The 47,325-nt window shown below is 74.1% G+C and carries 45 protein-coding genes, 1 tRNA gene and 1 pseudogene (1 of these 47 only partly in view); 21 read left to right on the plus strand and 26 right to left on the minus strand.

Features of this window, described 5'->3' with window-relative positions:
- The 3 genes in view from ACIBPB_RS25420 to ACIBPB_RS25430 are tightly spaced (at most 23 nt apart) and all read left to right on the plus strand, a layout consistent with a single transcriptional unit that may run on beyond the window.
- Positions 1-106, plus strand: partial view of a peptidoglycan-binding protein gene (locus tag ACIBPB_RS25420; RefSeq protein ID WP_396841963.1) — the 3' portion only. The gene continues 1,010 nt to the left of window position 1, outside the view; only the last 106 of its 1,116 coding nucleotides appear in the window; its start codon lies beyond the left edge, outside the window; its stop codon occupies positions 104-106.
- Positions 103-798, plus strand: coding sequence for an ABC transporter ATP-binding protein (locus ACIBPB_RS25425; protein WP_396841964.1), 696 nt, complete (start codon positions 103-105; stop codon positions 796-798). The genes ACIBPB_RS25420 and ACIBPB_RS25425 overlap by 4 nt, the downstream gene beginning before the upstream one ends.
- Positions 799-821: 23 nt before the next feature.
- Positions 822-1,988: an ABC transporter permease gene (locus ACIBPB_RS25430; RefSeq protein WP_396841965.1), complete on the plus strand. Its 1,167-nt coding sequence runs from the start codon at positions 822-824 to the stop codon at positions 1,986-1,988.
- A gap of 72 nt (positions 1,989-2,060) precedes the next feature.
- Here ACIBPB_RS25430 and ACIBPB_RS25435 read toward each other — a convergent pair whose 3' ends face one another.
- The 4 genes from ACIBPB_RS25435 to ACIBPB_RS25450 all read right to left on the minus strand — a co-directional run bounded on the left by ACIBPB_RS25435 (position 2,061) and on the right by ACIBPB_RS25450 (position 9,065).
- A complete protein-coding gene (locus ACIBPB_RS25435; protein ID WP_396842013.1) occupies positions 2,061-3,416 on the minus strand; it encodes an acetyl/propionyl/methylcrotonyl-CoA carboxylase subunit alpha in 1,356 nt (451 codons plus the stop codon).
- A 93-nt stretch (positions 3,417-3,509) separates the two neighbouring features.
- Positions 3,510-4,136 (minus strand): TetR/AcrR family transcriptional regulator, encoded by a 627-nt coding sequence (locus ACIBPB_RS25440; protein WP_396841966.1) that lies wholly within the window; start codon positions 4,134-4,136, stop codon positions 3,510-3,512.
- A gap of 247 nt (positions 4,137-4,383) precedes the next feature.
- Complete coding sequence (locus ACIBPB_RS25445) at positions 4,384-7,275, minus strand: hypothetical protein (protein WP_396841967.1); 2,892 nt, start codon at positions 7,273-7,275, stop codon at positions 4,384-4,386.
- Between the two features lie 2 nt (positions 7,276-7,277).
- The gene (locus tag ACIBPB_RS25450; protein WP_396841968.1) at positions 7,278-9,065 is read right to left on the minus strand and encodes an HSP90 family protein; all 1,788 of its coding nucleotides are present in this window, start codon (positions 9,063-9,065) and stop codon (positions 7,278-7,280) included.
- A gap of 197 nt (positions 9,066-9,262) precedes the next feature.
- On the opposite strand from ACIBPB_RS25450, the gene ACIBPB_RS25455 reads away from it, so the two are divergent.
- Entirely contained in the window at positions 9,263-10,678 is a 1,416-nt protein-coding gene (locus ACIBPB_RS25455) for an MFS transporter (RefSeq protein ID WP_396841969.1), read from the plus strand.
- Between the two features lie 22 nt (positions 10,679-10,700).
- Here the strand turns inward: ACIBPB_RS25455 and ACIBPB_RS25460 are convergent.
- A pseudogene (locus ACIBPB_RS25460) lies at positions 10,701-11,699 on the minus strand (FAD-dependent oxidoreductase); the annotation flags it as partial.
- Between the two features lie 102 nt (positions 11,700-11,801).
- On the opposite strand from ACIBPB_RS25460, the gene ACIBPB_RS25465 reads away from it, so the two are divergent.
- Positions 11,802-12,377 carry a TetR family transcriptional regulator gene (locus tag ACIBPB_RS25465; protein ID WP_396841970.1) on the plus strand — a complete coding sequence of 192 codons (576 nt, stop codon included), beginning with the start codon at positions 11,802-11,804 and terminating at the stop codon, positions 12,375-12,377.
- Between the two features lie 125 nt (positions 12,378-12,502).
- On the opposite strand, the gene ACIBPB_RS25470 is transcribed toward ACIBPB_RS25465, so the two are convergent.
- From ACIBPB_RS25470 to ACIBPB_RS25480, 3 genes are all read right to left on the minus strand, one after another.
- Complete coding sequence (locus ACIBPB_RS25470) at positions 12,503-13,405, minus strand: sulfurtransferase (RefSeq protein ID WP_396841971.1); 903 nt, start codon at positions 13,403-13,405, stop codon at positions 12,503-12,505.
- A 189-nt stretch (positions 13,406-13,594) separates the two neighbouring features.
- On the minus strand, positions 13,595-14,041 hold the full coding sequence (locus ACIBPB_RS25475; protein ID WP_396841972.1) for an imidazolonepropionase-like domain-containing protein: 447 nt from the start codon (positions 14,039-14,041) through the stop codon (positions 13,595-13,597).
- A gap of 3 nt (positions 14,042-14,044) precedes the next feature.
- The gene (locus tag ACIBPB_RS25480; protein ID WP_396841973.1) at positions 14,045-14,815 is read right to left on the minus strand and encodes an SGNH/GDSL hydrolase family protein; all 771 of its coding nucleotides are present in this window, start codon (positions 14,813-14,815) and stop codon (positions 14,045-14,047) included.
- 273 nt (positions 14,816-15,088) lie between these two features.
- On the opposite strand from ACIBPB_RS25480, the gene ACIBPB_RS25485 reads away from it, so the two are divergent.
- Both ACIBPB_RS25485 and ACIBPB_RS25490 read left to right on the plus strand, forming a co-directional pair.
- Positions 15,089-16,651, plus strand: coding sequence for a hypothetical protein (locus tag ACIBPB_RS25485; protein ID WP_396841974.1), 1,563 nt, complete (start codon positions 15,089-15,091; stop codon positions 16,649-16,651).
- A 19-nt stretch (positions 16,652-16,670) separates the two neighbouring features.
- Entirely contained in the window at positions 16,671-18,236 is a 1,566-nt protein-coding gene (locus ACIBPB_RS25490; protein ID WP_396841975.1) for a PQQ-binding-like beta-propeller repeat protein, read from the plus strand.
- A 68-nt stretch (positions 18,237-18,304) separates the two neighbouring features.
- Here ACIBPB_RS25490 and ACIBPB_RS25495 read toward each other — a convergent pair whose 3' ends face one another.
- The 4 genes from ACIBPB_RS25495 to ACIBPB_RS25510 all read right to left on the minus strand — a co-directional run bounded on the left by ACIBPB_RS25495 (position 18,305) and on the right by ACIBPB_RS25510 (position 21,565).
- The gene (locus tag ACIBPB_RS25495) at positions 18,305-19,336 is read right to left on the minus strand and encodes a hypothetical protein (RefSeq protein WP_396841976.1); all 1,032 of its coding nucleotides are present in this window, start codon (positions 19,334-19,336) and stop codon (positions 18,305-18,307) included.
- A 174-nt stretch (positions 19,337-19,510) separates the two neighbouring features.
- A complete protein-coding gene (locus ACIBPB_RS25500) occupies positions 19,511-20,629 on the minus strand; it encodes a hypothetical protein (protein WP_396841977.1) in 1,119 nt (372 codons plus the stop codon).
- Positions 20,626-21,156 (minus strand): SigE family RNA polymerase sigma factor, encoded by a 531-nt coding sequence (locus ACIBPB_RS25505; protein ID WP_396841978.1) that lies wholly within the window; start codon positions 21,154-21,156, stop codon positions 20,626-20,628. The genes ACIBPB_RS25500 and ACIBPB_RS25505 overlap by 4 nt, the downstream gene beginning before the upstream one ends.
- 85 nt (positions 21,157-21,241) lie before the next feature.
- The gene (locus ACIBPB_RS25510; protein WP_396842014.1) at positions 21,242-21,565 is read right to left on the minus strand and encodes a hypothetical protein; all 324 of its coding nucleotides are present in this window, start codon (positions 21,563-21,565) and stop codon (positions 21,242-21,244) included.
- Positions 21,566-21,863: 298 nt separating this feature from the next.
- On the opposite strand from ACIBPB_RS25510, the gene ACIBPB_RS25515 reads away from it, so the two are divergent.
- On the plus strand, positions 21,864-22,667 hold the full coding sequence (locus ACIBPB_RS25515; protein ID WP_396841979.1) for a helix-turn-helix domain-containing protein: 804 nt from the start codon (positions 21,864-21,866) through the stop codon (positions 22,665-22,667).
- Positions 22,658-22,840, plus strand: a complete 183-nt coding sequence (locus ACIBPB_RS25520; protein ID WP_396841980.1) for a DUF397 domain-containing protein — start codon at positions 22,658-22,660, stop codon at positions 22,838-22,840. The genes ACIBPB_RS25515 and ACIBPB_RS25520 overlap by 10 nt, the downstream gene beginning before the upstream one ends.
- Positions 22,841-22,903: 63 nt before the next feature.
- Here ACIBPB_RS25520 and ACIBPB_RS25525 read toward each other — a convergent pair whose 3' ends face one another.
- Positions 22,904-23,278 carry a VOC family protein gene (locus tag ACIBPB_RS25525; protein WP_396841981.1) on the minus strand — a complete coding sequence of 125 codons (375 nt, stop codon included), beginning with the start codon at positions 23,276-23,278 and terminating at the stop codon, positions 22,904-22,906.
- A gap of 180 nt (positions 23,279-23,458) precedes the next feature.
- Here ACIBPB_RS25525 and ACIBPB_RS25530 point away from each other — a divergent pair, with 180 nt between their 5' ends.
- Positions 23,459-24,097, plus strand: coding sequence for a hypothetical protein (locus ACIBPB_RS25530; RefSeq protein WP_396841982.1), 639 nt, complete (start codon positions 23,459-23,461; stop codon positions 24,095-24,097).
- Between the two features lies 1 nt (position 24,098).
- Here ACIBPB_RS25530 and ACIBPB_RS25535 read toward each other — a convergent pair whose 3' ends face one another.
- Complete coding sequence (locus tag ACIBPB_RS25535; RefSeq protein ID WP_396841983.1) at positions 24,099-24,791, minus strand: hypothetical protein; 693 nt, start codon at positions 24,789-24,791, stop codon at positions 24,099-24,101.
- A 2-nt stretch (positions 24,792-24,793) separates the two neighbouring features.
- Positions 24,794-25,171, minus strand: coding sequence for a PadR family transcriptional regulator (locus tag ACIBPB_RS25540; protein ID WP_396841984.1), 378 nt, complete (start codon positions 25,169-25,171; stop codon positions 24,794-24,796).
- Positions 25,172-25,265: 94 nt separating this feature from the next.
- Here ACIBPB_RS25540 and ACIBPB_RS25545 point away from each other — a divergent pair, with 94 nt between their 5' ends.
- The 4 genes from ACIBPB_RS25545 (at position 25,266) to ACIBPB_RS25560 (ending at position 28,833) form a co-directional block, all read left to right on the plus strand.
- Positions 25,266-27,035: a proline--tRNA ligase gene (locus ACIBPB_RS25545; RefSeq protein WP_396841985.1), complete on the plus strand. Its 1,770-nt coding sequence runs from the start codon at positions 25,266-25,268 to the stop codon at positions 27,033-27,035.
- 55 nt (positions 27,036-27,090) lie between these two features.
- The gene (locus ACIBPB_RS25550) at positions 27,091-27,510 is read left to right on the plus strand and encodes a CBS domain-containing protein (RefSeq protein WP_396841986.1); all 420 of its coding nucleotides are present in this window, start codon (positions 27,091-27,093) and stop codon (positions 27,508-27,510) included.
- Between the two features lie 244 nt (positions 27,511-27,754).
- Positions 27,755-28,180: a SufE family protein gene (locus ACIBPB_RS25555; protein WP_396841987.1), complete on the plus strand. Its 426-nt coding sequence runs from the start codon at positions 27,755-27,757 to the stop codon at positions 28,178-28,180.
- 20 nt (positions 28,181-28,200) lie between these two features.
- The gene (locus ACIBPB_RS25560) at positions 28,201-28,833 is read left to right on the plus strand and encodes a DsbA family protein (RefSeq protein WP_396841988.1); all 633 of its coding nucleotides are present in this window, start codon (positions 28,201-28,203) and stop codon (positions 28,831-28,833) included.
- A gap of 52 nt (positions 28,834-28,885) precedes the next feature.
- Here ACIBPB_RS25560 and ACIBPB_RS25565 read toward each other — a convergent pair whose 3' ends face one another.
- From ACIBPB_RS25565 to ACIBPB_RS25580, 4 genes are all read right to left on the minus strand, one after another.
- Positions 28,886-29,434, minus strand: coding sequence for a YbaK/EbsC family protein (locus ACIBPB_RS25565; RefSeq protein WP_357308117.1), 549 nt, complete (start codon positions 29,432-29,434; stop codon positions 28,886-28,888).
- A 167-nt stretch (positions 29,435-29,601) separates the two neighbouring features.
- On the minus strand, positions 29,602-29,796 hold the full coding sequence (locus ACIBPB_RS25570; RefSeq protein ID WP_046563429.1) for a hypothetical protein: 195 nt from the start codon (positions 29,794-29,796) through the stop codon (positions 29,602-29,604).
- Between the two features lie 205 nt (positions 29,797-30,001).
- On the minus strand, positions 30,002-31,384 hold the full coding sequence (locus ACIBPB_RS25575) for an MFS transporter (protein WP_396841989.1): 1,383 nt from the start codon (positions 31,382-31,384) through the stop codon (positions 30,002-30,004).
- 55 nt (positions 31,385-31,439) lie between these two features.
- Positions 31,440-31,700, minus strand: a complete 261-nt coding sequence (locus tag ACIBPB_RS25580; protein ID WP_396841990.1) for a hypothetical protein — start codon at positions 31,698-31,700, stop codon at positions 31,440-31,442.
- Positions 31,701-31,983: 283 nt separating this feature from the next.
- On the opposite strand from ACIBPB_RS25580, the gene ACIBPB_RS25585 reads away from it, so the two are divergent.
- Positions 31,984-36,531, plus strand: coding sequence for an HAD-IC family P-type ATPase (locus ACIBPB_RS25585; RefSeq protein ID WP_396841991.1), 4,548 nt, complete (start codon positions 31,984-31,986; stop codon positions 36,529-36,531).
- A complete protein-coding gene (locus ACIBPB_RS25590) occupies positions 36,521-37,315 on the plus strand; it encodes an MBL fold metallo-hydrolase (protein WP_396841992.1) in 795 nt (264 codons plus the stop codon). The genes ACIBPB_RS25585 and ACIBPB_RS25590 overlap by 11 nt, the downstream gene beginning before the upstream one ends.
- A gap of 62 nt (positions 37,316-37,377) precedes the next feature.
- Here ACIBPB_RS25590 and ACIBPB_RS25595 read toward each other — a convergent pair whose 3' ends face one another.
- Both ACIBPB_RS25595 and ACIBPB_RS25600 read right to left on the minus strand, forming a co-directional pair.
- The gene (locus ACIBPB_RS25595) at positions 37,378-37,797 is read right to left on the minus strand and encodes a CBS domain-containing protein (RefSeq protein ID WP_396841993.1); all 420 of its coding nucleotides are present in this window, start codon (positions 37,795-37,797) and stop codon (positions 37,378-37,380) included.
- A gap of 141 nt (positions 37,798-37,938) precedes the next feature.
- Positions 37,939-38,883 carry an L-threonylcarbamoyladenylate synthase gene (locus ACIBPB_RS25600; RefSeq protein ID WP_396842015.1) on the minus strand — a complete coding sequence of 315 codons (945 nt, stop codon included), beginning with the start codon at positions 38,881-38,883 and terminating at the stop codon, positions 37,939-37,941.
- A gap of 84 nt (positions 38,884-38,967) precedes the next feature.
- Between ACIBPB_RS25600 and ACIBPB_RS25605 the strand changes: the two genes are divergently transcribed.
- The gene (locus ACIBPB_RS25605; protein WP_396841994.1) at positions 38,968-39,522 is read left to right on the plus strand and encodes a hypothetical protein; all 555 of its coding nucleotides are present in this window, start codon (positions 38,968-38,970) and stop codon (positions 39,520-39,522) included.
- Between the two features lie 43 nt (positions 39,523-39,565).
- Positions 39,566-40,465: an aminoglycoside phosphotransferase family protein gene (locus ACIBPB_RS25610; RefSeq protein WP_396841995.1), complete on the plus strand. Its 900-nt coding sequence runs from the start codon at positions 39,566-39,568 to the stop codon at positions 40,463-40,465.
- A gap of 36 nt (positions 40,466-40,501) precedes the next feature.
- Here ACIBPB_RS25610 and ACIBPB_RS25615 read toward each other — a convergent pair whose 3' ends face one another.
- On the minus strand, positions 40,502-41,104 hold the full coding sequence (locus ACIBPB_RS25615; protein WP_396841996.1) for a helix-turn-helix domain-containing protein: 603 nt from the start codon (positions 41,102-41,104) through the stop codon (positions 40,502-40,504).
- 63 nt (positions 41,105-41,167) lie between these two features.
- Between ACIBPB_RS25615 and ACIBPB_RS25620 the strand changes: the two genes are divergently transcribed.
- Both ACIBPB_RS25620 and ACIBPB_RS25625 read left to right on the plus strand, forming a co-directional pair.
- Positions 41,168-41,758, plus strand: a complete 591-nt coding sequence (locus ACIBPB_RS25620; RefSeq protein ID WP_396841997.1) for a dienelactone hydrolase family protein — start codon at positions 41,168-41,170, stop codon at positions 41,756-41,758.
- Positions 41,759-41,938: 180 nt separating this feature from the next.
- Positions 41,939-43,840 carry a cell wall-binding repeat-containing protein gene (locus ACIBPB_RS25625; RefSeq protein WP_396841998.1) on the plus strand — a complete coding sequence of 634 codons (1,902 nt, stop codon included), beginning with the start codon at positions 41,939-41,941 and terminating at the stop codon, positions 43,838-43,840.
- Between the two features lie 136 nt (positions 43,841-43,976).
- On the opposite strand, the gene ACIBPB_RS25630 is transcribed toward ACIBPB_RS25625, so the two are convergent.
- The 3 genes from ACIBPB_RS25630 to ACIBPB_RS25640 form a co-directional block, all read right to left on the minus strand.
- Positions 43,977-44,543, minus strand: coding sequence for an SUKH-4 family immunity protein (locus ACIBPB_RS25630; RefSeq protein ID WP_396841999.1), 567 nt, complete (start codon positions 44,541-44,543; stop codon positions 43,977-43,979).
- 157 nt (positions 44,544-44,700) lie between these two features.
- Complete coding sequence (locus ACIBPB_RS25635) at positions 44,701-45,387, minus strand: HAD family hydrolase (RefSeq protein WP_396842000.1); 687 nt, start codon at positions 45,385-45,387, stop codon at positions 44,701-44,703.
- 162 nt (positions 45,388-45,549) lie between these two features.
- The gene (locus tag ACIBPB_RS25640; RefSeq protein WP_396842016.1) at positions 45,550-46,080 is read right to left on the minus strand and encodes a GNAT family N-acetyltransferase; all 531 of its coding nucleotides are present in this window, start codon (positions 46,078-46,080) and stop codon (positions 45,550-45,552) included.
- Positions 46,081-46,305: 225 nt separating this feature from the next.
- On the opposite strand from ACIBPB_RS25640, the gene ACIBPB_RS25645 reads away from it, so the two are divergent.
- Positions 46,306-46,740, plus strand: a complete 435-nt coding sequence (locus ACIBPB_RS25645) for a hypothetical protein (RefSeq protein WP_396842001.1) — start codon at positions 46,306-46,308, stop codon at positions 46,738-46,740.
- 275 nt (positions 46,741-47,015) lie between these two features.
- Here the strand turns inward: ACIBPB_RS25645 and ACIBPB_RS25650 are convergent.
- Positions 47,016-47,087 (minus strand) — tRNA-Ser (locus ACIBPB_RS25650).
- Between the last annotated feature and the right edge of the window lie 238 nt (positions 47,088-47,325).

Here is a 47,325-nt window from a genome sequence, read left to right on the forward strand (position 1 = left end):
CGGCACCCGGATCGTGGCGGTGCAGGTGGGGCTCTTCGCCGACGGGCGGGTCGAGGTGCAGGGCACCGGCCTGACCGAGGGACTGTCGGTGGGAGTGCCCGGATGAGCCGACCGGTCGTCGAACTGTCCGGTGTGTCGCGCAGCTACCCGGGCGGGGTGACCGCCCTGCGTACCGTCGACCTGCGCATCGACCACGGCGAACTCGTCGCCGTCGTCGGCCCCTCCGGGTCCGGCAAGTCCACGATGCTGCACCTGATCGGCACGCTCGACCGCCCGTCGTCGGGCACGGTCCGGATCGACGGACACGACGTCTCGTCGCTCACCGACCGGGAGCTGTCCGCGCTGCGCAGCCGCCGGATCGGCTTCGTGTTCCAGCAGTTCCACCTGGCCGCCGGCGTACCGGTGCTGGACAACGTGGCCGACGGGCTGCTCTACGCCGGCGTACCCCGCCGGCAGCGGCGGCGGCGCGCCGAGTCCGCGCTGGTCCGGGTCGGTCTCGGCCACCGGCTCGGGCACCGGCCGCACGAGCTGTCCGGAGGTGAGCGGCAGCGGGTCGCGATCGCCCGGGCGGTCGTCGGCGAACCCGCGCTCCTGCTCGCCGACGAGCCCACCGGCAACCTCGACTCCGCCTCCGGGGCGTCGGTGCTGGCGCTGCTGCGCGACCTGCACACCCTCGGCACCACTGTCCTGGTCATCACCCACGACCGGCAGCTCGCGGCCGACCTGCCCCGTCAGGTCATGCTGCGCGACGGCCGGGTGGTGCACGACTCCGGCCCGCTGCCGGCGGTGCGGTCGTGACGGGGAGGCTCAGACCCGGCCGGTTGAGCCCCACCGACGTGGCCCGGCTCGGCGCGACCGGCCTGCGGACCCATCCGCTGCGGGTGTTCCTCTCCGCGTTGGGCATCGCCATCGGCATCGCGGCGATGCTGTCGGTGGTGGGCATCTCCACCTCCAGTCGCGCCGAACTGGACCGGACGCTGGACCGGCTCGGCACCAACCTGCTCACCGCGGCTCCCGGCGAGACCCGGACCGGGCAGCAGGCCGTCCTGCCCGCGGAGTCGGTGGCGATGGTCGCCCGGATCCGGCCGGTGGAGTCGGTCAGCGCGATCGCCGCGATCGACCGGTCCGTCTACCGCAACGATCACGTGCCGGCCGGCCAGACGGGCAGCATCGCGGTGTTCGCCGCCCGGTCGGACCTGCTCGGCACCGTCGGCGGCACGGTACACGCCGGTTCCTGGTTCACGGCCGCGACCGCGGCCTTCCCCACGGTGGTGCTGGGCACCACCGCGGCCCGGCGGCTGGACGTGCCGGGGGTGGGATACCGGGTGTGGCTCGGCGGGGAGTGGTTCGTCGTGGTGGGCATCCTGGCGCCCGTACCGCTGGCCGAGGAGTTGGACTCGGCGGCGCTGGTGGGCTGGCCGGCGGCCCAGCGGTACCTGGACTTCGACGGCCGTCCGACCCGGATCTACGTCCGCGCGGTGCAGAGCCAGGTCGCGGCGGTGCGCTCGGTGCTGGGTCGCACCGCCAACCCGCCCGCACCGAACGAGGTGGCGGTGTCCCGCCCCTCCGACGCGCTGGCCGCCCGGCAGGCCACCAGCACCGCGCTCAACGGGTTGCTGCTGGGGCTGGGCGCCGTCGCGCTCCTGGTCGGTGGGGTCGGCGTCGCCAACACCATGGTGATCTCGGTGTTGCAGCGTCGCGCCGAGGTGGGGCTGCGTCGGGCGCTCGGCGCCACCCGGCGGCAGATCCGGATCCAGTTCCTCGCCGAGTCGTTGCTGCTCTCCGCGCTCGGGGGGACCGGTGGCACGCTGCTCGGCATCGGCATCACCGCGCTGTACGCGTACAGCCAGGGCTGGCCCACGGTGGTGCCCGCCTGGGGGATGGCCGGCGGCGTGGCGGCGACCCTGCTGATCGGCGCGGTCGCCGGGCTCTACCCGGCGATCCGGGCGAGCCGGCTGGCACCGACCACGGCGCTCGCCGGGCTGTGACCGACGGGTCAGGTCCCAGCCCGGGGAGCAACCGGGCTGGGACCACGCGGCGGCCCCGGGGCGGCGCCCCGGTCAGCGCATCCGACCGACGATGCCGGTGTCGTAGTCGCCGGAGAGGAACTCGGGGTTCTCCAGCAGTTCGGCGAAGAAGGGCAGGTTGTTCTTCGGGCCGGCGATCTCGAACTGCGCCACCGCGCCCCTGGCCCGCTCCACCGCCTCGTCACGGGTGGCCCCGCTCACGATCAGCTTGGCCATCAGGCTGTCGTAGAACGGGGTGACGGTGTTGCCTGCGACGTAGCCGGAGTCGACCCGGACGCCCGTACCGGACGGCTCGTTCCAGGTGGTGATCGCGCCCGGACCGGGCAGGAACCGCTTCGGGTCCTCCGCGTTGATCCGCAGCTCGATGGCGTGCCCGCGCGGGGCGAGCGCGTCCGGGTCGAAGGTGGGTGCCAGGCCGGCGGCCACCCGCAACTGCTCCTCGACCAGGTCGACGCCGTAGACGTACTCGGTGACCGGGTGCTCGACCTGGAGCCGGGTGTTCATCTCCAGGAAGAAGAACTCCTCGGTGCCGGGACCATCGCCGGTGGTGGGGTCGAGCAGGCACTCCACCGTGCCGGCGTTGCGGTAGCCGACCGCCTCCCCGGCCCGGACCGCCGCGGCGAGGAAACGCTCGCGCAGCTCCGGGGAGACCGCCGGGGACGGGGATTCCTCGACCAGCTTCTGGTTGCGGCGCTGCACCGAGCACTCGCGCTCGCCGAGGGCCACCACCCGGCCGTCGGCCAGGCCGAGGATCTGCACCTCGACGTGGCGTACCCGGGGGAAGTAGCGCTCGATCAGCACCGAGCCGTCGCCGAACATCCGCTCGGCGAACGAGCGGACCTTGTCGTACTCGGTGCGCAGCCCGGCCTCGTCGGTCGCCACGCCCATGCCCATGCCGCCACCGCCGGCGGCGGCCTTGACCATCACCGGGTAGCCGACCTCCGCGGCGGCGGCGACCGCCGCGGCCAGGTCCGCCGCCGGCTCGGTGCTGCCGGGCGCGACCGGCACCCCGGCCGCGGCCATCAGGTTCCGCGCGTTGATCTTGTCGCCCATCGCGCTGATCGCGTCCGCGCCGGGCCCGACCCAGCTCAACCCACTGGCCTCGACGGTACGGGCGAACTCCGCGTTCTCGGACAGGAAGCCGTAGCCGGGGTGGATCGCCTGGGCACCCGTCGACGTCGCGGCGGCGAGGATCGCCTCGACGTTGCGGTAGCTGAGCGCCGGGTTGGCCGGGCCGACGCAGACCGCCTGGTGGGCCTCGGTCACGAAGGGCAGGCCGGCGTCGGCCTCCGAATGCACGGCGATCGTCCGGATCCCGAGCCTTTTCGCGGTACGGATGATCCGGCGCGCGATCTCGCCCCGGTTGGCCACCAACAGCGACTCGAACAAGGAAGGGTCCCCTCTCACGCTTCTTGCATAGCAGGGGCCTCTTCTTAGCACGCGGACGGCGCGCCCGCTTAACGGGCGTTAAGGCGGCCTCGGTCAGGCGGGGTCGGTCGGGGCGAGCAGCGCGGCCAGGGCCGCCCCCCGCAGCAACTCGGCCCGGCGCCGGCGGTCCACCTCGCCACCGAGGAACGGGGTGGAGTTCATCAGGCCGAACGCCGCGTGCGCGAGCACCCGCGCCTCGCCGTCCGGCAGCCCCGGGTGCAGCGCGGTCAGCACGGTCACCCACTCCTCGACGTACATCCGCTGGAGCCGGCGGATCCGGCGGCGCGGCTCGTCCGGGAGGCGGTCCAGCTCGTGCAGGTGCAGGGCGATCACGGCCGGATTGGCCAGCGCGAAGTCGACGTGGAAGTCGATCAGCGACTCCAGCGTGCCGCGCGGGTCGTCCGGGTGGCCCGCGGCCCGCTCCTTGCCACCGGCGAGCAGCCCTTCGCTGACCGGGATCAGCGCGGCGACCAGCATCGCCTCCTTGCCGGCAAAGTGGTGGTAGAGCGCCGGCCCGGTCACCCCGGCGGCCGCACCGATGTCGTCCATCGACACGCCGTGGTAGCCGCGGGCCGCGAAGAGCCCGACCGCGATCTCCAGGATCTCGTCGCGCCGGGACCGACGCCGGCTCGCACCCGTCGCGCCGTTCGCCGCGCCTCGCGCCTGCTGTTCCACCGCCACCGGGCCAGCCTAGACCTCACCCACGGCATGGTGGGGCCTTGGTTACCCGTCGGTCGCCTCACATCACCACCCGCCACCCCGACCCGGACCGCATCTTCCGCCGCCCACGTGTGGTGGTCGGTGGCAGGGACGGAGGCTGCGACGGGCAGCGGGCGGAGTGGGGTGGAGGCGGAATGGGGTGGGGTGGACCGAGGGCTGGGCGGGTTGAGGGCTGGGTGGGGCGGGGCGGGGGTGGTTGAGGCGCTGGTTAGTTTTCCTCGATGCCGTGGTCGGCGCGGATCTTCGCCGCGTCGGCGGGGCGGCCGAGGTCGTCCAGGGCCCGGGCCAGCAGCCACGCGGCCTGGGTGGCCGGGCGGGAGCCGGCGGGCAGCCCGCCCAGCACCTGGCGCAGCAGCCGCTCCGCGTCGGCGGGCCGCTCGTCCCGGAGCAGCAACTCCCCGGTGAAGACCTCCACCTGCGCCGCCTCGCCGAACGCCTCGATCGACCGGAGCCGGTCCGGCAAGCCGGCGACCCGATCGAGCGCGGCGGTCAACCGGTCCTCGGCGGCCAGCACCCGGGCCACCGCGTCGGCGGCCATCGCCCGCTCGTACGTCACCACGGGCGGCTCGCCGGACCCGGCGGTGCCGTGGTCGTCGCGGTCGGCCTGGCCACCACCGTCGGGCCGGGCGTCGAGCGCCGCCGCGGCCGCGTCGACGACCTCGATCGCGGCGGCTGCCGCCGGCAGGTCACCGGACCAGTGCAGGGCCAGGAGTTCCCGCCGCCGGGCCCGCAGTTCGTCCACGGGGTGCCCGGCCAGCCGGTACGCGGACGCCGCCGCCGCGAACCGCTGCGCGGCCACGGCGTCCCGGTCGGCGTCGTAGAGGATCCCGCCGGCCTCCTCCAGCACCTGGGCACGGTGCGGGAGATTGTCCGGCCCGTCCAGGTTCTCGGCGAGCTGGGCGAGCAGGGCGAGCGCGGCGTCGATCTCGCCGAGCGCCTGGTAGATGCCGGCCAGCAGGTGCCGGCACCGGTCGGCCTCGGCCTGCGCGCCATCCCGGTCCAGCCCGAGCACCGCCTCCTCGGCCACCTCGGCGGCCTCGCTCAGCCGCCCGGCCGCGCGGTAGGCGTCCGCCAGCTCCCAGCGCAGCAGCGCGTCCCCCGGCAGGCCCTGCTCGACGCAGAGGGTGACCGCCTCGGCGAGGTCGTCGACCGCCTCGCCGGCGCGGTCGGCGGCGAGCAGTGCCCGGCCCCGGGTCACCCGGACCGGCAGCCGTACGCCGGGCGGGGCGGACGCCAGCGCCTCGTCGCAGGCCGTGACGGCCTCGGCCGGGTCGTCGACCGATCGGGCGTACGCCAGGCAGGCGGCGGCCAGCAGTTCGCCGTCGCCCAGCTCGCGGACGAGTTCCCGGGCCTGCGCCGCGGCGGCCCGGAACTCGTCGGCCCGGGACAGCTGCTCCAGCACGTGGGTGCGGTGCAGCGCGACGCGGCCGGCCAGCCACGGGTCGACGTCGGCCTCGGTGGCGGCCCGGTCGAGCGCGTCGAGCGCCTCCGCCCACTGACCCCGGTGCACGTACGCCAGCGCCAACCGGTCCTGGGCGGCGGCGCGTTCCCGCTGGTCACCGTGCGCGGCGAGCTGCTCGGCCGACTCCCGCGTCAGGGCCAGCCCTTCGGCCGCGCCCTCGTCGGTGGTGCAGAGCAGGGCGCCCAGCCGGCCCGCCACCACCTGCGCCCGAACCGGGTCCGGCACCGCCCGCCAGGCGGCCAGGGCGGCCCGGTTCGCCTCGATGGCCGCGGCGATCTCGTCATCGCCGCCCTCGTTCAGCTCGCCGGCGCGCAGCTCCAGCCGCCAGGCCCGGGTGGCCGCGGGCAGGTCGGCGTCGGCGTACCGCTCGTCGTAGGCGCGCAGCGCGGCGACCAGCCCGTCGCGCCGGTGCCGCCGCCAGTAGTCGTCGGCAAGGGCCAGCAGTTCGTCCGGGCCGGCCTGCGCCGGCACGCTGACCGGGGTTGGCGCGGCCGGGGCCGACCCGCCGGTACGCGGCGCGGGCACCGGCTGGCGGCGCAGGCTGGCCGAGAGCGGCACGTGTGGGCCGGCCGGCGCGGCGGCGAGCCGCCGGGCGATCAGCTCCGACTGGTGCCGGGTGCCGTTGCGGGCGTCGAAGCGCTCGGCCAGCGTGGTGGCGACGCCGGCCAGTTCCCCGGCGAGCGTGGCCACCGGTACGTCCGCGGCGGGCCGCTCCCCGGCGGCCCGGCGGTGCACGGTCAGCTCGCCGGGCACCTGGCGCAGCGCCGCCGCGGCGGCGGCCGCGAAGTGCATGGCGGCGGCCGGGGTGGGTGCCCGGTCCAGCCAGTCGAGGTGCCGTTCGACCAACTCCAGGGCGCGCGTCTCGTTGCCGGTGACGGTGCAGAACTCGACGTGGTCGGCGATGTCCCACAGGTCGGAGAGGCGCCCGCGCAGCCGCCGGTACGCCTCCCGGTGGGCGTCCCGCGCGGCGTCGAGCCGGCCGGTCTCCCGGTAGGGCGTGAGCAGCGCGGTGAGGATCGCCTGCGGCTGTTCGGTGCAGCTCAACCGGCCGGCGAGCACCGGCTCGGCCAGCGCCACCGCCTCCTCGTGCCGGCCCACCCGGGCCAGGTGCGCCACCTGGGTGGTGGGGTCGCAGCCGGCGCAGTCGGAGAGCGCGTCCCGGGGCGTGGTCAGCCAGCGCCGGTACCACTCCGCCGCCTCCTCCTCGGCGCCGAGGTGCGCGGCGACCAGGTAGCGGTGCTTGTGTACGGCCTGGAGGCTGTGCCCGGACTCCCGGTAGCGCCGCTCCATGTCGTCGAGCACCGCGTAGGTGCGGTCGAGCGGCAGCTCGGGGAACTTCAGCATGGCGGTGACCATGTACTTGAAGAACCAGAAGAGCTGGTGGGTGTAGCGCTCGTGGTAGGGCTGCGGGTCGCGGTCGTACTCGCCCAGGCACCAGGAGAAGGTGACGAACGATTTGGCCGGCTCGCCGCCGTAGACGTACGCGGTGGTGCCGATGATCCGGGCGGCGAAGGCCAGGTGCCGGTCGTCGCCGGCGTCGGCCCGGCGGAGCAGTTGCTCCAACGCGGCGATCTGCCCCGGCCCGTACGGCATCTTGTCGATGTCGTAGAGCACCCGCCAGAGGTCGTCGTCGGTCACGGTCACTCCTGTCCCGGTACGGCCCGGCCGAGCAGGCCGAGGAAGGAATTGTTCAGCAGGGCGGCGTCGGCCGCGCGGATCGGGTGGTGGCCGAGCAGCAGGGCCTGCCCGTAGAGCGCCTCGACGGCGAGCCCGACCAGCTCCGGGTCGGTCAGCGTGGTGACCCGGCGGACCAGCGGGTTGCGGTGGTTGAGCACCAGTTGGGGCCGGTCCGGCGGGCTGGTGGCGGCCAGCGCGTCGAGCACCCCGCCCCACAGCTCGTCGGCCTTGTCGCGGCTGGCGGCGAGCTGGTCCTGGAAGGCGGCCGAGCGGGAGACCAGGTAGAGCGCGGGCAGCGAGACCGGGTCGTACGCCCGGACCACCACCTCGCAGCCGAGCCGCTCCAGGGCCCGCTGCGCCCCGGCGAGGAATGGCCGCAGGGCCAGCTCGGTGGCCGGGTCGAGGGTGTCGAAGCGGGTGGTGAGGTCGCTCGGCTCCAGCCGTTCGATGAGCACCGACCGGTCCACCGTGGGCAGCCGCTCGATCAGCTCGGTGTCGTACGTGTAGCCGCCGTTGACCACGGCCAGGTCCTGCGCCGCCGCCACGGCGGCGAGCTGGCGGAACTCGTCGAGGCTGGCGGCGTAGCGGAGCAGACCGTGCCGCTGGCGGAACTCGGCCAGCGTGAGGGTGCCGACGTTGGTCTCCATCGGCCACCACTGGTCGACCAGGCGGAGCATCTCGTCGTCGTGCAGGGCGAGCGCCTTGACGCCCAGGTGGTGCACCTGGAGGAACTCGGCGAGCCGGCGCGGGTCGTGCGTGGCCAGCCGGACCAGCCAGCCGCGGATCTGGTCGCCGAGGGCGTCCCGGGTGGCGATGAGCAGGCTGTCCTCGTAGAGCGCCTCGCGGCTGGCGGTGGGGCGCAGCTCGCTGGCGTCGACCACGCAGTGGGCGAAGAACGCCCAGTCGGGCAGGAGCGCGTCGGCGTGCTCGGTGAGCAGCATCCGCTTGAGGTAGACCCGGTGCCCGGCCCGGGCGGCCGGGTTCACCGCGGTGGGCAGGATGAACGCCACCCCGGTCAGCCCCGCCTCGGGCACCGCCAGCGGCACCACGTCGAACGGGACGAAACCGAGGACGTCCCGCGCGTACCGGAGCAGGGCGGGCCGGTCGACGGGCCGGCCGGGCGCGGCCGGCCAGGGCGGTGGGCCGGTGGTGGTGGGGGTGTCGCCGACCCGGACGTCGACCGGCAGCAGGCTGCCGTAGAGGCGGGCCAGCTCGGTCACCGTGGGCGTCCCGAACCACTGGTCGGCGTCGCGCCGGGGCACCAGGGTCACCGTGGTGCCGGGCTCGTCGCGGGCCTGGTCGGGACTGGCGACCTCGACCGCGTACCGCCCGTCGGACCAGCCGGTCCAGCGCACGGTGGGCTGGTCGGCGTGCCGGGTGAGCACCCGGATCTCGTCGGCCACCAGGAAGCAGGAGAGCAGCCCGATGCCGAACTGGCCGAGGAACTCGTGGCGGGAGAAGCCCAGCTCGTCGCGTTTGGAGCTGCGGCCGATGGTGGCCAGCAGCTCGTGCACCTGGGCCTCGGTGAGGCCGACGCCGGTGTCGTGCACCCGCAGCGTGCCGTCGCCGGTCAGCTCGGGTGGCTCGATCCGGACCCGGGCCGGGGCGTCCGGCTCGGTGGCCCGGCGCGCGGTGATCGCGTCGACGGCGTTCTGCAGCAGCTCCCGGACGTACACCCGGGGGCTGCCGTAGAGGTGGTGACTGAGCAGGTCGACCACACCCCGGAGGTCGACCTGGAAGGTCCGGTCCAATCGTGCTCCCGCTCGGGTTACCTGGGTGTGCCTCGGAGTCGTGCGGTGCCGGGGCTGCGCGAACCGGTGGGCGGAGTGCGGGCGTCAGCGGAGCCGTCGGCGGGGAGCTCTCACCGTACCGGCCACGGCCGACGGCGTCCGTCCCCGTCGAGGCCCGGTTGACCCTCGACCCGGTTCAGGCTCCAGGGTCGGTCGGCATGACCACCTCCGTGCTCGGCCGGAACTACCGGCTGCTCTGGTCCGCCGCCGTCGCCTCCCGGTTCGGCGACGCCCTGCGTACGCCGGCGCTGGCCCTGCTGGCCGTGGCGCTGACCCGCGATCCCCGGGCGATCGCCGCGGTGACCGTGGCCGGTCAGCTCCCGCCGCTGCTGTTCGGGCTGCTCGGCGGCGCGTACGCGGACCGCTGGGACCGGCGCCGGACGATGGCCGTGGTGGACGGCGCCCGGGCGGTGCTGGTGGCCGCCCTGGCGGTGCTGGTCGGCACCGGACGGGCCGGGATCGCCGTGCTGGCGGCGGTCGCCTTCCTGCTGGCCACGCTCGGCACGCTCTTCGACGCCGCCTCGTTCGCGATGCTGCCGTCGCTGGTGCCGCCCGCCGCCCTGGCGACCGCCAACGGCCGCCTCCAGGCCGGTACGGCGGTGGCCGGCGGTTTCCTGGGCGCCCCCCTCGCCGGCCTCCTCTTCGCCCTGGCGGCGGCCCTCCCGTTCACGGTCGACGCCCTGACCTTCGCCCTGGCCGCCCTCCTCACCCTCGCCCTCACCCCCACCCCTCCCCCCACCCCGGTCCGTCGATCTCGCAGTTGTGGTGGTGACGAAAGCGGCGAAAAGGGGTGTACGACCAACCACAACTCCAAGATCGACGGACGCGACAGCGGCGCGCGGGGGTCGGTGTGGGGGGAGGCGTGGGAGGGGGTGCGGTGGGTGCGGGGGGACCGGGTGTTGTGGACGGTGACGGTGGCGACCGCGGGGTCGAATCTGGCGATCAGTGGGCTGATGGCGGTGCTGGTGCTCTATGCGCTCGAGGTGCTGCGGGTGCCGCCGGCCGGGTACGGGCTGTTTATGGCCGGCGTGGTGCTCGGCGGGCTGGTCGGTGCGCTGGTCGCCGGCCGGCTGGCGGCCCGGTTCGGCACCCTGCCGGCGCTACGCGGGGTGCTGCTGGCGCAGACCGTGGCGCTGACCGGGTTCGCGGCGGCCCGGCACCCGCTGGCCGGGGGCGCCGCGCTGGCCTGCTTCGCCGCCGGCAGCACGGTGTGGAACAGCCTCTGGGCCGCCTACGGGCAGCGGCACGTGCCGCCGGAACTGCTCGGCCGGGTGGGTGCGGCCCAGCGGGTGGTCGGCCTGGCCAGCGCGCCGGTGGGCGCGGCGCTCGCCGGGCTCGCCGGCCAGGCGTACGGGGTGGCCCCGGTGGGTTGGGCGGCGGCCGGCGTCTTCCTCCTGGTCACCGCCGGGACGTGGCGGACGCTGGGCGGGTCGGGGCGGCCGCCGGCCGGTCCGGCTCGAAACCGGCCAGCCGGACGGCGAGCCGCTGCCGGGCCGGCGGCAGCAGCGAGACAGCCCGGAACACCAGGTTGCGCAGCGGGCGTGCGGCGACCGGCACGGTGGCGAGCCGGGTGAGCCCGTCGGCGAAGCCGAGCACCTCCTCGGCGAGCGGCCGGCGGGCGGCGGCGTACCCGTCGAGCAGGGTCGCCGGCTGCCCGGCGAGCACCGCGGCGAGCGTGTCGCCGAGGGCCACCGCGTCGCGGAGGCCGAGGTTCATGCCCTGCCCGCCGGCCGGGCTGTGCACGTGGGCGGCGTCGCCGGCGAGCAGCACCGGCCCGGACCGGTACGCCCCGGCGATCCGGTGGTGGACCCGGAACCGGGAGGTCCAGAGCAGCTCGGTGATCCGGTCCGGCCGGCGGGCCGGCCCGCGCTCGTCGAGCAGCGCCTGGAACCGGGCGCGGTCCGGTTCGCGCGGCGCGTCGGGCACCGCGGCGACCAGCCGGACCACCCCGTCCGGCAGTGGCGCCCAGACCAGCGGCCCCTGCCGCGCCAGGAAGAGCGCGGTCTGGTCCCGGGGCAGCGCGCTCTCCACCCGGGCATCGGCGAGCAGGAACGACTCGCCCGGGTCGGCGGCCCCGCCGAAATCGATGCCGGCCAGCTCGCGGACGCTGCTGTGCATGCCGTCCGCGCCGACCACCCAACGGGCCCGGACCTGCGCACCATCCGTGAAGCGGGCGGTGGCGCCGGCGCCGTCGACGGCCAGGCCGGTCAGCGTGTACGGCCGGAGCACCCGGCCGCCGAGCGCGGCCAGCCGGTCCGCGAGCACCGCCTCGGTCTCGGCCTGGGACACCATCAGCGCGTACGGGTAGCGGGACGGCAGCCGGTCGAAGGGGATGTTGAGCAGCACCCGGTCGCGGTCCCGGACGGTGAACCGGGTGGCCGGCAGGCCACGGCTGACGAGCGGGGCGGCGGCCCCGATCCGGTCGAGCACCTCCAGGGTGCCGGCGTGGACGACCGCGGCCCGGGAGGTGACCGGCGGGGCGGTGAGCCGGTCGACCACGGTGGCGCTCACCCCGCGCTCGGCCAGGGCCACGGCCACGGCCAGGCCGGTCGGGCCGGCTCCCACCACGAGGACGTCGGTGCGCTCGGGCAACATGGCCCACCTCCGATTTGCCAACGACCGTTTGCCAACACTTGTTGACAACGGTAGCCACGGGTCGACTTCGATGTCAACGCTTGTTGGCCTACAGTTGTGGGCATGACCGACACGGCTCCTCGCGCCCGCCGCTCCGACGCCACCCGGGCCGCCATCCTGCGCGCCGCCCGGGAACGCTTCGCGGCCGACGGCTACGACCGGGCCACCATCCGGGCCATCGCCGCCGACGCCCGGATCGACCCGTCCATGGTGATGCGCTACTACGGCAGCAAGGAGGGCCTGTTCGCGGCGGCCGCCGAGTTCGACCTGCGCCTACCCGACCTGGGCGCGGTGCCGCCCGACCGGCTCGGCGAGACGCTCGCCCGGCACTTCCTCCGCCGCTGGGAGGGCGACGAGACGCTCGCCGCCCTGCTCCGCGCCGCCAGCACCAACCCGGGCGCGGCCGAGCGCATGCGGGGAGTCTTCGCCGAGCAGCTCGCCGCCGAGGTGGCCCGGCTCGGCACCGACCCGGCGCTCACCGCCCGCCGGGCCGGGCTGGTGGCCAGTCAGGTCCTCGGCCTCGCCTTCGCCCGCTACATCGTCGGGCTGCCGCCGGTGGTCGAGATGGCCGCCGACGAGCTGGCGGCCTGGGTCGCGCCGACCCTCCAGCGCTATCTCACCGGACCCGTCCCGGCCTGATCGGCGGCCACCGCCCAGGGGCCAGGCCGGCCGGGTCCGCGGGCGGGCTCGAAACGCGGCAGGTCGTGGTGTCCCGGCTCGGGAACACCACGACCTGCCGCGAACCGCGCCCAGGCGCCGGCGGATCAGCCGGTCAGGCCGCCCGGCTGCTCACCCTTGGCGACGGGAGCCCGGACCAGGTTGCCCCACTCGGTCCACGAACCGTCGTAGTTGCGCACGTTCGGGTAGCCCAGCAGGTGGTGCAGCACGAACCAGGTGTGGCTGGACCGCTCGCCGATCCGGCAGTAGGCCACCACGTCGTCCGACGGGCTCAGCCCGAGCTGGTCGGTGTAGATGGCCCGCAGCTCCTCGGCGGACTTGAAGGTGCCGTCGTCGTTCGCGGCCGCCTTCCACGGCTTGTTCACCGCGCCCGGGATGTGCCCGCCGCGCAGCGCGCCCTCCTGCGGGTACGCCGGCATGTGCAGCATCTCGCCGGTGTACTCACCCGGTGAGCGGACATCCACCAGCGGCCGACCGGCCGCCACGTGCGCCATCACCTGCTCGCGGTACGCCCGGATCGGCGCGTCGTCCCGCTCCGGCACCGGATAGTCGGCGCGCGGCCGGTCCGGCTTCTCCTTGGTCAGCTCGCGCCCCTCGGCGATCCACTTCTGCCGGCCGCCGTCGAGCAGCCGCACGTCGGCGTGGCCGAAGAGGGTGAAGACCCAGAGGGCGTACGCGGCCCACCAGTTGAAGTTGTCGCCGTAGAAGACCACCGTGTCGGTGCGGCCGATGCCCTTCGCGGCGCAGAGTTCGGCGAAGCTCTTGGCGTCCAGATAGTCCCGGGTGACCTGGTCGTTCAGCTCGGTGTGCCAGTCGACCTTGACGGCACCCGGGAGGTGGCCGGTGTCGTAGAGGAGCACGTCCTCGTCGGACTCGACCACCACGATGCCCTCGTCGCCCAGGTGCTCGGCCAGCCACTCCGTGGTGACCAGGCGCTGCGGGTCGGCGTACGACTGGAAGTGGGGATTGGGATCGCTCGGCACAGGCATGATCCCCAAGGTACGCCCGATCGTGGCCGGCGAACCGGACTGCTCGAAATCGGGTGCAGCGAATGTGGCGCGCCGCACGTGACAGTCCCGGAACCCGCCGACCACAGAGGAACCCCATGGCCGTACGGCAACGGACCGGTCGGCGGGTACGGCGCCGCCGAGGCCTCCGGGTGTCCGGTGCCGCGACGGTCAGGCCCGGCGGTGCACCAGCCGGCCGGCGACCACGGTGGCCAGGCAGGTCCCGTCCGCGGCGAAGACGGCCAGGTCGGCCCGCCGGCCGGCGGCCAGCTCCGGCGGCGCCGCCGGGTCGAGCACCGCCAGCCCGGTGCGCGCGGCGGCGGCCCGCAGCGCGGGGTCGGCCAGGTGGGTGCCGGGCACCGCGGCGACCCCGAGCCGGAACAGCGCGTGCACCCGCTCGCGCGGGCTGGGCGCGGGCGGCAGTGGCCCGTCGTGCACCAGCGCCGGCCCGAGCGTGCCGGCCCACCGCCGCACCCGCACCCCGGGGTACGCCGCCGTCAGCTCGTCCGGTGACGCCACGGCCTCGATCCGGTCGCCGGTCACCAGCACCGCGAGGCCGGGGCGCGGCTCGTCGACGGGCGTGCGCCGCAGCAGGTCCGCGACGTGGAGGGTACGCACCGGTCAGTCGGAACTGAACGGCCCGAGCACCGGCCGCTTGGCGGTGACGAGGTCGCCGGAGGAGCGGCCGGTGAGCCGGCGCTTGATCCAGGGAGCCAGGTGCTGCCCGGCCCAGCGCAGGTCGGCCCTCCGGGCGGCCAGCCACGGGGTCGGCGCCGGGTGCGGGGGCACCATCAACCACTCCTCGTCGCAGCCCACTCCGAGCGCGGCGAGCACCTGCCCGGCCACCCGCCGGTGCCCGGCCGCCGACAGGTGCAGCCGGTCGGTGCTCCACAGCATCGGGTTGAGGTAGGTGTCGTCGGCGTACAGGTCGACCAGGATCGCGCCGTGCCGCTCGGCGACCTCGCCGACCACCCGGTTGAGCAGGCCCACCCGGGGGGCGACCAGCCGCTGCCCGGGAAGCCGGGCCATCACGTCGGCGAACCGGAAGAGGACCACGTCGGCCCCGCCGGACCGCAACTGGGCGATCACCGAATCGAAGCGGGGCACGAACGAGTCCGCGTCGAAGGTGCGCCGGAGCACGTCGTTGCCGCCGGCCGCGAAGCTGATCAGGTCGGGCTTCATGGCCAGGGCGGCCGGCACCTGCTCGGCCACGATGTTGGGGAAGAGCCGGCCCCGGATGGCCAGGTTGGCGTACCCGAAGTCGGGGCCCGCCTCGGCGGCGAGCCGGGTGGCCACCAGGTCGGCCCAGCCCCGGTAGGTGCCGTCCGGATAGGCGTCGTCCATCCCCTCGGTGAAGCTGTCCCCCACCGCCACGAAGCTGCGCCAGCGCACTGCGCCTCCCTCAGACCGACCCGGCAGAGCTGCGTCGTTCAGTCTGTCACCGCGCCCGGTGACAGCGCTGCACCCCCTGCACCCGACGTGGCGGAGGTCATCGGGGGAAACGGTGACGGAGACGACACCCGGTCTTTGGGACAAAAGGCCCGACCGATCGGTACGGGGCTGAATCGTGCCGACCGACCGTGAATGATGTTGCCGGTCATCCGGTCCGGCGGCGGGACGCCCACCGCGGCGGGCTGGTCATCGAGACGGCGCAGACGAGGAACCATGACCCAGGGACACCCCGCCCCAGCCCCGCCCCCCGGCCAGCCGCCCGTCCCCGGCTACGGGCCGCCGGCCGGACACCCCGGCCCGCCGCTGCCGGCCGGTCCGTACCCCGGTATGCCCGGCGCCGGTCAGCCCGCCCACTATCCGGGCGCGCCGGGGCAGCCGGGCTTCCCGCCGCCGTACCCGCCGCAGCCACCGACGGCGCCGAAGTCCCGGCGCGGGCTGTGGATCGGGGTCGGCGTCGGGGTGCTGGCCCTGACCCTCTGCGCCGGCACCGCGGTCGGGGTGGGCGTCGGGCTCACCCGGGGCGACGAGGAGCCGACGAAGGCCGCCGCCGGGGCGAACGGCGTCACGGTCACCCAGCAGGAGCTGAACGAGCTGCTCAACCGGCACAGCAAGGCGCTCGCCGACAAGGACCTGAAGGGCTACCTGGCCCCGTTCGACCCGGCCCGCAAGGATCTCGTCGCCGGCCAGACCGCGCTCTTCAAGAACCTGGGCAAGCTGCCGCTGTCGGTCGCCCGGTACGGCACGGTCGCCCAACAGGGCCGGACCAGTGACAGCTTCGGCCGCGGGGTCACCTTCCAGCTCGACGTCTCCTTCGTGCACCAGTTCGACGGGTACGACCTCACCCCGGTCGCCGAGTGGTACCGCTGGACGGTCGTCAAGGAGAACCGGGACGCCCCGCTGAAGGTCACCGCGGTCACCGGCGCGCCGGCCGCGAACGGCAGCTCGAAGACCGTCTACTACCCGGGCCCGTGGGACAAGTGGCGCGACATCCACGTCGAACGGACCGCGCACACGCTGGTCATCACCGACGCCGCGATGGCCTCGGCGGCCACCCGGTACGCCCCGGTCGCGGAGGCCGCCGTCCGGGACGACCTGGCCGCCTGGCGGGCCGGCGGGGCGGCCGGCGACATCCCGAAGGGCTTCGTCATCGCCCTGGTCAAGGGGAAGAACGACCTCGGCTCGCTCTACCGGATCAACAAGGAGAAGACCACCGAGTCCGGCGTCTCGATCGGCATGATCGCGGCCAGCCGCGGCGGCGTCGACATCGGCGGCACCCGGATCGTGATCGACGTGTCCGACCGGTCGTTCTTCGGCTCCGGCAACCGGCGCGGTCCGCAGGACATCTTCCGGCACGAGGTGGGCCACTCGCTGGTGGCCAGCCTGGAGGACGCCGACAAGCAGGACTTCTTCACCGGCATCGAGAACTGGATCGTCGAGGGCTTCGCCGAGTATCTGGCGCATCGCGGTGAGTCGTTGCGGGCCAGCGGCCGCTTCCCGCAGGCGCGGGCCATCGTCCGGTCCGGCGACTGGGACGGCAAGCTCCCCGACAACCTCGACTGGGACATCCCGGAGAACCACGTCAGCTTCCACTACTGGCTGGGCCACGCGGCGATGACCTACCTGGCCGACACGTACGGCGAGCGGAAGCTCTTCGCGTTCGTGGTGGCCCGTTACCAGGGCGCCACCGCGGCGCAGGCGTGTCAGCGGGTGCTCGGCGTGCCGCTCGACCGATTCCAGAGCGGCTGGTCCGCGTACGTCCGGGCGCAGGCGCGCTGAGCCGGAACGGAGAACGACGATGACGAATCCGCAGTCCCCCCAGCCGGGGCAGCCCTCGGCGCCCAACGGCTGGCCCGCCGCCCCGGCGCAGCCCGCCCCGCCCCCGCAGCCGGGCATGCCGGCGCAGCACGGAGCACCGGTCGCGCCGCCGGGCGCGTACCCACCGGCCGGGGCGGGCGCGTACCCGCCCGGCGGGTACCCGGCGGCGGGACCTGGCGCGTACCCGCCGCACGGCTGGCCCGGGCCGGCGGTGGCCCCGCCGGCGGCGCCCCGGCGACGCGGACGCGTCGCGCTGCTGCTGGCCGGGGGGCTGGTGGCCGTGCTGGCCGTCGGCGCCGGCACCGCCTACGGGGTGTCCCGCCTGGTCGGCGGGGGCTCCGGCGGGGGTGACCTGAAGATCGCCTGGCAGCTGCCCTTCCCGGAGCGGCAGGAGAGCGGCCTCACCACCTTCGACCAGCACGACATGTTCGGCACCTGGCTGGTCGGCGAGAACGTGGTCCGGGCCCAGGCCGACGGGGTGCTCGCCTACCGGCTCTCCGACGGCGGCCAGGCGTGGGGTGTGCCCGCGCCGGACGGCACCTCGCTCTGTGTGGCGGCGCAGGCGGCCACCGAGGACCGGACGGCGGTCGCCGCCGGCTCGGACAACTCCTGCAACACCGTCGCCGGGGTCGACCTGAAAAGCGGCAAGCTCACCTGGCGGGCGAAGTTCCCGGCGCCGGTGCGGGAGGGACGCGACCCGCTCACCGCGCCGGACCTGGCGGTCGCCGGCCAGCAGGTCATCGTCCGCTCCGAGGACACCCTGATCGGGCTCTCCCTCACCGACGGCCGGCAGCTGTGGCGCACCACCGGCAAGAAGCTGTTGCCCGGGCGGAGCTGCGGGTTCAAGGACATGCGGGCCGCCGACGACCTGGTGGTCGTCACCTACGGCTGCTCGCTCGGCGGCGAGGTGGACGGCCTCGACCCGGCCACCGGCAAGGTCCGCTGGCGGCAGCGGCTGTCCGAGTCGCAGCTCGTCGACGGCATGCTGAGCGCGCAACCGCCGGTCGGCCTGCCGGGCCTGGGTCGCGAGGCGTACTCCATCCGGGACCCGCGGACCGGCAAGGAGGTCGGCTCCTTCACCGATCCGCTCGACGGCATCCGGCTGTGGGACGTCCCGCCGAACCGGTCCAACATGATCGACGGTCCGGCCGTCTACGAGTGCCTGGTCGACCAGGAGAACCTCTACCTGCCGACCTTCCCCGAGCCGGTGAAGGGGACCGCGCGTTCCGCCGACCAGATCGTCGCGATCGACCTGGCCACCGGCCGGAAGCGCTGGGTGTCCTCCGGTCACAGCGCCAGCAAGGTGCAGCTGATCCGCCGGGACGAGCGGGGCGTGCTGGCCTGGGAGTCCGGTGACCGGACGAAGCAGCCGCCGCGCCTGGTCCGGATCGACCCGGCCACCGGCAAGGTCAGCGTGATCGCGGAGGGGCCGCTCGCGGCCGGCTTCGAGGGCGAGGAGGCCCGGGTCATGGAGCGGGACGGGGTTGTGGTGATCGTGCCCTGGAAGAACGTGGCGGCGAAGGGATCGATCACCGTGCTGCGCTGACCACCAACAACGCGAAACGGGGGCGGACCACCGACCGGTGGTCCGCCCCTGCCGCTCCGGTCAACGGGTCAGGGCACGTACGCCAGCAGCGCCATGTCGCGCACGGCGGACGGCTCCTCGACCGCGCCGAGCGGCCGGAAGCTCTTGTCGAGGACCGTGATGCCGGTCGCCCGACGGACGATCACCTTGTCGTCGGAGGCGAACAGGATGCTCCGGACCTGGCCCGTGCCCGGCAACTCGACCACCTTGCTGGTGGTGGTGTCGACCACCGCGAAGCTGCCGTCCTCGCGGGACGGGTCGGTGTTCATCCAGCCGACCGCGACGTACCGGCCGTCCATCGACACGCTGCGGACCCGCCACCCGTCGTACCGCGCGGCCTCGGCCTTCGGCGGCGTGTAGTGGTAGAAGTGCGCGCCGCGCCCACCCGTGGCGTACGGCTTGCCCTCGGAGACCGCGGCCCAGCTTCGCCCGTCGGCCGACCACCACTTGAGCTTCTCGTTGCCCGCGTCGCCGTCGGCCGGCTTGTTCTCCGCCACGTCGATGAGCGTGGGCACCATTCTGGCCTGCTCCACCATCAGCAGGTCGTTGGTGTTCCAGACCAGCGGGTTGCTACCGAGGCAGAGGGCCTTCCCGCCGAAGGGCGCTTGTCGCTCGACGACCCGCTTCCGAGATCCGTCGATCATCGAGGTGACCAGGGTGCCGGCCTCCTGGCCGACGCCGCCCTCCACCCAGGCGAGCCGCTCCCCGTACGGGGAGATGGTGATCGTGTTGCGGATGCACGATCCCGCGCCGAGGGGAACCCGCGCGGTCACCCGATCGACGTCACCCCGGACCGCGTGGATCTCCGCAGCCGTGCCGGTCGTGTCCAGGTAGTAGCGGGTGCCGGTCAGCGCGGTGGCGGGGGCGGGGGCGTCCGGTGTGCCGATCGGAGCCGCGGTGGTGACAGCGGCCGGCGCGTCGGAGCCGGTCGGCTCGGGGTTCCCCTCGGCACAGGCGTTCAGACCGAGCCCGGCGACGGCGGCGACCGCGAGCGCGACGACCTGCCGGGCGTTACGGAGACAGGCCGTGCCGACGGTGGGGGCGGAAGCGAAAACGTTCACGCGGGTTCCTCGGATTCGGTGGCGCGACGGGTCGACGCATTCCCAGACGTCGAGTTGATCAGAAAGGGTTGCCGTCCCGGCGAAGAGATTTCCGGCGATTTCTGAGTGGTGTCCAGGCCTGACGACCGGCCCTCAGCACCGGATGCCGAGGGCCGGGTCAGGTGCGGTGTCGGCTCAGGGCACGTACGCCAGCAGCGCCATGGTCCGCAGCGAGGCGCTCTCGGCGACCGTGCCGATCGGCTTGAGGGCGCTGTTCAGCACCGTGATGCCGCTCGCCCGCTTCACGATGACCTTCCGGTCGATGGTGAACAGGATGCTGAAGATCTGCTCCCCACCCGGTAGCTCGACCACCTTGCTGGTGATGGTGTCGACCATCGCGTAACTGCCGTCCCGCCGGGACGGGTCGGTGCCGACCCAACCGACCGAGACGTACCGGCCGTCCATCGACACACTCCGCGCCTGCCAGGCGGCCTGGCGGGGCGGCGTGTAGCGGTACTGCCGCGACCGTGTTCCGTCCGTCACGTACGGCTTCCGCTCTTCGTCCATGGCGGCCAGCCATCTGCCGTCAGCGGACCAGCACCGGTCGGTTTCCTGGCCCGGGTCCCCCTGGACCCGCTTGTTGGCCTTCAGGTCGTACAGCACCGACTGCCCGCTCTTCTTCTTCACCATCAAAAGGTCACTGCCCTGCCAGACCAGCGCTCCGGGACCGTAGCAGCTGATGCCGTCCGACAGGCTCGTCGAAGCCCGCTCACCGGTCGTGCCGACCAGGAGGATCCCGCTCGCGTTGCCGTCGGTGCTGTCCTGCACCCAGGCCACCCGCTTGCCGTCCGGCGAGATGGTGATGGTGTTCCACTCGCACTCGGAGTCGGCGGCGTAGCCGACCTGGTAGACCACCCGGTCGATACCGCCGTGGACGGCGTGAATCCGGGCCTTGGTGGAGGTGCTCTCCAGGTAGTACCGGGTGCCGGGAAGAGCTGAGCCGGGCTGCACCGCGGAGCCGGTCGGTTCGGCGCTGGTGGACGGATCCGGGGTCGAGGGGTCGGGAGTAGGGGGCACCGGGACGGTGGTCGACGGGCCGGCGGGCTGCGGCGGCACGGGTGCCTGCCCGTCGGGGCGGATGGCCAGGGCGGTGCCGGTGGCGGCGCCGATCATCACCAGCGCGGCAGCCGAGGTGGCCACGGCCCGCTGGATGCCGAGCCGGCGGGAGGTACGCAGGGCGCGGTCCCGCAGGTCCACCGATGTGACCTCGTCGGCCAGCCCGGCCAGGTCGAGCCGGAGGCGGTCCTCGTTCATCGGGCGCTTCCTTCCATGACGTACAGCTCGGCGAGCTCCGGGGCGACGGTGCGCAACTTGGCCAGCGCCTTCGAGGTCTGGCTCTTGACGGTGCCGACGGTGACGCCGAGCAGGTCGGCGGCCTCGACTTCGCTGCGGTCCTCGAAGAACCGCAGCACCAGCACGGCCCGCTGCTTCGGGGAGAGCTTCGCGAGCGCGGCCCGCAGGGTGAGCCGGAGCGTGGTCTGGTGGGCGTGGTCGGCGGCCGAGTCGCCTCCGCGTGGCTCGGGCATCTCGCCCGGCATCGACTCGGCCACCCGGCGCCGCCGCCACCAGGAGACTTGCAGGTGGTACATGGTCTTGCGGGTGTACGCCTCGGCGTTGCCGCTGTGGTGCAGCCGGTTCCACGAGCGGTGGGTGCGGGCCAGGGCGGACTGGACGAGATCCTCGGCCAGGTGCTGGTCACCGGTCAGCAGATAGGCCGACCGCAGTAAGGCGGGGGTACGGGTTCGGACGAACGAGTCGAACTCGCTCAGGGGAGCGTCCACACGAGCCGATCCTTGGGGTGAGGTGATGCACTCATCGTGACGCCTCCCCAGACGCCGGCCGTGCGCGCCAGGGTTGCCGCCCGGGTCACCGATTTTCCGCAATGCTCCGCCGGTACGGCCCCCAGCCCACGAACCGCTCGAACAACGCGCGCGGCGTCGGTCCGTCGTGCGGGTTCAGCCGGAACAGGTCGTGGGTCGCCTCGTGGTACAGCCCCGACAGGTAGATGGCCAGGTCGACGGGCTGGTCCGCGTACTCGACCTTGAGCAGCAGCCGCGCCGGGGCGCACGGCCACGGCGACCCGCAGGCCCGGCAGAGCCAGAGCGGGCGCAGCGGCAGGTGCGGCGGATGATCCGGCGGGTAGGCGCGGGGCCGATCGGGGTGCGGCCCGAGCCGGGGTACGGGAAGCATCGCCCGCTCTCGGCTCCCGCTCACCAGCGCTCCCCGGCTGCTCGCGTGCTACGGCACCGGAACCAGTTCATGTCGGCTTCCTCTCGGCGGCTCTGACGGAGGTGGGGCCGCCCCGGCACCGGGGGGAACCCGGGGCGAGCCCGCAGCGGGCCATGACGGAAAGCAACCCGCTGCGTGACAGTCTGCTGAGGACGGAACTACCCTCGGAAGTCGTCGAGGCCGGTCCGGGTAACGCCCGGTCAGCCGCTACGGACGGGCGGCGACGCCGTGGAGACGTGCGGGGAATCGTGGAGGAACCGTGGAACATGAGCCGACCGCGGCGTTGATCCGGGCCCAACTCCGGCGGCTGCGGCTGAAGGCCGAACTGAGCCAGGAGGAGTTCGGAAAGCTGGTCCACTTCTCCGGGTCGCAGGTGTCCGCCGTCGAGCTGGGTCAGCGGCCGCTCGACCGGTTCTTCCTCAGCCGTGCCGACGAGGTGCTGGCCACGGGTGGGCTGCTGATGTCGCTACTCAAGCTGGCCGAGCGGGACGGCCAACCGAGCTGGTTCCGGCCTTGGCTGGAAGCCGAGCGGCAGGCGCAGCAGTTGCGCTGCTACCAGCCGAACCTGGTGCCCGGCCTGCTCCAGACCGAGAACTACGCCCGAGCGATCATTCGCACCGACGGCTCGCTCAGCGACGATGAGGTAGAGCGGCGGCTCGCGATCCGGATGGACCGGCAGTGCCTCCTCCCGCAACCGCAGCTGACCACCTTCGTGGCGGTCATCGATGAGGTCGTTCTGCGGCGTGCCGGTGAGGGCTTCCGCGGGCTCATGGGCGAGCAGGTCGCTCACCTGGTCGAGTGCGTCGAGCGCTCAGAGGTCAGCGTGCACATCATTCCGGCTGAGGTCAGTGTGCACATCGGACTGACCGGCCCGTTCACGCTCGCCCGAGGCGTTGACGGCGGATGGATCGGCTACCTGGAAAACCAGCTTGGCGGGACAGTGATCGAGAAAGACGAGGATCTGGCTGTCCTACAGTCCAGGTGGGAAAGTGTCCGGAGTGAGGCATTGCCTCGCGGGCAGTCGATTGAGCTGATGAAGGAAGTGATGACCTCATGGAGCTGATCGGTGCCACATGGCGCACCTCAACTCGGAGCGGCCAGAGCGAGTGCGTCGAGGTGGCGGACAACCTGCCCGGTGTGGTCGGCGTGCGGGACAGCAAGGACCCGGACGGTCCGGCCCTCACCTTCACCGCCACGACGTGGCGCGCCTTCGTCGACGAGATCAAGCGCCGCTGACCGCCATCCGGGCGGCTGAGGTGTTCCGGCGGGCAGCACCTGACGGCGCTGACCGCCGGAGCATCAGAGATAGAGGCAGAACGGGTGGCCGACCGGGTCCAGGTGGACCAGTACGTCGTCCTGGGGTTGGAACTCGGCCACCGTGGCACCGGCCGCGACCGCGTGCGCGGACGCCGCGTCGAGGTCGTCGACCTTGATGTCGAGGTGCACCATCATCGGCGGGTCGCCGGGCCCGGCCGGCCAGATCGGACGTACGTAGTTCGGCTCGTTCTGGAACGCGAGGCCGGCGCCGCCCGCCGGCGGGACCAGGGTGACCCATTCCGGTTCGTCGTCCTCCCGGGCCCAGCCGAGCAGTCGTTCGTAGAACCCCGCGAGTTCCCGGGCGTCGGGCGCGTCCAGCACGGTGGCGGTCAGCTTCAGCCGGGGCGTGTCTCCCATGCCGCTTTCCTATCACCACTTGCGATGATCCGCTCCGGTTCCGGTCCGGCAGGTCGGGGTGGCCCGGCACCGTTCGGGCCGGCGGAAAGAATTCTGTGACGGGCGGCAACCCTGCACCGCGAAACCCGCATCTTGGAGGACATCAAACGCATCATCTACCGACCTGAAAGGCCGGAACCCATGTTTGCTCTCGCCGCTCGCTCCGTCAGCCGTACCGCCCGCCGCCGTGCCATCGGGCAGGCGCTCGCCCTGCCGCTGGCCGCGCTGGCGGTGACCGGCCTGGTCGGCTGCGACGCCGGTACGCCGGTGCCCAGCGAGCCGGCGACTCCCGCAGCCGCCGCGACCACGAGCGGCGCTCCGGCGCCGGCGCCGGCCGACGCCGCAGCACCGTCGACGGTGCTCGGCCCCGACGGTCTCGGTGCCCTCAAGCTGGGCATGTCGAAGAAGGCGGCGGAGGCCACCGGCCTGATCACCGCGTTCGCGAACCCCGACCCGAGCGTGGCGTCGGACTGCCCGGCCCGGGCAAAGCTGAAGGACGAGAAGGGCCTCGTCTGGTGGTCGACCCGGCTGGGCGTCGCCGCGATCGAGGTGCCCGAGGGCATCAGGACGGCCGAGGGTATCGGCGTGGGCTCCACCCGGGACAGCGTCGGCCGGGCGTACCCGACCTGGCGGGGAATCGACGGGACGCCCCCGAACGACACCGGCCACGGCCGCGTGCCGGTGTCCGGGAACCCGGACGCGGTCTACCGGATCGACGTCCAGGACGGCACCGTCCGGTCCGTCACCCTGCAACTCGCCCACCAGGACTGCTACGAGTAGGTCAGGCGTCCGTGACGAGTCGGCGCGGCTGCCGACGGAAGCCAATCCCACCGCTGTCGCGCAGGGACCACCAGCGGGCCAGCAGGATGGCGCCGACGACGGCAGCCGCGACCAGACCGACCTCGACGGCCACCGCGAGCGGGTGGATGGAGTAGCCGACCGCCCGGGCGAAACCCATGGTCAGCGGGGTGACCGCGGCGCCGGCGAGCGGCAGCAGCACCAGCATCGCGTTCGCCGTCCGCCGGATCCGGGGCAGGTCGCCCAGGCGGATCCGTACCGCGACGGACGCGCCCCCGGCCGCCAGCGCGGCGACGATGCCGTAGTAGACCAGGACGGCCAGCAGGATCGGCACCCGGAAACTGCGGGGCAGGTCGAACGCGGCGACCATGAGCGGGTAGACCAGGAGGTAGCCGACCAGGCCGACGCAGGCGCCGAGCACCGTGCCGGCCAGGGCGGTGCGGACCACCCGGCCGTACTCCGGCGGGACGCGCGACACGCCGGCCTCGTCGGCCAACCGCCGGGCGAAGCCGCGCAGGTCCGCGCCGAGGAGTTGGTCCGGGGTGACGCCGTCGGCCGCGGCCGACCGCAACTCGACGGTGAGGTCGGCGGCGAGCGCCGCCCGGTCCTGGCGGCGCACACCGTACGCGCGCCATTCCCGCTCCATGGTCGACAGTGCCTCGTCGATGGCGTTCACGGTCAGCTCCTCGGACTGTCGGGATCGGGGTCGGTGAGCGCGCTGTTCACGGTGTCGACGAACCGCGTCCACTGCTCCCGCCACGCGTGCAGGCGCTCCCGGCCGGCGGCGGTGGGCGCGTAGACCTTGCGGGGCGGCCCGGACGGGCTGGCCTGCAGCTCGTCGGCGACCAGGCCGAGCCGACGCATCCGGGTCAGCAGCGGGTAGATGGTGCCGTAGCCGACCCCGTCGAAGCCGGTGGCCTCCAGTCGACGGACCAGCTCGTAGCCGTGCGCGGGCTCCTTGTCGAGCAGGGCGAGCAGGCACATGTCCAGCGCGCCGCGCAGCAGCTGGGTCCGCCGATCGCCGCCGCTGGAGCCGTCCGGATCCGCCACTATCATGCGACGCACACTACCGCCACTATTAGGTGTCGTCAAATACCGGCTCGCTCCGAATCGGATCGCCCGCTCGACGGCCGCGCCGTACGCTGCGGCAATGCTGCTGCGTACGTCGACCCTGCTGCTCCGGACCCTGCGCGAGGACCCGGCGGACGCGGAGGTGCCGAGCCACCGGCTCCTGCTCCGCGCCGGGTACGTCCGCCGCGCCGCCCCGGGCGGCTACACCTGGCTGCCGCTGGGCAAGCTGGTGCTGGACCGGGTGACGGAGATCGTCCGCGCGGAGATGGTGGCGATCGGCGACCAGGAGGTGCACTTCCCGGCGCTGCTGCCGGCCGAGCCCTACCGGACCAGCGGCCGGTGGACCGAGTACGGCGACGACATCTTCACCCTCGCCGACCGCAGGGGCGCCGAACACCTGCTCGCCCCGACCCACGAGGAGATGGCCGCGCTGCTGGTGAAGGACCTCTTCACCTCGTACCGGGACTTCCCGGTGACGCTGTTCCAGGTGCAGACGAAGTTCCGCGACGAGGCCCGGCCCCGGGCCGGCCTGCTGCGCGGGCGCGAGTTCCTGATGAAGGACGCGTACTCCTTCGACCTGGACGAGGCCGGGCTCCAGCGGGCCTACGACCGGCACCGGGCCGCCTACCAGGCCGTCTTCGCCCGGCTCGGCCTGGACGTCACCGTCGTCAGGGCGATGTCCGGGGCGATGGGCGGCTCGGCGTCGGAGGAGTTCCTGGCCGCCGCCGCAGTCGGCGAGGACACCTACGTCGGCTGCACGGCCTGCGACTACGCGGCCAACACCGAGGCGGTGGTGACCCGCCCGCCGGCCGCCGGTGACCCGCACGCCCACCCGGCGCCGGCGGTGCACGACACCCCGGAGACGCCGACGATCACCGCCCTGGTGGCGCTGGCGAACGAACGGACGCTCGGCGGCCGCACCGACTGGACCGCCGCGGACACCCTGAAGAACGTGGTGCTCACCGTGCGCCGGCCCGGTGCCGACCAGGCGGAGCTGCTGGTGATCGGCCTGCCCGGCGACCGCGAGGTGGACCTCAAGCGGGTCGAGGCGGCGCTCGCCCCGGCCACCGTGGCGGTCTTCGACGACTGGCCGGCCCACCCGGAACTGGTGCGCGGTTACCTGGGGCCGCAGATCCTCGCCAAGCACGCGGTCCGCTACCTGGTCGACCCCCGGGTGGTGCCCGGCACCAGCTGGCTCACCGGGGCGAACGAGCCGGGCCGGCACGCCACCGACGTGGTGTGCGGGCGGGACTTCACCCCGGACGGGACGATCGAGGCGGCCGAGGTGCGCGCCGGCGACCCCTGCCCGGCCTGCGGCGACGGCGAGCTGACCATGCGGCGGGGGATCGAGGTGGGGCACATCTTCCAGCTCGGCCGCCGGTACACCGACGCGTTCGCGGTGGACGTGCTCGGCCCGGAGGGCAAACCGGTGCGCCCCACCATGGGCTGCTACGGCATCGGGGTGTCCCGGCTGGTCGCGTCCATCGCCGAACAGCACCACGACGACCGGGGTCTGGTGTGGCCGGCGGCGGTCGCGCCGTGCGACGTACACCTGATCGCCGCCGGGAAGGGACCGCAGCTCGACGCGGCGCTCGACCTCGGCGGACGCCTCGCCGCGGCCGGCCTGCGGGTGCTGGTCGACGACCGCACCCACGTCTCGGCCGGGGTGAAGTTCACCGACGCCGAGCTGATCGGCATCCCGCGCGCCGTCGTGGTCGGCCGCCGGCTCGCCGACGGGTACGTCGAGCTGCGCGACCGGTCCTCCGGCGAGCGGATGGACCTGCCGGTGGACGGACTGGTCGAGCGCCTGCTCGACGAGGTGACCGGGGCGCGCCCGGGCCGGGTGTAGCGGACGCGCCACGGGGTACCGCAGACGGATCGACCGAGGTGTTTCGGAGGCTCTCATGTACCGGGTCAGTGACGTGATGACCAAGCAGGTGGTCTACCTGCCCGCGGAGACCCCGCTGGACGAGGCGGCCAGGGTGATGAAGGACTCGGACATCGGCGACGTGGTGGTCACCGACGGGGCGACCCTCGCCGGCATGCTGACCGACCGCGACATCGTGGTACGGGCGGTGGCCGAGCGGGCCGACCCGGCCACCACCACGATCGGTTCGATCGTCACCCGCGAGGTGGTGATGATCGAGCAGCACTGCACCGCGAACGAGGCGGCCGCGCTGATGCGCGAGCGCAACATCCGGCGGGTGCTGGTCTGCGACACCGAGCGGAAGCTGGTCGGCGTCGTGTCGCTGGGCGATCTGGCCATGCAGCTCGACCCCGACTCGGCGCTCAGCGACATCAGCGAGGCCGCGCCGAACATGTGAACGGCGGGGTCCTCGGCCCCACATCCGGTGGTGGACGGCCCCGCCGTGCCACCGGCCCGGCGGCGGCCCGGCGGCGGCCCGGTGGCCCGGTGGCGGCCCGGTGGCCCGGTGGCGGCCCGGTGGCCCGGTGGCGGCGGCCCGGCGGTGGCGGCCCGGCGGCCCGGCGGCCCGCTGGCCCGGTGAGGCGCGGGGGGCGGAGGCGGCGGCGAGACGCGGTCCGGAGCCGGCCGGATAGCCTCAAGGAATGTCCGAGATGCCGAGCAAGCTGGCCGAGATCGTCGACGAGTTCGCCGCCGCGCCCCGCGACGTGGTGCTGGAGATGCTGCTGGAGTTCTCCGACGTGATCCCGCCCCTGCCCGAGGGAGTCGACCGGGCCGAGCTGGAGCAGGTCCCGGAGTGCCAGACCGCGTTCTTCCTGCGGGCCGAGGTCAACCCGGACAGGACGGTGACCACGATCTTCGACTGCCCGCCGGAGGCACCCACCACCCGGGCCTTCGCCGGCATCCTCGCCGAGGGCCTGGCCGGGGCGAGCGCCGAGCAGGTGCTCGCCGTGCCGGACGACCTCTACCAGCGGATGGGGCTCGCCCAGGCGATCAGCCCGTTGCGGGTCCGCGGCGGCACCGCGATCCTGGCCCGCCTCAAGCGCCAGGTCCGGGAACAGATCTCCTGATCGACGGGTTGTCGCTGGTCATGGAGATCGAGATCTACGCCGACGTCGTCTGCCCCTGGTGCTGGATCGGCAAGCGCCGGCTCGAACAGGCCCTGGCGTCGTACGACGGCGAGGTGACCGTCACCTTCCGGCCGTTCCAGCTCGACCCGACGCCGGTGACCGAGCCGAAGCCGCTGCTCGAGGCGCTGGGCGCGAAGTTCGGCGGCCGGGACAAGGCCGAGGGCATGGCCAGCCACGTCACCCAGGTCGCCCGGGGCGCGGGAATCGACATGCACTTCGACCGGGCGATCGCCGCGAACACCTTTGAGGCGCACCGGCTGATCCGGTTCGCCGCCGAGCGGGGCCGCTCCGCCGAGCTGGTGGAACGGCTCTACCGGGCGCACTTCGCCGACGGGATCGACATCGGCTCGACGGACGCGCTGGTCACGCTCGCCGCCGAGGTCGGCCTGGACGAGGCCGAGGCCCGGGAGCACCTGGAGTCGAACCTGGGCCGGCGGGAGGTGGCCGCCGACCTGACCGCCGCCCACCAGCTCGGCGTCTCCAGCGTGCCGACCTTCGTGTTCGCCGGGAAGTACGCGGTCACCGGCGCTCAGGAGCCGGAGACCCTGCTCGCCGCCCTCCGCGAGGTCGCGGAGCGGGAGGCCGCAGCCTGACATCGACCCCCGTGATGTTTCACGTGGAACAAGATCGATGGAGATGGCGGGGCTAGACCGGTCGCGCCAGATCCTCCACCACCGTTGCCCCGGGCAGCGCGCCGAGCGCCGGCCCGGGCAACGCGATCTTGCTGTGTCGTACGCCGGAGCCGATGATCACGTGCGGCGTGGCGACCACCCGCGAGTCGACCAGGATCGGCCACTCCGCCGGCAGGCCGATCGGGGTGATCCCGCCGTACTCCATCCCGGTCAGCTCGACCGCCTCGGCCATCGGCGCGAAGCTGGCCTTCCGCACGTCCAGCAGCCGGCGGACCATCCCGTTGACGTCGGCCCGGGTGGTGGCGAGCACCATGCAGGCCGCGTACCGGATCTCCCCGCCCCGCTTGCCGGCGACCACCACGCAGTTGGCCGACTCCTCGAGCCCCACCTCGTACGCCGCGCAGAACGCCGCCGTGTCGGCCAGGTCGGCGTCGATCGGGGCGACCAGCACGTCGTCGACGGCGACCGGCGCGTCCGCCGGCCATCGCTCGATCGCGGCGGCCACCGGCGGCGCCAGCAGGTCCGGTCGGGTACGGGCAGGCTCGGTCTTCAACGTCCCCATCACGGCTGCGATCCTCGCATCCGCCGGCCCGCTCCGCCCACCGGTACCACCGAACCGGCCCGCCGCGCGTCGCGAGATCCCGCCGCTCGCCGGCGAGCCCATCGAACGTGCCGACGCCGCGGCCGGCGGGGTCCGCTCCCGCTCGCCCGAGGTGGGTCCGGGCGGGGTCAGCTGCCGGTGAGGAAGGCGTTCTCCCGGGCGAACGTGCGGTCCTGGTGGGCGGCGAGTTCCTCGGCCCGGCGCAGCTGCGCGCGGTTCGTCTCCACGTCCTCGATGCCGTGCCGGACACCCAGCCGGATCACCCCGTAGAGGAAGACGAAACCGAACACGTACAGGATCACGGTGGTGACGAAAACCAGCATGCGGCCACGGTAGGACCGACCGGATCCGCAAAGGTTTCATCTCCGGTCGCGTCCCCCGTACGTGTTCGCCAGGTGGTCGGCCCGGTTCCGGAGGTTGGTCGGGCGCCGGTGGCGGTCGAGCCCCGCGGGTGGCGGTCGACGCGCCGAGCGACCCGGAGGCCTCCGACAGGCTGTCGAGCTGATGTCGTATCCGACTCAGTCGCGGTCAGCCCGCCAGTGCCGGGCGTACCACCACCCGGCCGGCGAGCAGCGCACCCACCAGCGCGCAGCCGGCGGCCACGGCGAGGGTGACCGCGTAGTGCGCCGGGCCCGGGGCGGCCCCGGTGGCCAGCACCGCGCCGGTCAGCGCCAGCACGGTGGCCGCCGCCAGCGAGTCGCCCAGTTGCAGGGCCGAGCTGTTGCGGCCCTGCTCCTCGGGGGCGGAGAGCGCCAGGGTGAGCACCGACAGGGACGGGTACAGCAGGCCCATGCCGAGGCCCGCGACGGCCCAGGCCAGCACCGCCGGGGCCACCGGCACGCCGGGCAGCAGGGCCAGCGCGACACCGGCCGTGCCGAGGGCGACGCAGGCCAGCCCGGCCCGGGGCAGCGTGGCGGCCGAGCGCGGCGGGCGGAGCCGGCCCTGCAACCACGAGCCCACCGACCAGGAGAGCGCCCCCACGGTCAACACCAGGCCGGCCGCGGTCGGCGAGAAGTGGCGCTCCCGGGACAGCATCAGCGGGATCACCACCTCGGCCCCGGCGAACGCCGCCGAGGCGAAGCCCCGCAGCCCGATCACCGTGGGCAGGCCGCGCGCGGCCCGGAGGAAGCCGTCCGGCAGCAGCCGCGGGACGCACAGCAGCAGCCCGACCAGCGCCGCGCCCACCAGGCCGGCGGCGAGCACGCCGCGCTGCTGCCCCCCGTGGTGCAGCAGTGCGGCGCTCGCCCCCGCCCCGCAGGCCCAGCCGATCCGGGCCAGCGCCCCGTCCGGCGCCCGGCCCCGGGGCGCCCCGCCCAGCGCGCGCAGTCCCGGCTGGATCAGCAGCACCGCCGGCACGGCGACCACCGGCACCGCCAGGAAGACCCACCGCCAGCCCAGGTGCTCGACGATCAGCCCGGCCAGCACCGGCCCGACCAGCGACGGCACCACCCAGGCCGCCGCGAACGCGGCGAACACCCGGCGGCGCAACTCCTCCGGATACGCCTGCCCGACGATCACGTAGAGCGCCACCGAGAGCAGACCCGACCCGAAGCCCTGCACCACCCGGCCGGCGACCAGCACTCCCATCGTCGGCGCGGCCCCGGCGACGGCCAGCCCGGCCACGAACCACGCCACGCCGTGCCACATCGGCGCCCGGGGTCCCCGCGCGTCGCACCAGATACCGGAGACCACCATGGCGATCACGCCGGAGGCGAACGGGCCGCCGAAGGCGAGCGCGTACAGGCCCAGCCCGTCGAGGCTGCGTGCCACGGTCGGCATCGCGGTGCCCACCGCCAGCGCCTCGAACGCCAGCAGCGACACCAGGGCGACGCTGCCCACGGTCATCGCGCGCAGCCGTGGCGAGTACAGCCGGGCGGGCGGGGTCGACGGGTCAGCGGTGGCGGTCGGCATGGTCCTGAGCCTCCGCCCTCAACCCGGGTTGAGGTCAACCGTGACCCGGATCTCGTCAGGCCGACTCGAAGGCCTCGCCCACGCCCTTCACCAGCACCGAGAAGTGCTGGTCGGAGAGGAAGTGCCCGGCCGTGATCGCGAGGGCGAGCGGCCACTCGATGATCTGGAGGGTGGCCAGCAGGCCCAGGCCCGCGTAGTAGGCGATCCGGTCCGGCGGCGGCACCGCCACCTCGCCCACCTTCGGGATCCGCACCCGCCGGCCGTAGCCGCGCACCGTCTCGGGCACCCCGTTGAGGTACCGCGTCAGCGTGCTCATCCGCGCCTCCCTGCTGCGGTGACGTGCCGTTGACCAGTGCCAGCCGGATTCCACCGGCGCACCGGTCCATGCCCCGGGCAGCGGGGAAACCTGCCCTGCTCGGGGGGCATAACGGACGCCGGGCCGGGAAGTCCGACCCGCCGGAACGAGGCGCGGGAGGCGAGATGGCGGACGGCTACGACGACTTCGGCTCGACGCGTCGCACACGGCGCCGCGAGGTGGAGCCGTCGCGTGGCGAGAGGAGCACCGGGGTGCGCGGCCGACGACTCGGCCGTACGACTCGATGACGTCGCTGGGCCGGTACGCCGGCTTCCTGCTGTCCCCGACCACCCTGCCCGACACCGTGGCACGGGTCGCCCGTACCGTCGCCACCGCCGTGCCCGACGCGGCCCGGGGCGTCGCCGGCGCGGCGGCCGGCGCCACCCCGCGCACGGTCGGCGAGGCGGCGGAGAGCGTCGGTGCGGCGGCCACCAAGGTCGCCCGGATGGCCGGGCTGACCCGCCGCCGGGTCTGGTCCCGCGACGGCCGGCACCACATCGAGGTGCACGGCGTCTGCCAGGACGGCGGGGACCGGCTCGCCCAGCAGGTCGAGGCCGCCCTCGAAAAGCTGCCCGGGGTCACCTGGGCCCGGGTGAACGCGCCGTCGGGGCGGGTGATCGTCGCCGTCGAGGAGCCCAAACCGAAGCTGCGGGATCTGATCGCCACGGTGGCCCGCACCGAGAAGGTGTGCCCGCACGAGCCCGACCCGGACATCCCGCCGCCACACCCGCCCGAGGAAGGGCCGCGTACCCCCCGCACGCTGGGCGCGCTGGTGTCGGACGCGCTCGGCCTCAGCATCGCGGCGGCCACCCGGATCCTGCCGTTCACGCCCGTACCCGCCGAGGTGGCCGGTTTCCTCACCGCCGTCGACCTGCACCCCCGGCTGCACGCGCTGGCCAACCGGGGACTGCGTGCCGACCCCCGGGCCGACGTGCTCTTCCCGCTGGCCGAGGCGGTCGTGCAGGGGCTCGCCGGCGGATGGACCGGCATCGTGCTGGACGGCGCGCAGCGGGTCGTGCAGTGGGGCGAGGCCCGCGCCCACCACACCGCCTGGTCGCGGGCCGAGGAACGGCTGACCGGCAGCCCGGAGCGGGCGGTCGCCCGGGTGCCGGACGGCACGCGCCCCCGCCCGGTCCCCGACGGGCCCGTCGAGCGGTACGTCACCGGGGCCCTCGCCGCGGGGGCGGCGGCCGGCGCGGCGGCGCTGCCGGTGGCCGGGGCGCGGCGCGCCGCCGCGCTGGCGCTCGCCGCGCTGCCCAAGGCCCCGGGCAGCGGTCGCGAGGGGTACGCCGCCCAGCTCGGTTCGATCCTCGCGCGGCGCGGGGCGATCGCCATGGACCGCAGCGTGCTGCGCGAACTGGACCGGATCGACACGGTGGTGCTGGACAGCCGGATACTCGGCTCGGACCGGGGGGTGCTGGCCGACCTCGCGCCGCTGCCCGGCGCGGACACCACGGCGGTCGCTGCCCAGGCGTTCGCCCTGTTCGACCCGGCGGCGCCCGACGCGGTACGCGAAGCCGACGGCTGGCGGCTCGCCCCGCTGCACCGGATCGACGCCGACGATCCCGGCGACACGCCGGACAGCCAGCGGCTCCGGGCGGCCGGCGGCCGGCTGCTCGGCCTGGCCACCGGGTCCACGCTCGCAGCCGTGCTCCGGGTGGACCCGGAACCCGCGCCGGGTGTGGACGCGCTGCCCGCCGCGGCCCGCCAGGCCGGCCTGCGGCTCGTGGTGGCCGGCGGCGACGACGACCGGTACGGCTTCGCCGACGCGCTGGTCCCCGGCGGCGCCGACCTTGCCGGCTCGGTGCGCGGCCTGCAACGCGACGGGGCAGTGGTCATGTTGGTCTCCGGCGACCGCACCGGGCTGGCCGCCGCGGACTGCGCGGTGGGCGTCTGCGACCCGGACGAGCTGCCGCCCTGGGGGGCGCACCTGCTCGCCGACGACCTGCGGGTCCCCGCCCTGCTGATCGACGCCGCCGGGGTCGCCCGCCGGATGACCCGGCAGAACATCCGGCTCGCCATGGCCGGCAGCGGGCTGGGCGCGCTGGGGGCGCTCACCGCCGGCCGCGAGCTGCTGCCCATCCGGGCCCTCGTGGCGGTCAACGGGGCCGCCGCGCTCGCCTTCGCGCACGGCGTGTGGCGGGCGCACCGGCTGCCGGACCGCACCCGCACCCTGGCCCCGACGTTGACCGCCTGGCACCTGATGCCGGTGCGGACGGTGCTGGAGCAGCTCGGCACCGGCGAGGACGGGTTGACCGCCGGCGAGGCGGCCCGCCGCCGGCAGTCGGTGACCGGGGACGGCGGCGGGTCCACGGGTTTGCTGCGGGCGTTCGTGGCGGAGCTGTCGAACCCGCTCACCCCGGTGCTGGCCGCCGGGGCGGTGCTCTCCGCCGCGTTCGGTTCGCTGGTCGACGCGGCGCTGGTCGGCAGCGTGGTGGGCGGTTCGGCGGTGGTCGGCGCGGTGCACCAGCACAACACCGAGCGGGCCCTCGCGGAGCTGCTGTCCCGCTCGGCGGTGACCGCCCGGGTACTGCGTGACGGGGTCGAGCAGGTGGTGCCGGCCGAGGACCTGGTGGCCGGGGACGTGGTGGCGGTCGGTCCGGGCGACGCGATCCCCGCCGACTGCCGGGTGCTCCGCTCGGACGGGCTGGAGACGGACGAGTCGTCGCTGACCGGCGAGTCGCTGCCGGTGGCGAAGTCCCCCGAGCCGGTGGTGGCGGCGGCCGTCGCCGACCGGCACTCCATGCTCTACGAGGGCACCACCGTCGCGGCCGGTCACGGCACCGCGATCGTGGTGGCGACCGGCCAGGAGACCGAGGCGGGACGCAGCCTCGCCCTGGCCCGCGAGGCCCCGCCGGCCAGCGGGGTGGAGGCCCGGCTCGGCAAGCTGACCAGCAGCGCCGTGCCGCTGGCGGCGGGCTCGGCGATCGCGGTGGCCGGGGCGGGGCTGCTCCGGGGCGTACCCCTGGCCGAGACGGCGGCGACCGCCGCGAACCTGGCCGTCGCGTCGGTGCCGGAAGGGCTGCCCTTTCTGGTCAGCGCCGCCCAGTTGGCGGCAGCGCGGCGGCTCGCCGAGCACGGCGCGCTGGTCCGCAACCCGCGGACCATCGAGGCGCTGGGCCGGGTCGACGTGCTCTGCTTCGACAAGACCGGCACGCTGACCGAGGGCAAGCTGCTGCTGGCCGGGGTGGGCACCGGCGAGGACCGGTACGCCCCGCCGGAGCGGCTGGACGACGCGCTGCGGCCGACCCTGGCCGCCGCGCTGCGGGCCACCCCGGCGGCGGCCGACCCGGACGAGTTGCCGCAGCAGACCGACCGGGCGGTACGCCGGGGCGCCGGCATGGCCGGCGTGGTGGAGCAGACCGGGGCGGCGGGCTGGCACGCGGTCGGCGGGTTGCCGTTCGAGCCGTCCCGCGGCTACCACGCCACGGTCGGGCGGGACGCCGACGGCCTGCTGCTCAGCGTCAAGGGCGCGCCGGAGTCGGTGCTGCCGCGCTGCGCCGCGCGGCGGACCACCGGGGGTGACGTACCGCTGGACGCGGCCGGCCGGGACGCGCTGCACGCCATGCTCGCCGAACGGGCCGGCGCCGGGCACCGGATCCTGGCCGTCGCCGAGTGCCGCACCGGCGCGGAGACGGTCACCGACGAGCAGGTCGACGGGCTGGTCTTCGTCGGCTTCCTGGCCCTCGCCGACGGGATCCGGGACAGCGCCGCGCCCGCGGTGCACCGGATCCGGCAGGCCGGCGTGCACACCATCATGATCACCGGTGATCATCCGGCCACCGCCGAGGCGATCGCCGCCACGATCAGCCCGGACGACGGCGAACAGCGGGTGGTGACCGCCACCGACCTGGACCGGCTCGACGACGAGGCGCTCGCGGAGCGGCTGATGGCCACCGACGTGGTGGCCCGGTGCACCCCGGCGCACAAGGTCCGGATCATCCAGGCGCTCCAACGGCGCGGCCGGACCGTCGCGATGACCGGTGACGGGGCCAACGACGCCCCGGCGATCCGGCTGGCCGACGTGGGCATCGCGCTCGGTCAGCGGGGCACCCCGGCGGCCCGGGCCGCCGCCGATCTGGTGGTCACCGACGACCGGCTGGAGACGATCATCGCCACGCTGGTGGAGGGGCGGGCCATGTGGTCGTCGGTCCGCCACGCGCTGAGCATCCTGGTCGGCGGCAACCTCGGCGAGATCGCGTTCAGCGTGCTGACCGCCGCGGCGACCGGCCGTTCCGCGCTGACCGGCCGGCAACTGCTCCTGGTCAACCTGCTCACCGACCTCGTGCCGGCGCTGGCCATCGCGGTCCGCCCGCCCGCCTCCGACCGGACCGACCACCTGCTGCGGGAGGGCCCGGACACCTCCCTGGGCGGGACGATGACCCGGGAGATCGCGCTCCGGGCCGGGGCCACCACGCTGGGCGCGACCGCCGGTTGGACGCTGGCCCGGTACACCGGCCGGCGGCGGCGGGCGGGCACCGTCGCGCTCGCCTCGCTGGTCGGTACCCAGCTCGGTCAGACCGTGCTGGCCGGCGGGACCAGCCCCATGGTGCTGGCCTCCACGGCCGCGTCGGTGGGCGTCCTGGTGGCGGTGGTGCAGACCCCGGGGGTCAGCCAGTTCTTCGGCTGCACCCCGCTCGGGCCGGTGGGCTGGAGCATCGCCGCCGGGTCGGCGCTCGGCGCCACGTTCGCCAACGGCGCGCTGACCCGCCTGGTGGACCGCCTCCCGCAACGCGGCGTCCGCCCGCATGACGAACCGGATGACGGGTACGGCGAAGGACATGACGCCTGAGGTGACCTTCGTCGGTACGGCCACGACGGTGCTCCGGGTGGGCGGGTTCACCCTGCTCACCGACCCGAACTTCCTGCACCGGGGCCAGCGGGCGTACCTCGGCAAGGGGCTCTGGTCGAAGCGGTCCACCGACCCGGCGCTCACCATCGGGCAGCTGCCGGCGCTGGACGCCGTGGTCCTGTCCCACCTGCACGGGGACCACTTCGACCGGGTGGCCCGGCGCGGGCTGGACCGAGGCCTGCCGATCGTCACCACGCCCGCGGCGGAACGGAAGCTGCGCCGCTGGGGCTTCCAGGCCGCGACCGGGCTGCCCACCTGGCGGTCGTACGAGCTGCACCGGGGCGCCGAGACGCTGCGCCTGACCGCGCTGCCCGGCCAGCACGGGCCGGGGGTGGTGGACCTGCTGATGCCCGACGTGATGGGCACCCTGGTGGACCTGGAGCAGGCCGGCGAGCGGCGGTTCCGCCTCTACGTCACGGGGGACACGCTGCGCCGGCCGCAGCTCGCGCAGATCCCGCAACGCTTCCCGGACATCGACGCCATGCTGATCCACCTCGGCGGCACCCGGATCGCCGGCATCCTGCTCACCATGGACGCGAAGCAGGGCGCCGACCTGGTGGAGCTGATCCGGCCGCAGCTCACCGTGCCGATCCACTACGACGACTACCCGGTGTTCCGCTCCCCGCTGCGGGACTTCGTCGAGCAGGCCCGCCGGCGCGGCTTCGCCCGCCAGGTCCGCACCGTGCACCGGGGCGAGACGGTCCCGTTGACCCCGCCCGCCTGACGGCGATCGCCGCCCCGCCCCGGCACGCGGCCGGAGGGGGACGGCGATCGGTCGCGGGGCGGTCAGCCGTGCTCGGAGATGGCCTCGATGAGGTCACCCACCGGACGGTCGGGCAGCGACCGGGCCACGTCGGCGACGGCCACGATGCCGACGAGGTCGTGCCCGTCGATCACGGGCAGCCGGCGTACCTTGTGCTTGCCCATGGTCCGCAGGATCTCGGCCGCGTCGTCGTCGGCGCCGATGGTCACCGCCTCGCCCTGGGCCAGTTCCCCGGCGGTCACGCTGCCCGGGTCGCGCCCTTCGGCGAGCACCTTCACGATGATGTCCCGGTCGGTGAGCATGCCCTTGAGGCGTTTGTCGGCGCCGCAGATCGGCAGCGAACCCACCCCCAGGTCGGCCATCCGCCGGGCGGCGGTACGCAGGTCGTCCTGCTCGCGGACGCAGCTCACGTCGCTGGTCATGATGTCGCGTGCGGTCGGCATTGGTGTGCTACCTCGCTTTCGGGGGGTTGTTGCCGTATCTCCTACCCGCGACGACCGCGGCCATGCCGGCGAGACGGGCGGCCGGCTGCCCGGGTGAGCGAGGTGCCCGCCGCGGCGGACGTACCGCGGTCGAGTGGTGGCTCAGTGCCAGGTGGCGGCGGCCCGGCGCAGCCGGTCGTTGATCGCCCGGCCCAGCCCGACCTCGGGCACCGGCTCGGCCACGATCTCGGTCACCCCGGCCGCGTCGAGCCGGTGCAGGGCGTCGAAGAGCCGCGCGGCCGCCACGGTCAGGTCGCCCTCGGGCGAGAGCACCTCGACGGCGGCCCAGTCACCCGCCGCCGGCCGGGCCCGGAAGGCCAGCAGGCCGCGCCGGCCGCCGTCGGCGTCGGCCGCCCCCAACCGCAACGGGGTACGCGGGGCGTAGTGCGCGGCCAGCGTCCCGGGCGCCACCGGCTGCCCGGAGCTGCCCGGCCGCACCTCGACCGGCCCGACCGCCTCGATCAGCGCCTCCACCGGCAGCGCGCCGAGCCGGAGCACGACGGGCTGAGCGCCCCGGGCGTCCACGATGGTCGACTCGATCCCGCACCGGGTGGGCCCGCCGTCGAGCACCACGTCCACCGCGTCGCCCAGCCCGGCCACCACGTGCTCGGCGCGGGTCGGGCTGAGCTGCCCGAACCGGTTGGCGCTGGGCGCGGCCACCGGCACCCCGGCGGCGGCGATCAACGCCCGGGCGGAGGGTTCGTCCGGCACGCGTACCGCCATGGTGTCCAGTCCGGAGGTGACGATCGGCGGGATCACCGCCGGCCGGTCCACGATCAGGGTGAGCGGGCCCGGCCAGAAGCGTTCGGCCAGGGCGGCGACCGCCGGTGGCACCGGGCCGACGAGGCCGGGCAGGTCGGCGGCGTCGGCCAGGTGGCTGATCAGCGGGTCGAAGCTGGGGCGGGCCTTGGCCGCGAAGATCCGGGCCGCCGCCGCCGCGTCGAGCGCGTTCGCCCCCAGCCCGTAGACCGTCTCGGTGGGGAAGGCGACCAGCCCGCCGGCACGCAGGACGGCGGCCGCCTCGGCGATGCCGCGGTCGGCCGGCAGGACGCGCGGGGATCCGGTGCTCACGCCCCGACGCTAGCCTGCCGCGGGTCCCCGCCGGCACCGGCCCGGCACTACCCTGCCGGCATGGGCAGGCGGGTGGCGCTGGTGCTGGCCGGGGTGCTGGCGCTGGTCGGCTGCTTCGGCCTGCTGGCGAGCGTGCCCGCCGTCCAGCGGGCGGTGTCGCCGCGGGCCGAGCCGGTGCCCCTGCCGCTGCGGGTCCCCGGCCCCTGGTACGACCAGATCAACGTCGAGCTGGCCCCCGGCCGGTACGCCGTCTGGGCCACCCGGCCGACCCGGGGGCCGGACCGCGACCGATGCCGGGTGACCGGCCCGGACGGGCGGCCGGTGCCGGTGCGCGAGCCGGGCCACCGGGTCGACTGGGTCGAGCGGGCCACCGACGACACCCTCTGGGCCTGGGCGTCGAGCTTCACCGCCGCGGCTCCCGGCAGCTACCGGCTCACCTGCCGGCTCGACCCCGGTCTGCCCGGCCAGCAGTACGCGGTGACCCGGGAGCCGGACCGGCGACTGCTCCTCCGGCTCCGGCTGGCGCGGTCGCGGGGGCTGCTGGTGGCGGCCCTGCCGGCCGGCCTGGTGATCCTGGTCATGACGTTGACCTGGCGCCGCCGTAGCACGGGCTGAACCCGGTTGCCCGCCGGCGCGCCAGCGCCGGAGGATGCCCGGTGTGACCCGGATCAAGATGCACGCCGACGAGGTGCAGACCGACGTCGAGCTCGTCCGCCGGCTGCTCGCCGGCCAGTTCCCGCACTGGGCCGCCCGGCCGCTGCGGCTGGTTCCCTCGTACGGCACCGACCACGACATCTACCGGCTCGGCGCGGACCTGGCGGTGCGGCTGCCCCGGATCGGCTGGGCCACGAATCAGGCCGCCCGGGAGGCCGAGTGGCTGCCCCGGCTGGCCCCGCACCTGCCGCTCGCGGTGCCGGTACCGCTGGCGATGGGTCGGCCGGCCGAGGGTTACCCCTTCGACTGGTCGGTGTACGAGTGGCTGCCCGGGGAGAACGCCAACGGCACGCTGCACGACCTGGACCGGGCGGCGGTGGACCTGGCCGGGTTCATCGCGGCGCTGCGCCGGGTGGACCCGTCGGGCGCGTACCCGCGCGGCCGGGGCAGCCGGGGCGCCGACCTCGTCGAGTTGGATGAGGGGGTACGCGACGCGGTGCGCCGCCTCGGCGACCGGGTGGACGGTGGCGCGGTGCTGCGGGCCTGGCAGGAGTCGCTGGACGCGCCGGCGTACGACGGGCCGGGGGTCTGGGTGCACGGTGACCTGCTGCCCGGCAACCTGCTGGTGGTCGACGGCCGGCTCGCGGCGGTCATCGACTTCGGCGGGCTCAACGTCGGCGACCCGGCCTGCGACCTGCAACCGGCGTGGAACGTGTTCACCGGCGCCAGCCGGGCCCGGTTCCGCGCCGAACTGGCCGTCGACGACGCCGGCTGGCTGCGTGGTCGGGGCTGGGCGCTGCTCCAGGCGGTGCTCGCCCTGCCGTACTACTGGGACACCAACCCGGGCATCGTCCGGCAGGCCTCGCACGCGCTGCGCGAGGTCCTCGCCGACGCCGCCGGCTGATCGGCGGGCCCCCGGCGGGGTCGCGGGGTGGCCCGGCTACCGCCGCGGCTCGTCGGGGCCGGCCGGTTCGATATCGGGGAGGGTGGGCGCGTCGGTGGGGTAGAGGCCGGCGACGAAGCCGTACACCTGGTCGCCGGCGCGGGGGATCTGGGCGAAGCGGCGGGCGAGCGCCTGGACCTCCGCCCAGAAGGTCCGCACCTCCTCGAGAGGGATGCGCGCGTGCACCAGGGTGCAGCGCAGCTCGTCGGCGGCGTGGGCCGCGGCGGACTCGGCGGCCGCCTCGGCCAGCCCGTTGATGGCGGCCACCACCTGCTTGTCCTCGGGGCGGTTGAGCACGCCGACGTAGAAGGTCCGGGCCACCCGGCCGTAGTACCGCTCCTCGATCGCCCGCACCCGGCGGGTCCGCACCACCCGCAGCAAACCGGCGTTGACCAGCAGGTTCACGTGGTACGCGACGCTGCTCTTGGGCCGGTCCACGGCTCGCGCCAGCTCGTTGACCGTGGCCGCCCGTTCGAGGAGCAGCTCCAGCAGGGTGCCGCGCAGCGGGTCGGCGAGGGCCCGGAGCTGCTCGGGGGCGGTCACCACCAGCAGTTCGTCGAGGTCGTAGTCCGGGATCGGCACCTGCTCATTGACCGACATTTCTCGACCGTTCTAGTATTCTCGATCATTCGATCGTTCTCGTCCGATGACAGGAGTCTAGAGATGTCCGAGGTCGTCCTCTTCCACCACCTCCAGGGACTCACCGACGGCGTACGCGCCTTCGGCGAGCAACTGGCCGCCGGCGGGCACACCGTGCACACCCCCGACCTCTTCGACGGCGAGCGGCCGGCAACCCTGGAGGACGGGGCCGCGCTGACCAAGCGGATCGGCGGCGAGGAACTCGACCGGCGGGCCGACGCGTTCGTCGCCGACCTGCCCGGGGCCCTGGTCTACGCCGGCTTCTCCTGGGGTGCCGCCATCGCCCAGCGGCTCGCCCAGACCCGGCCCGGCGCGCGCGGCGCCCTGCTCTACGAGGCCTGCATCCCGGTCACCGGCGAGTGGGCCTTCGGGCCGTGGCCGGACGGGGTGCCCGTGCAGATCCACGGCATGGAGCAGGACCCGTTCTTCGGCCTGGAGGGCGACGTCGACGCCGCCCGCGAACTCGTCACCATCGTCGGACCGGACCGGGCCGAGCTCTTCGTCTACCCGGGCGACCGGCACCTGTTCACCGACAGCTCCCTGCCGTCGTACGACGCCGACGCCGCAGCGCTGGTGGTGCGCCGCTCGCGGGACCTCCTCGACCGGCTCGGCTAGCGGCCCCGAACCGGCCACCCGGCAAGCAGCGCGGAGACCGGCGGGCCGATCCGGCCGGACAGGCCTTCCGGCAACTGATCACCTACCCGTATCGTGCTGCTGCCGGCGCGCGCCGCGAACGCGATCCCTCGCCCGTCCCCCGGCCACCCCCTGACTCACCGCTCCCCGAGGAGATCCTCCTTGCCGAGACAGCACCCCCGACGACCGCTCGCCGCCACCCTGGCGTCGGTCCTGGCCGCCGGCGCCGTGGCGTACGCCATCGCCCCGGCGCCGGCCCTGGCCACCACCGGCGTGCCGGCCAACCCCTTCGGAGTGACGGTCAGCAACGGCAGCGACACGATCCGCTTCGCCGACGGCCGGACCCTCACCAACTCGACCGGCGCGAAGCTCCGCTACGCCTCCTGGTCACCCGACGGCAGCCGGGCCGCCTACGTCGACCAGGACGGCGCGATCGTCACCCTGCGCCACGACGACGCGGACGACCTGCACAAGGTGGTCTGGCCGGAGACCGACACCGAACGCCGCGATCCGAAGTGGATCGGCCGCACCGACCAGGTCATGTGGGCGGCCAAGCCGCTGGGCCGGCCCTGGCGGATCGAGTCCACCCGCAACCTCAACGGCGTGGAGACCGACGCCCTGAGCCCCTGGGACGACGCCAACTACCTCGCCCCGGACAGCGACAACGCCGGACGCGTCGTCGTCCAGCGCCAGCCCAGCGACGGCGCCGGCAACCCGGGTGGGGTCCCGTCGATCGGCCTGCTCGACGACTACCACCACTTCGAGGAGATCGTCGCCGACGCCCAGAACCCGACCATCTCTCCGGACGGGCGCTGGGTGGCGTTCGTCCGGGCCGGCGACCTCTGGAAGGTCTACCTCTACAGTGGCGCGCTGACCCGGCTCACCGACAACGGCGGCGTCCACGACAACCCCGAGTACTCGCCGGACGGGTTCTCGCTCGTGGCGAACCGGACCGCCGCCGGATCGGACACCACCGAGGTGGTCCGGATCGACGCCAGCGGCAGCTGGCCCGACCGCTTCACCGTGCTGGACGGCCTCCGCGGTGTGCCGGCCTACCAGCCACAACTTCAGGACCGGACGGTACGGGTCACCGGGCAGGACCGGTTCGGCACCGCCGTGGCCGCCTCCCAGGCGCACTGGGGCACGTACGCCGACCCCGCCGACGTCCGGCCGCGTGCCGGCGCCGTCGTGCTGTCCCGCTCCGACACGTACGCCGACGCGCTCGGCGGCTCCGCGCTCGCCGCGGCGAAGAAGGGCCCGCTGCTGCTGACCCCGCCGGCCGGGCTGCAACCGCAGACCGCCGACGAGATCCGCCGGGTGCTCGCCCCGGGTGGGACCGTCTACCTGCTCGGCAGCGAGGGCGCTCTCTCGGCCACCGTGCGCGGCGAGGTCGAGAAGCTCGGCTTCGCGGTCGTCCGGCTGGCCGGCGCCGACCGCTTCGGCACCTCCATCGCCATCGCCAACGCGATCAACCCGACGCCGAACCAGGTGCTCGTCGCCACCGGGATGAACTTCCCCGACGCGCTGGCCGCCGGCGCCGCGGCCGGCTCCCGCAACCGGCCCGGCACCGACGTCTCGGCGGTGGTGGTGCTGACCAACGACGGCAAGCTGCCCGCCTCGATCAAGAGCTACCTCGACGCCCGCCAGCGGGGCGGCAGCGAACTCATCGCGGTCGGCAAGCAGGCGGCCGCCGCCATCGACCCGTACCTGACCATCAACCTGGTGGGGGACGACCGGTTCGAGACCGCCAACGCGGTCAACGTCCACTTCTTCGGCCGGGGCGGCACGGTCGGCCTGGCCACCGGGATGAACTGGCCGGACGCGCTGGCCGGCGGTGCCCTGATGGCGACGCTGAACGGCCCGCTCATGCTGACCGTCGGCACCCGGGACACCCTGCACCCGAAGGCGAAGTGGTACGCCGACCTGCTCAGCGGCTCGGTCGACACCGCCGTCGTCTTCGGCTCCCCGGCCGTGGTCAGCGACCCGCAGGCGGGCGAGCTGGGTCGCTGGATCAGCGGCCCGATGGGCAGCTCGACGGCCGTCAACGGGACGTACCTCGACTGACCGGTTGACCGGCGAACAGACGGATGGGCCCGGCGATCTCGCCGGGCCCATCCCGTTCGAGCGGCTCGTCCCGCTACCCGGCTCGCCGGTCGCGGCACCACGACGAGCCTGCTGCCCGGTGGATCGGGGGCAGCGGTCAGTAGAGCCACCGGTCGAGCACCGCGGGCCAGAAGTGGGTGGCGTGGTCGCCGTCCCCGAACGCGGGCGGGTCGAGGACCCTGATCCGCTCCAACAGTGCGGCAAGCTCCGCGAGTGCTTCCTCCTCGGCCGGCAAGTCCTCGTCCCAGCGGTCGATGACGGTCGAGCTGGTCAGCCAGCTACCTACCAGGTGCAGCGAGCACAGCCAGTGGTTGATCGTCGAGTTGACGAACCAGGAGCTGCCGTCCGACGACCATGCCCGCACCTCACCGGTCCCCGGCGCGGCGCCGTACACCCAGTCCAGTTCGTCGGAGCTCGCCAACCGGTACCTCGTCGGCTCGGCGTGGAAAGCCACCGCACTCACCAGATCATCGACCAGCGGTACGCCAGCGGAGACCAGTGCGGCCTTCTGCGGCTCGGGAAGCCGCCACGTCGCCACGTCCAGCTCGGTGGCACGCACCAGCCGCCCAGCGCCCGCCCGGGCGGTGACCGCTTCGCACGTGGGAGGCAACGGAAGATCCGCAGAGGACACGCCAACGAGAGTAGTCCGGCAGGCGCCAGGCACCGTGCTGTGCAGTGGCGGACATCGCTGCCCGGAAAAATCAGGACTGCTGTCGTCCAGCGCCGGTCACTGTCGCGGACCTGCTCGCCGGGTCACCCACCGTCGACCCGGCGGATGTCCGTCGCCGGGCCCGGCGGTACGAATGGCGGTGTTGACCGCGCTACTCGGCCGGCTCCATGACCTTGACCGGCTGCCGAAGTACGGCGGGCAGGTCGCCCAGGGTGGCGAACGCCGGCCCGCCCCAGCCCGGGTCGGTGTCGTTGTGCTCCGTGGTCCGGAAGACGGTCATACCGACCGCGGCCGCCCCGGCCAGCTCACCGTCTGCGCCGTCGCCCACGAAGACGCAGTCCGCCGGCCGGACACCCAGACGCTCCGCGGCAAGGTGATAGATCGCCGGGTCGGGCTTGGCCAGCCCGACGTCGCAGGAGAAGACCGCGACGTCGAACCGTTGGGCGAGCGGACTGCGCGGCCATGCCTCGGCGGTGTCGGAGGTGGCGTTGCTGATGAGGGCCAGCGGATGCCCGTGGGCGCGTAACGCGTCGAGCACGTCCAGGGTGGCGGCCGAGACGCTGCCGAGCACCCGGCGCGCGAGGGCTCGCCGATGCTCACCGGCCCGGGTCACCTGTTCGTCGGTCGGTGCGCCGCCGAAACGTCCGGCGAGGAGGCGAATGGTCTCCTCAACGTCCCACCGGACCAGCCGGTCCCGCCAGGTGGCGTGGTACGCGGCGACCAGCTCGGCCGGAGCCACACCGACCATGAGCGCCATCTCGCCGACCACCCGATCACGCTCCTCGTCGGCCCCCTGGACCAGGGTGTGGAAGAGGTCGAAGATCACTGGACGAGACATCTCAGCATCCTACTGAGATCGTCACCCCGGTCACCTTGCTCGCCGACCTACCACCCACGAGCCGGAACCGTCCGGCAACTCCAGCGCCCCACTCGCGGGCCGAGTCGATCAGGGCGGGGTGGAGCCGCCCGGCCACTCGTGCTGTGTTACCGACGGTGATGTTCAGCCGGTCGTCCAGGACGGGTTCAGCACCTGGAACATGGCGTGATCCTGCCACCGGCCGGCGATGTTGAGGTACGCCGGCGCCATGCCGAACCGCACGAACCCGTTGCGTTCCAGCACCCGTTGCGATCTGACGTTGTGCAGCAGGGTCTCTGCCTGCACCCGATGCAGCCCCAACTCCTCGAACGCCACCCGCACGATCTCGCGCACCGCCTTCGTCGCGAACCCGCGGCCGTTGTGGGTGGCGCCTACCCAATAGCCCATGGCGCATGACTGGAACGGGCCGCGCACAATCCCGTTGAGCGTGATGCGGCCGATCACGCGACCGGAGTCGTCGAGGATCACGTGGGGCAGCTTCGATCCCTGCTCGTGCTGCCGGAGATCGGCTTCGATGACGGCGTGCTGGCCGGATGCGGTGAAGTAGTCAGCACTCCGGCTCGGCTCCCACGGCGCGAGAAACTCCCGGTTGACGCGGAGCAATTCGGCCAGGGCCGGCGCATCCTCCGCGGTGATGAGTCGGGTGATCTGCACCCGCCCATCGTTCCAGGCGGGCACGTCCCAACCTCGCCAGGCTGGACCGGAAGCGGGCAGGCCGCTGACCTTCGACGCCCGTCCGATGGGGCACGCAAGGGGCACGGGCCAGCTGGGGGTGCCGGGTAGGTTGCCGTTGGCGAAAGATCTACCCGCCCTAGCCATCAGGCTGGTAGCCGGCGGTGAGCGATCCGCCTACGAGCACTTCAGAGGGGCGCATTCTTGATGGACTCTGTCGAGACACTGTTGGGTCTGGCGCAGTCAGATGACTTCTCGGAGCGGGCGCGGGCCGGCACCGAGCTGAGCCAGTTCGCCGGATCCGACACCGTCGACCAGGCGCTCCTGGAGCTCCTGCTCGATGACGACAACACCTCTCCCGTTCAGGACACAGCGGACGCCTTGATCAAGCGTGGTGACAGAGCAGCACTCCGTCCGTTCGCCGCGGCCTGGCATCGAGCTGACTCAGCGAAGGACAACACCCACCTAACAGAGATCACTGATTACCTTTACGGCGCCACCAGCTACGGCCTCTGGCTTGACTCGACTGATCCTCAACGTAAGGGCCTCCGAACGGTGCTTGCGACACTGCTCGAGGACCAGGACGAGGCGGTTCGCAAGGGCGCTGACAGCCTGCTCGGCACGCTCCCCGGTGCTCGCTAGGGCCAACGCAGCAGATCTGCGGGACTGGCCGCAGGCTGGGGGCCGATCTCCTCGTCGGGCAGTCTCCGACCTTCCAACTCGACCGACCAGGGCGAGGATCTGCGCGCCGTAATGGAGCTGGACACTCCACGACCCGCTGACGGCCCACACCTGCGGGCACGTTCTGCCGGCGCGGGCTCGTCAGGCTGCCTCGGCCATCGATCGGATCCTCGGCGAGGAGGGGACGGCGTGACCGCTTGGCTGTACTCGGGAGCGAGATCAACCAGTGAAAGTGCTGGTGGAGCCCAGGGGACTCGAACCCCTAACCCCTGCCTTGCAAAGGCGGCTCGGTCCGCTCGTTGCTTTCCGATCAGCGTCGACGGGTGACGTTGGTGTGGTAGGCCCTGCAGTCTTGTACCAGCGGCTGTCTGCTGGTGTCGCTCGGTTTGCTGACTTCCTGCTGACGTTCGGCACCGGAGGCGTGGACTTAAACTGCTAAACCGCGAGCGTATGTCAACACCGGTTGAACCCTGACCCCTCTGTTCCGGCCGAACTTTGACCCCCTCGCTGGTTGTAGATGTTCAGTCGTTGGTCTTGGTGGCTGCG

The sequence above is a fragment of the Micromonospora sp. NPDC049836 genome, from assembly GCF_044465125.1.
Lineage (GTDB): Bacteria > Actinomycetota > Actinomycetes > Mycobacteriales > Micromonosporaceae > Micromonospora.

Bases quoted from the DNA above. Each gene is read 5' to 3' on its own strand.
- ACIBPB_RS25425 (WP_396841964.1), top strand. From the start codon at position 103: ATGAGCCGACCGGTCGTCGAACTGTCCGGTGTGTCGCGCAGCTACCCG.
- ACIBPB_RS25455 (WP_396841969.1), top strand. From the start codon at position 9,263: ATGACCACCTCCGTGCTCGGCCGGAACTACCGGCTGCTCTGGTCCGCC.
- ACIBPB_RS25465 (WP_396841970.1), top strand. From the start codon at position 11,802: ATGACCGACACGGCTCCTCGCGCCCGCCGCTCCGACGCCACCCGGGCC.
- ACIBPB_RS25470 (WP_396841971.1), bottom strand. From the start codon at position 13,405: ATGCCTGTGCCGAGCGATCCCAATCCCCACTTCCAGTCGTACGCCGAC.
- ACIBPB_RS25485 (WP_396841974.1), top strand. From the start codon at position 15,089: ATGACCCAGGGACACCCCGCCCCAGCCCCGCCCCCCGGCCAGCCGCCC.
- ACIBPB_RS25490 (WP_396841975.1), top strand. From the start codon at position 16,671: ATGACGAATCCGCAGTCCCCCCAGCCGGGGCAGCCCTCGGCGCCCAAC.
- ACIBPB_RS25500 (WP_396841977.1), bottom strand. From the start codon at position 20,629: ATGAACGAGGACCGCCTCCGGCTCGACCTGGCCGGGCTGGCCGACGAG.
- ACIBPB_RS25510 (WP_396842014.1), bottom strand. From the start codon at position 21,565: ATGCTTCCCGTACCCCGGCTCGGGCCGCACCCCGATCGGCCCCGCGCC.
- ACIBPB_RS25520 (WP_396841980.1), top strand. From the start codon at position 22,658: ATGGAGCTGATCGGTGCCACATGGCGCACCTCAACTCGGAGCGGCCAG.
- ACIBPB_RS25525 (WP_396841981.1), bottom strand. From the start codon at position 23,278: ATGGGAGACACGCCCCGGCTGAAGCTGACCGCCACCGTGCTGGACGCG.
- ACIBPB_RS25530 (WP_396841982.1), top strand. From the start codon at position 23,459: ATGTTTGCTCTCGCCGCTCGCTCCGTCAGCCGTACCGCCCGCCGCCGT.
- ACIBPB_RS25540 (WP_396841984.1), bottom strand. From the start codon at position 25,171: ATGATAGTGGCGGATCCGGACGGCTCCAGCGGCGGCGATCGGCGGACC.
- ACIBPB_RS25545 (WP_396841985.1), top strand. From the start codon at position 25,266: ATGCTGCTGCGTACGTCGACCCTGCTGCTCCGGACCCTGCGCGAGGAC.
- ACIBPB_RS25550 (WP_396841986.1), top strand. From the start codon at position 27,091: ATGTACCGGGTCAGTGACGTGATGACCAAGCAGGTGGTCTACCTGCCC.
- ACIBPB_RS25555 (WP_396841987.1), top strand. From the start codon at position 27,755: ATGTCCGAGATGCCGAGCAAGCTGGCCGAGATCGTCGACGAGTTCGCC.
- ACIBPB_RS25560 (WP_396841988.1), top strand. From the start codon at position 28,201: ATGGAGATCGAGATCTACGCCGACGTCGTCTGCCCCTGGTGCTGGATC.
- ACIBPB_RS25565 (WP_357308117.1), bottom strand. From the start codon at position 29,434: ATGGGGACGTTGAAGACCGAGCCTGCCCGTACCCGACCGGACCTGCTG.
- ACIBPB_RS25570 (WP_046563429.1), bottom strand. From the start codon at position 29,796: ATGCTGGTTTTCGTCACCACCGTGATCCTGTACGTGTTCGGTTTCGTC.
- ACIBPB_RS25575 (WP_396841989.1), bottom strand. From the start codon at position 31,384: ATGCCGACCGCCACCGCTGACCCGTCGACCCCGCCCGCCCGGCTGTAC.
- ACIBPB_RS25580 (WP_396841990.1), bottom strand. From the start codon at position 31,700: ATGAGCACGCTGACGCGGTACCTCAACGGGGTGCCCGAGACGGTGCGC.
- ACIBPB_RS25585 (WP_396841991.1), top strand. From the start codon at position 31,984: ATGACGTCGCTGGGCCGGTACGCCGGCTTCCTGCTGTCCCCGACCACC.
- ACIBPB_RS25590 (WP_396841992.1), top strand. From the start codon at position 36,521: ATGACGCCTGAGGTGACCTTCGTCGGTACGGCCACGACGGTGCTCCGG.
- ACIBPB_RS25595 (WP_396841993.1), bottom strand. From the start codon at position 37,797: ATGCCGACCGCACGCGACATCATGACCAGCGACGTGAGCTGCGTCCGC.
- ACIBPB_RS25605 (WP_396841994.1), top strand. From the start codon at position 38,968: ATGGGCAGGCGGGTGGCGCTGGTGCTGGCCGGGGTGCTGGCGCTGGTC.
- ACIBPB_RS25615 (WP_396841996.1), bottom strand. From the start codon at position 41,104: ATGTCGGTCAATGAGCAGGTGCCGATCCCGGACTACGACCTCGACGAA.
- ACIBPB_RS25620 (WP_396841997.1), top strand. From the start codon at position 41,168: ATGTCCGAGGTCGTCCTCTTCCACCACCTCCAGGGACTCACCGACGGC.
- ACIBPB_RS25635 (WP_396842000.1), bottom strand. From the start codon at position 45,387: ATGTCTCGTCCAGTGATCTTCGACCTCTTCCACACCCTGGTCCAGGGG.
- ACIBPB_RS25645 (WP_396842001.1), top strand. From the start codon at position 46,306: ATGGACTCTGTCGAGACACTGTTGGGTCTGGCGCAGTCAGATGACTTC.